Origin of the sequence: Saccharibacillus sp. JS10, from assembly GCF_024436065.1 — a bacterium.
Classification (GTDB): domain Bacteria; phylum Bacillota; class Bacilli; order Paenibacillales; family Paenibacillaceae; genus Saccharibacillus.
The window spans coordinates 1153430-1211100 of sequence record NZ_JANFNS010000001.1; the positions used below are offsets into that span (position 1 = coordinate 1153430).

Consider the following 57671-nt stretch of genomic DNA (forward strand, 5'->3'; position numbering starts at 1 on the left):
GGGTTGCTACGCGAACGCCCCGACTTGTCGGTGCAGCAAATCGCTTCTTCGGTCGGCTTGACCGATCCGCTTTATTTTTCCAGGCAATTTCAACGACTCCACGGGCAATCGCCTACCGCTTACCGCGAATCTGTATTGGGACGTTAACGATTCTTTTTATAACATAAAAAATCCCGCGTATCGCGACCGTTTATCGGTTCGCGGATACTACGGGATTTATGTTATTGTTCGCTTTCGGTTTTCAAAATTTTCTCGATACGATCAAGTTCTTCTGCCGAAAACTCCAATTGTTTTAAGGTCTCGATATTTTCTTCGATCTGTCCAACTCGGCTGGCACCGATCAATACCGAAGTGACGCGTTCGCCGCGAAGCACCCATGCCAAAGCAAACTGAGCAAGACTTTGACCACGCGCTACCGCCATTTGATTCAATGCACGGACTTTGCGCATCGCTTCGGGTGTAAATTGCGTCTGATCCAAAAAGGGTGAAGCACTCGCGGCGCGAGAATCTTCTGGAATCCCGTTCAAGTATTTGTTGGTCAGCAGCCCTTGCGCCAGTGGACTGAACGCAATACTGCCTACGCCACTTTCGTCCAATACATCTTGAAGACCGTGTTCAATCCAACGATTCATCATCGAATAGCTTGGCTGGTGAATCGTCAGCGGAGTCCCAAGGTCTTTCAATATAGCAATCGCTTCGCTGGTTTGTTCAGCCGAATAATTGGATACGCCTATGTACAATGCTTTGCCCGAGCGAACGATATGGTCAAGCGCTCGCATCGTTTCTTCAAGCGGCGTGTCTGGATCTGGACGGTGATGGTAAAAAATATCCACGTAATCCAGACCGAGTCGTTTCAAGCTCTGATCCAGACTCGATACGAGATATTTACGGGAGCCCCATTCTCCATAAGGTCCAGGCCACATATAATAACCGGCTTTGGTCGATACAATAAGTTCATCCCGATAAGCTTTGAGATCTGTCGACAGTACGCGACCGAACATTTCTTCCGCCGATCCCGGTGGAGGCCCGTAGTTATTCGCCAAATCGAAATGCGTAATCCCCAGATCGAAAGCCCGATGCACAATACTCCGCCCATTTTCGTACGTATCTACACCGCCGAAATTATGCCATAATCCTAACGAAATCGCCGGAAGCTTCAATCCCGACTTCCCGCTGCGGTTATATTTCATTTGGTCGTAGCGTTCTCCGCTCGCCTTATATTCCATCGATTTTATCCATCCTTTCATTACGTACTTGCTACCATCTTAGCGCTGACCTTATCGATAAGCAAGAAAACGATTACATCTTTTTTTCTAGCTAAGTTATTCATACTTCAAAAGTTGTCGAATTCGTTTAGCTACAACTCCCATCGATTCGGTCACCAGAAGATCGGCGTGATTATCATAAGGCGTCGGTGTGCGATTAAGCAGTGCCAGATGACCTCCGGTAAACATCCCTACCAGACTTGCCGCAGGTTGAACCGTTAACGAAGTACCGCCCACGATCATCAAATCTGCGTTTTCGATCGCTTGTACTGCCGTTTCGAGTACATCGGAATCCAACATCTCTCCGTACAACACAACATCAGGTTTGAGTATCCCCCCGCAGTCTGGGCAGGTCGGAATATTCTCCGTGTCCAAAATAACATCAAGCCCGTATTTTTTTCCGCAGGAAAGGCATGTATTCGTCAGGACCGATCCATGCACTTCTAACACTTGCTGACTACCCGCTTTTTGATGCAGACCGTCAATATTTTGCGTAATCACAGCCGTTATTTTGCCTCGATGCTCCAAATCCGCAAGCAAGCGGTGCATATCGTTAGGTTCCGCATTGGGGTGCAGCATTTTACTTCGATAAAAGCGATAAAACGTCTCGGTCTGCGCACTGAAAAATTCCCGGCTCAACATTTCTTCTGGCGCATAAGGAAATTCGTCTTGACCGCTTTCGTATAACCCGCCTGCCGAACGGAAATCAGGAATTCCGCTTTCGGTTGAAGTCCCGGCTCCGCCGAAAAAAACAATCTTTTTCGCTTCCGTTATCCACTCTGCAAGTTGCTCCGCAGGATCATGTGCCATCTGTTTTCCTCCTTTATGCGATCAGTCGATCCAAATATTCGCATCTTATCGTTAAGTCGTAATACCCAATGCTTCGTAATGATTAATCACGTAATCAGCGGTATTCAAATAAGAAGGAACCGAACGATCAGGAGCAACACCGATAGCAATCAACACACCTGCGCGCTGCGCCATCATCATATCCGCTTCGCTATCTCCAATAACGATCGTTCGCTCAGGCACTACGTTTAATTGATGACAAGTTTCCAGTACCAGATCCGGTGCAGGCTTGCCTTCCGCTACGGCATCGCGCCCTTTGATACATTGAAAAAAGCGGTCCAACCCTGCCCACTTCAAATGTTGAGTTGCCGCAGAAGTCGTATCCGATGTGGCTACCGCAAGCTTAATTCCTGCATTTCTCGCTTCTTCGAGCAAAGGACGCAGACCCGGAAGGGGTTGAACCGATTGGTTTTGGTGGATCTGCCGCTGGGCAAGCTCGGCAAACTCACGAATACATGTCACACTTTGATGCCACGGCAAGCCGGCAACATAAAGTTGCCAAGCCAATACCCCAACAAGTTCATCTGCGGTCGCCATCGCCAAAGGCCCTGAACGATCGTAATCGATCAACTTTCCTTGTGCGCTGCGTGTAATACCCAAGACCTGATCCACATCACCGGTCCAATCGCTACCTAAACTTTTCAGCTTTTGCCCGGTGCGTGCAAGTAGATCTTCTGCCCAGCTTCCCCACAATTCGATAAAATGCAGCAACGTTCCGTCTTTATCAAAAATGATAGCGTCACATTCATATACATGATCTTCTACCGTCAAATAAGGCATGCTTGTTCTCCTTTATTTTGAAGAAGCCGAAATCCCGTCCAACCAAGCCGCCATAAGCGATACGGTTTCTTTACGCTGTTCGTCTTCGGTAATCGAAGCTTTACCGTCTTTATTTTGCTCGCCGTAACTACCGAAATGACCGTGGTTCCCGCCTTCAATCACTTCATACTGCGTATCTTTTGGTAAAAAAGCTTTGCCTGCCGCAAAACTTTCCCGATTTAAAATCTGGTCTTGCGAAGCGGTAATCGATAAAGCCGGTAGTTTACTTCGACTCAAATCGCCTTTGGCTTCTGCATAAGAAGCGAGGAAAAAGACGCCTGCGATTCCTTCAGGATGAGCCACCGCATACCTTGCAGCAAAAGGCCCACCAAGCGAATGACCGCCAATTACGAAGGTTTCATCCGGATATTTATCTTGCACGTTCTCTGCTTCATTTTGACCGATAAAAGCGAAGTTGAACGGCATTTTCACAATAAATACATGTCGCCCTGTCGCTGCAAGATCATGAGCAAAAGGTGCATAAGCTTCTGGCTTGACTCGTCCACCTGGATAGAAAATCACACCGGGTTGTTTGCTGTCTGTATTCTCACTTGAGGTAATCGACGGCTGAAACTCAATCCAATCGTCGGTTTGCGACACTGCAACCTGATCATCGGTTTTCAAAGCATTCAATGCTTGTTCGGACGGCTTATAGGGCGTACTCACATAGACGACTGCCACAGCCAGTATAGCCAAAATCAGAAGCACTAAGATCGTTAAAAACAAGCGGCCTTTACGGCGTTTTTTCTTTCCATAAGATTGTTGCTTTCGTTTGCGTTTACCGCTGTCAAAAGGCTGAATAGGCCCTCTTGATCCTGTTAACATATCGGTTCCTCCCTAATCTTTCTCTCCTGTTTCTTGTCTCATTATAAAGAAAGAAAGGAAGCTCGGCAAAGATCAAACAGATTTATTACAGAAAAAGTTACATATCAAAAAACCCGAAATATCGAAAAATCGATACGACGGGCTGATGTTAAAACCTAACCTAGAATATGAAATTATTGTTGCTTCGCTTTACGGTAAGCTTCAGCATACTGCGCTGCTTTGTCTCGTACTTTGGTCATATCGCCGGTTTTCAATGCTTCAGTGGTCAAGTCAGAACCAATACCGACCGCTACAGCACCGTTCGCAATCCATTCGCCCAAGTTATCAACGGATACGCCGCCTGTTGGCATCAAGTTCGCTTGGGGAACAGGGCCTTTATACGTTTTGATAATTGAAGGATTGAACATATTTCCCGGGAAAAGTTTCATAATATCTGCGCCTAGTTCAAGCCCTTTTAACAGATCGGCAATCGTAACGATACCCGGCATCATGGGAATACGGTATAGATTACACATTTTGATCGTTTCTTCATTCAGGGAAGGCGATACGACAAATTGCGAACCCGCCATAATTGCCATACGAGCGGTAACGGGTTCCAATACGGTTCCTGCACCAATGACTGCAAAACGATCGGAATCTACCGGTGCTTCCGGGCTATATACTCGGCTCAATTGTTCAATGGCTTGCAGCGCGTTAGGCACGGTCATCGTGACTTCGATAATTTTAACGCCGCCTGCGATTGCTTGTTCCGCCATTTCGACGACTTGTTCTGGAGAGTCTCCGCGCAGTACTGCAACGACACCGCTATCCAAAATACGTTGAACAACTTTAATTTTTTTCATTATTTTTCCCCGCTTCTCTTTTAAAATTCGACTTGTTTTTATTGTGCTGTATACGCTTTTATACTGTCAACAAAAAAACGAAAATAAACCGATACGAACGTTCATTTATAACAGATCAGGTCTAGAAAAGAACATTTTTCAAAATATCCGTCATTTTATCTCGATTTTTAAGCCAATTTATTTAAAAAACGAAAAGTTTATGAATGCCTTTTCAAGCCGCGCGACTGCAAGGATTTGGAAAGGAAAGATTGCTCGGTAGGGTTTTTTTAAGCTTGCTCGGCGTTTCATCCTAAAAAGTCGGTGGTAAATAGTTGGTGCACGCGGCATTTACAACTACTGAGGAGTGATTGAGATGGCAAACAGTCAGTCGGGCAACAAGAAAATGAGTCGCGAAGAAGCCGGCCGTATGGGTGGAGAAGCTACGGCGAAAAAGCACAGCCGAGAATTCTATCAAGATATTGGACGCAAAGGCGGCAAAGCTACGGCGAAATCGCACAGTCGAGAGTTCTATCAAGAAATCGGTCGCAAAGGCGGAGAAGCCACTTCCAATTCTCACGACAAAGATTTTTATCGCGAGATTGGTCGCAAAGGCGGGCAAAAGTAATTTCAAATATGTGTAGGCAGCTGGATTTTCGCTTATGTTCCTCACGCGCGCCAACCGAAAGAACCGATCTTTAGAGACTCGGTTTTTTCGGTTGGACGTGCTTTTTTTGTTTGAAATTAAAAAAAGCCGAGAGAATGAAGTTCTCTTGGCGGTGGAAGCGAGTAGACTGCGAGGAATCAAGTCACGACCTCAGCAGGGTGAGTTTCTTTAATCGCAGGCTTATCTGGTGTATTCGATGGTTCCGAAGAAACATCAAGAGGCAGCGGACTATGATCACTTACCCTTTTGCGTTTGCGATCTTCGCGTTTATGATTTTTGAAATCTCGATTGAGTAGAACGTCCATAGGCATCAACATGATTTTGGGTACTAAAAGTTGGGATTGTTCGCCAAGCCTTGAAGTTCCCGAAGGATGCAATACGCTAAGTAAGATTTTAAGATAAACGCGTGTAAGTTTGGCAAAGATAGTTTCTGGCAAATCCAGCACTTGAAATCCGAATTGTTCGGGGCCACGATTGATCATACTGACTCCATACAATCCTTTCGTATCGCGAAGTTTCGGATCTTGGCGGATGTATTCCGCAATTTTGGGTAAACTCCGCTCGGTCTCGCGTACGATCTGAATCGCGGTTTGCATCGACGAGCGTGAACGGCTGCTGAACTCAAACAACATTTTATTATCCAAATGCAGTTCAACGACAGTATCGCCCTTTTTCAATTGCTGACCGTGTTCAAGTTCCAAAGTCTGACCGGAATACTTCGTTTTACGAAAATGGAAAAACGGAGCTCCTTCCGCTTCTTGAAGTCGGAATGCCCATTTGAATCCTTTTTCATATTGCAACCAACCGGCAACGAGCCATTTTTTGATCGGAGAAAGCTTGCGACCTTCGGCTTTGAATTTAGCTTTTGCCGATTGTTCGGTAGCTGCCATTAATTTTTTTACGGTTACGCTACTCAGCCCTTGAGCATACGCTTCTTCCAAAAACCGTTCCAATGCGCGCAACATATTTTCCGGTGCTTTATCATTAGCTCCAAGCGTAGCCCCGCAATCATGCAGTACGAGAACTTCTCCGCCCTTCATTTTGCGGCGCATTCGTTTCAATAGACGTTCTTCGCCGACATTTTTGCGCCAATCTCCGAAAATCCCTGACCACAATACCAACTTCAATTCATGTCGACCGACAAGGTCAAATAAATTCACGATACCCCACGGCGGACGGTAATACACAGCACGTTTCCCGGTTACATTCTCGATCACTTCGTTGGTACGATTAATTTGCTTGCGTACAGAACCTGGTCGCATTAACCAGTTGGAACGATGAATATAATTATGAATGCCGATGGCATGCCCTTCAGCCTGCATCCGTTTGAGCAACTCTGGATGTTGAACCGCATGTGAACCCACCACAAAAAACGTCGCTTTCGCCTCGTACCGTTTGAGAAGGTCAAGTAATTGCGCCGTATATTGAGGGTCTGGCCCATCATCAAATGTTAAAGCAAACTCCGTTTCACTTACACCTTTACGAAAAGCACGGAATCCAAAAATCCGACTGATTAGACCCGGAAGAAATGCGTAAAAAGAAGATAAGTAAAAGAGCCATATCAGTAATGTCGTTTCCATTTCTGCTCTCCGTTTCTCTTTTTTGAAATCTGAGCAAGAGGTAGGAATATCTATTGCTCGTTATCATCACTTTATTTTATCATAGGAATCAATGGAATCAATGCAAAAGTGATGGCTTCCATCGTCCAATCTACATAACAAAGGAGTTTGTTCATGATCTCGTTATACCGCAAATATTGGCGTACCGCGTTCGATATTGCACTACTTATTCTAACTGTCTATCTAGTCATGCTAAGTTTTAGCTGGTTGTACAGTATTGCCGCCCCTGTCTTTTTGTCGATTGTCGTATATTTGATTATCGAACCGTTTGCCCGTTTTTTGCACCGTCGAAAAGTACCTAAGCCTTTAGCTGCCGCGATTTCGGTTTTACTTTTTGTTTCTGTCATTTTAGGCGCAATATTCGGAGCCGGGCTCATTTTCGTGTCTCAAATTTCTCGTTTAACAGACAATTTGCCGCAGTATACGTCGATCATTCAAGTTCAGTTTGCATCGATCACCGAATTTTTGCATCGTGAACTGAATGCGTTTCCTGCCGGAACGGTAGACAAAGCCAACGAGTACTTCGCTTTGTTCACCGATCAACTGACAAACTGGCTCAAATATGCGTTCACGCACATTCTTGCTTTTATTACTTCGTTCTCAAGCTTTATCGTAAGTTTTGCGATCTCGATCATCCTTGCTTTTTTCCTCAGTTCGGAAATCATTTGGTGGAAAAAGATCGCGCAAGACAAGACGCCCAACACATTCAAGCAAGCTTATCAATTTTTGAAAAATCATGTATTCCGTTCAATCGGTTCGTATCTCAAAGCTCAAGCGATTCTCGTTCTGATTACGTTCGCGATCGTCTATATTTCGTTACTCATTTTGCGTGTCGATAACGCATTTGCGATTTCGGTCGTCTCGGCATTATTCGATATTTTACCGCTGCTCGGCGTACCTGCAATCTTTATTCCGTGGGTCATTTACTTGCTCATTATCGGCAACACTAGCCTTGCGATCGGATTGATTGTTGTTCTTGTGATCGTGATGCTGACGCGCCAATTGCTTGAACCTAAAATAGCGGGAAATTCAATCGGGGTGTCTTCGGCGTATTTGATGCTTTCTTTTGTGTTAATTTCAACTTCGTTATTTGGTGTAGCAGGGCTGATATTGGCTCCGATCTTGCTTATTCTGATCAAAGAACTGCTCCAAGAAGGATATTTGCAACGTTGGATTCGGATGCCGCAAGAAGAATTTAGTGTGCATCCGCTCAGCCCTTCAGGAACGCAGCCACCTTCTGCTACTCCACAGAGTCCACCATCGACACCTTCGTCTTCTTCTGATCCCAACTTACCGGATTGAGTCGGATGCTTCAAAACGTTGCGGATTGGGTATATAAATTGCGTATGTCCATTTTTATCCAAGTTAGCAAGTGTACTCCATTATCCGACCAGAAGGAAAGGGGATCCACATGAGCGAGGACAAAAAACCGCAACAAGACAATCAAGCACCCGAGGATATGACGTTGACGACTCGGCAAGGTCATCCGGTTCAAGACAATCAAAATGTACGAACAGTAGGGAGCCGAGGGCCTACAACGCTTGAAAATTATCAGTTTCTTGAAAAGATCACCCATTTCGACCGCGAACGCATTCCTGAACGAGTCGTTCACGCACGCGGTGCAGGGGCACACGGTGTATTTACGGCTTACGGAACAGCCGGCGAAGAACCGGTATCGAAATATACTCGCGCTAAACTTTTTCAAGAAAAAGGGAAAGAAACACCGGTCTTTGTTCGTTTCTCAAGCGTTATTCACGGCGGACATTCCCCGGAAACATTGCGCGATCCTCGCGGATTCGCTACAAAATTTTATACGGAAGACGGCAACTGGGATTTGGTCGGCAATAATCTGAAAGTATTTTTTATTCGCGACCCTTTGAAATTCCCGGATATGGTGCATGCTTTCAAACCAGATCCGATCACGAATGTACAAAGTATGGAACGGTTTTTCGATTTTGTCTCGCTCAGCCCTGAAGCTACCCATATGGTGACTTTCTTATTCTCGCCGTGGGGCATTCCCGCCAACTATCGGCAAATGCAAGGCTCCGGCGTCAATACGTATAAATGGGTCAATACCGAAGGTGAAGCGGTATTGATCAAATATCACTGGGAACCCTTGGGTCAAGGCGTGCATAATCTGAAGCAGCAAGAAGCCAATGCGATTCAATCAACGGAGTTCAATCATGCTACGCTCGATTTGTATACGGCGATAGAAAAAGGCGATTATCCAGAGTGGGAACTGTGCGTACAGATCATGGAAGACCATGAACATCCAGAACTGGATTTCGATCCGCTCGACGATACGAAGTTATGGCCGCCGGAACAATTCCCATTTCTTCCTGTCGGCAAAATGACGCTCAACCGCAATCCGGAAGATTACTTTACCGAAGTCGAACAAGCGGCATTCGGTACAGGCGTGCTCGTCGATGGATTAGATTTTTCCGATGATAAAATGTTACAAGGACGTACATTCTCTTACTCGGATACTCAGCGTCACCGCGTCGGCGCCAACTATTTGCAACTGCCGATCAATGCACCCAAAACGCATGTCGCGACAAACCAAAGCGGCGGACAAATGCAATATAAAGTAGACCGGGCACCCGGGCAAAATCCACACGTGAACTATGAACCTTCTTCAATGGGCGGACTGAAAGAAGCGCCAAAACCGGGCAAAGATCACGAACCCGAATACCACGCTAAATTAGTCAGAGCTCCGATTGATCGTCCGAACAATTTCGGTCAAGCGGGTGATACCTATCGCTCATTTGAAGATTGGGAAAGAGATGAATTGATCAACAATCTGATTGGCGCTTTATCTCAATGCAAAGCCGATATTCAGGAACGAATGATTGATTACTTTACCCAAGCCGATGCCGATTATGGTCGGCGTGTATCCGAAGGTTTGGCTGCCAAGTAAGTCATTATACGAATAGACGCAAAAAAGCTTTGGGCTTGAAGCCCAAAGCTTTTTGTTTTGCCTTTTTGAAACTAGACGAATTTGGGTTATACCGTGAATTTCGAGATCGATTCTTTTAATTCGCTCGAAACATTGCTTAATTTAGTCGACAATTCAACCAAGCGTACACCGACATTTTGCTGCTCGCTACTGAGGGAAGCCACTTCTTGCGACGTTGCAGAAGACTCTTCGGCAACCGCGCTGACACTTGTCATCGCTTCAGCCATTGTTTTTTGCGCTTGACCCAGTTCCCCGATCGAAGTCGTTACGCCTTGAAGTTTACCGGAGAACAATTCCATCTGCGTCTGAACCGAATCGAAGATGCCCGTTGTTTGTTTAACCGCTTGAACTTGTTCTTGGAACATTGGATAGACGGTCGACAATGTGCGCACCGTTTCATCCATTTCAGATTGAATATTATCCGTAATCTCTCCAACCATATCGATCGATTCGCGTGAACGATTAGCAAGCTGACGGATTTCTCCGGCAACGACCATAAATCCTTGACCTGCTGCGCCTGCTCGAGCCGCTTCGATCGCTGCGTTCAGCGACAAGATATTCGTTTGCTTCGTAATATCTTGCATCGCATTCAGCACTTTCATAACCGAAGATGTACTTTCTTTCAACGCATCTACTCTTGTTACCAGTGAGCGCACCATATCTTCCGTGCTGCCTGTTTGCGTCAGCAGCTTGTCGAGATGCACGGTACCTTCGCGGCTTGCAGTCTGTACCTGACGTGCAGAACTGTCCATCTCGCGGTTGGCAACGACTACATTTTCCATACGTTCGCCAATTTGCTCCGTCAGCTCGGTACTTTTCTCCGCTTCTTGCGCCAGACTGGAAGCTCCATTTGCGATTTCTTCCGTTGCTGTCGCAATCTCGCGTGCAGAAGTTGCCGTCTGTTTAGACGCTTGCTCTAATTCGTCTGCTGTATCCAAAACTTGCTGCGCCGTATCCGTCGTCTGACGAATCAAATCCGTAATCCGATCCATCATTCGGTTAAATGCACTTGCAAGCTCTCCGATCTCGTCTTTGGACTGATAATCCGTTCGTACGCTCAGATTGCCTGTCGCACCTTCTTGCATCAGACCTTTTAGCTGAGCCAATGGACGCCCGATCATACGAACCATCCATACTCCGATTGCTACAGCGACTACTACAGCTACGGCAATAAAGATCACAATCAGAATTAAAATACCGACTGCGCCTTCAAGCAATACTTGCATCGGAACCGTACCGATCAATTTCCAGCCGGATGTTTCCATCGTGTTGTACGCTGCCAATACTTTAATATCGAACTGCTTCGCTTCAAACTTGCCGCTGGTTCCTAAATTTTCTTGTTCGAATACATAAGTGCTCGGTTGACCCGCCGAACCGGTTACTCCGGAAGCTACGTTTGTTCCATCCGCTGATACCAACTCGATATGACTGCCTTCTCCGAAAGTGACCGATTTCAGTTGGTCTTCCAATGTCTTCACATCAAGTTGTACGCCGATTACGAACTTCTCGCCACTACCATTTGTCGTCGACATGATTCGAACCAAGCTATAACTGTTTTTTATCGCATCAGTAGGTAGCCACAATACGTTATTTTTTCCTTCAAGCAATTCTTTGTACCATGCTTCAGTCCGCACTTCTTCTGCTGTAGGCAATTGATTGCCTGCTGTGAAGAAATGATTCGTTGTTTCGTCCGTCGATAAGAAATACACCGATTGCAACCCGCTCGTTACGTTCACTTGATTGCTAAGTGAATCGTTGATTTGGCGAATCGCTTGAAAACGTTCAAAATCTGAAGTGGAACGCTGCATATTGTTGATCGCATCTTGAACTTCAGGATTAAAGAAAATCTGGGTCGATGTATCCATATAACGCTGCAAAATAATATCTAGCTTTTGCGACGTCTGAATCACGGTTTGTTCGTTTGCGGCTGCCGCATTATCTTTGATCGTATTGCGTGCTTTGACATAAGACATAATGCCAAGTAGTGATACGAATAAAACCATACTCGCCAAAAAGATAAAGAACAAACGGATTCCAACTGACTTGCGAGGATCGATAGCACGCCAATTTTTCACTAAACCGATCGTCGAATTTTTCAAGTTTCCAGTGAAACGTTTCGAACGATTAGGTTTATTGTTTTTTTTGCGTGTTAAAGAGGTTAGCATTTTACGAGTTTTTGTCTTTAAAGCGTTATCATTTTTAGAAATGCCAATAGAACTATTTTCTGTATCTACCGGTACCTGATTTAATGACTCTTCTTTAAGCTCGCTCAATTTTTTAGGTCTTTTTTCTTTTCTCAGCAATTTCAGCGAAGGCTTCCCTTTTCCTTCACGTTGAGTGCTTTTTGGCTTCACTACAGGATTTTCTCCGTTGCTTCCGCCTTTTTTTCTCATCATACCCATATTCCCCACCCGCCAGTCAGTTAGAATCAGCGCTGCAACACCGGAGTTGAGAATGAAATGGATCTACCTATGTACCTACTCTCTACTCTAAAAGTCCCGGATTACAAAATGCTGGTTACCCTTATTATCGGTCTTAGCAAGCAAATTGCAAAGGAAAATATACATTTTTTCGAAAAAAGTTAATATAAAATAAAAACCCTCCAAATCTATCAAAGATTTGAAGGGTTTTGGAAGTAATCTAATCAAACTGTGACATCAATCATTCATTTGTTACTTACTTTTTAATATTCTTTTTACGCATCATATCAAAATACCGTAGAGGTTGGTCAACTTTTATTTTCACGCGTTGCATCGGATGACGAGCCGCGTCTAATTCTTGACCTTCTTCATCCCAGATTGTACCGACAACTTGTTTGAAGAACGTCTCATTGGGGCCGAAAAATTCAATCTCGGTACCGGGTTTGAAATGATTGCGCTGCTGAATCGTTGCGATCCCTGTAGCTTCGTCGTAATCCAGTACAAGCCCTGCAAAATCGTACGGAACGGCTTTTTCTTCCGGTTCGTAAATATGATCTTCGTGATCCGGCGTATCGTAGAAAAATCCTGTGTTCAGCGGACGATTTGCCGCTTTGTTCAATTCTTCGATCCATTCCGGCTTCAATACATATCCTTCAGGATCAGCCATATAAGAATCGATCGCTTGACGATACACATTCACGACAGTCGCGACATAATGAATCGACTTCATACGTCCTTCGACTTTAAAACTATCAATGCCTACTTCGATCAAGTCCGGGATCGAACCGAGCATGCACAAATCTTTTGATCCCATTGTAAACGAATTATCGTCGGCTTGGAAGAGCGGCTGATCGCCGTTTTGATCTTGTTGTTGTTCTTCGGATACCCATTGCCCGGTTGGAGACGAATTTTCGAACAAATCGTATTTCCAACGGCAAGATTGGCAGCAGCCTCCGCGATTGGAATCCCGATCGGTAAAGTGGTTCGATAATACGCAGCGACCGGAATACGACGAACACATCGCGCCGTGTACAAACGATTCGATTTCGATGTCTACGTTTTTTTTGATTTCTGCAATTTCTTCGAGACTGGTTTCCCGTCCAAGTACAACGCGCGGCAGCCCTTCTTCTTTCCAGAATTGTACCGCTTGCCAGTTCAATGTCGACTGCTGCGTACTCAAATGAACTTCGATTAACGGCGCTGCTGTTTTGGCTGTCTCGACAATAATCGGATCGGCGGTAATAATCGCTGCGATGCCGGCTTCTTGCAGATTACGCAAATAATTAGCAATCCCGTCTAAATCTTCTTCGTGCGCGTAGATATTAGTCGCGACAAATACTTTTGCCCCATACTTTTTGGCGAACTCCACGCCTTCTTTCATTTCTTCGAAACTAAAATTGTCTGCGTTCGAACGCAGGCCGTAAGATTGTCCCCCGATATATACCGCATCTGCGCCATAATGCACAGCGAATTTTAATTTTTCCAAATTACCGGCAGGCGCCAGTAGCTCGGGTTTGTCTAACCGATACCTTTTCCCGATATGCTGTGGTTTAGCTTGCGTCATTTCCACGATACAGTCCCCTTCCCTTGCTTAATACACTTGTTCTTTATAGAAAAATCCAAACGACAATTCGCGGCGCGGATCTTGCAACTCCCGAATCTCATCCAACCAAGCTTCATCGAACGCGTACCCTTCTGGATCTGCGATAAAAGTATCGATCGCTGTGCGATAAGCTTTGGCTGCCGCTACGTTATAAGCCGTGCTTTTCAAAATACTTTCGATTTTAAAACTTTGCACGCCAGCTTCCATCATGAGATGCAAATCTTCCAAAATACAAATATCGCCGGAACTCATAATATGCGTACCGTTCGAATCTTCGTAGATAGGAAATAATTCGTCACGGCGCTCCGCTTCGATCAGATATAATCCACGATCAAGCCCAACCCGGTCATCTTCAACAGGTCGGCCTTGATTTGCCATATAGCTATGCACCAGACTGCGCTTGGAATGATAAATATTTGTCATCCCGTGTACTTGTACTTGAGCTTCTACATCCAGATGCGGCATCATGCCTGTGATTTCGTCCATATTCAGTTCACGTGCGAGTACAACCCGCGTAGCGCCGCGTTTTCCCCAATAGTTCGCTGTTCCATGATTGGTTGAAGTCATTTCGGCATTCCAATGCAGAGGCAAGTTCGGCAAAATACGGCGTGCTTGCATCAAGACCGAAGGATCGCCAAATTCAATGCCATCGACTCCAATCTCATGCATCTGTTCCAAATAACCCGGTAAAGAAGGCAAGACTTCATTATCCATCAAATTATTGACGCAGACATAAATTTTAATGTCTTGCGGATGCGCAAAAGCTACCGCTTCCGCAATCATCTCCGGTGTAAATTCGCCCGGCAGTCGCATCCCAAACTTTTCTTCTCCCAATAAAAAAGCGTCACATCCGGCTTGCGCCAATGCTTTTAACTCATCTAGTGTGCTGCACGTTGCCAATAACTCGGGCTTGTACCCCATAACGGCAACCCCCTTTTTTCTAAATCTGAACTAATTGCCTTCTTTGCTTTTTTCAATATTTTGTTCATGCTCAGCAAAGGTCTTCGCAAATAAATGTTCGCCTGAGCCGTCTTTTTTCGTTACATAAAACAGATAATCCGAAGCTTCCGGTTGCAAAGCGGCTTCGATCGATTTCAGACTCGGCGCAGCAATCGGTCCCGGCGGCAGCCCTTCGTTTCGGTACGTATTGTAAGGGCTATCGATTTTCAAATCCGAATAAAGCAATCGTTCTTTTTGTTCGCCAAGTGCATACTGAACCGTAGCATCAATCTGAAGTCTCATCGAATCGTCCAAACGATTATAGATCACGCCTGCAATCAGCGGACGTTCCGAATCGACTACGGCTTCACGTTCGACCAAAGACGCAACGGTTAGCAATTCATGAACACTTAGCCCACGCTCTTTAAGCAGCTGATCAAAATTCGGAATGGATTGTAACTTGCGGGTCGTCTCTTGAACTAACCTACGAACAAGATCTTCTTCACTGGCATTCGCTACAAATTCATACGTATCCGGGAACAAATAACCTTCCAGCGCGTATTGAAGATCTTGACTGTCCGGAATCGGCGCCGGTAAATCTTCACTGAATTTTTGCGGCTCACGAGATAGTTGACGGATACTTTTGGCATCCCAGTTCCCTGCTTTTTCAAAACGTTCCGCAATCTGCTTAATCGTCAATCCTTCGGGGATTGTCACTTTCACCGACGCATTAGGATCTGCCGAATTCCCGTTACCATTCGGTTTCTGATTAAGTGCTGCTGTGATCGAAGCATAATCAGCGCCTGGCATCAACGCATGATTGCCTACTTGGAACGAACTGCCTTCATTCTCGATTCGCAAATAAACCTTGTATAAGAGCGCACTTCGGATCAATCCTTTTTCTTGCAATTGATCGGCGATGCCGGCTGTACCGATTCCTTCTTCCACTACAAAATCGACCGCTTGATCCGAACTTTCAACCGGACGCATCGATAGATAGATAAATGTTCCGACCGAAGCAATCAGCAAAATAAAAATGAGTACAAACAAAAAAGGAGCTTTCGATCTTTTTTTCGTTCTGACCACAATAGCGCACATCCTTTATTAGACTTCCGAATTCACTAAGTCATTATTTTTGCGCACGGCAAAACGGACCAGGATAACCGGGTCCGCCTTGCTTCTTATTTCGTTAAATTTCTTCGGGGAAAGTCATTTCGTCGAACAATTCGGCTACATTTTCCCACTCGTCATCGTCGTCGATCGTTACCAATTGAACTTCGCCTGCTGAAGATGTCTCGATTTTGAGAATCTGAACATCGTCATCTTCTCCAGCATTTTCATTTTGAAGAACGGCGTAAGCACCACCGCCAACTTCAAATTCTTTGACGATCCGGTAGGTTACCGATTCGGCGTTCTCATCGATCAATTCGACAAACAATCCGTATACCTGCTCCAGCTTGTTCGTATATACGACTTGACTTGCGGAAAATTCCGTCATCGTTTCTATTCCTCCCCATCCAGTTCAGCAACAAGTGTATTGAAAGTTTCTTCAACGATCTGCCATTCAGCTTCGTCTTCAATGACATACAGCTTCAGATCGTCATCGTCTTCTTCGTAACGGAACGCATACACTTCGTCCGCTTCTTCATCTTCAGAATCCAAAGGAACGACCATCATGTATTTGCTGTCCGAACCGTCCACTTCGAATTTCATAATGACTTCAAAGCCTTCGTCTTGACCTTCTTCATCCGGAATATAAATAATTTCCGGTTCTTCGCCTACCAGGTTAGGATCATTTGCCATACCAGTCACCCTTTCAATGTTTCGATTTCGAATCGAGATAATTTTGCAGAATCAGACCCGCCGCGATTTTGTCGACGACCTGCTTACGCTTTTTCCGGCTCACATCGGCTTCGAGCAGTGTTCGCTCAGCAGATACCGTTGTCAACCGTTCATCCCAAAGGTGAACAGGCAGACCCAACACTTCTCGTAGCGATTCAGCGAACTCGATACAAAGTTCGCCGCGAGGGCCGATGGTACCGTTCATGTTTTTCGGAAGACCGACGACAACCTCTTCGACTTCGTTCGACTTCGCGAGTTCAACGATTCGCTCTAAATACGAATCGTTGCCTTCACGACGATGGATCACTTCAATGCCTTGTGCAGTCCAACCGAAAGCGTCGCTGACCGCAACGCCGATTCGGCGGTCTCCATAATCGAGACCCAGCAATTTCATAGTTACTATCTCCTATCGAAGCTTGGACAAATAAGAACGAACCAGCTCTTCGATCAATTCATCGCGTTCTTTTTTCCGGATCAGGCTTCGCGCATTGTTATGTCTCGGGATGTAAGCCGGATCACCAGACAACAAGTAGCCTACGATCTGATTGATCGGATTGTACTCCTTTTCCACAAGCGCGTCGTACACGGTCAGCAAAATTTCCTGTGCAGAAGTTTCTTCATCACCTTGTACGTTGAACTTAACAGTTTTGTCCATGGAATCCATAAGGATTACACCTCGCTTTACAAAGCGTCCGCATTTAAGCGGCATACTTCGATGCCTTAATATTTAATCTTAATTATCATATCACACTTTTAGCCGATCAAGAAACGGACAATCTGGATACAATGTCGATCAAAATTAAGCGTTAAGCGATTGTTCGAGCATCGATACAGCTGTATTCAGCGCTTCTTGCAACTTCGATGCGTCTTTACCTCCGGCTTGAGCCATGTCAGGACGACCGCCGCCGCCACCGCCGCATACGGTTGCTGCTTCTTTTACAAGCTTACCTGCGTTCAGACCGCGTGCCGTCAATTCTTTAGGAACGACAACAACGAAGTTCACTTTGTCATCCGAAGGTGCGCCCAGAATCAGTACCGCTTGTGGAAGTTTCACTTTCAATTCATCTGCCAAAGAACGCAGTGCGTCCATACCCGAAGCGGCTACAGATTCAGCAAGGACTTGGACATCGCCAACTTGACGTACACGATCCGTCAATTGACCCGCTTCGATCGCGCCAAGCTTACCGCGCAGCGATTCGATCTCGCGCTCTGCATCTTTCAACTGCTTGTTCAAACCGTCGATACGTTTTGGAACTTCGGTCACTGGAGTCTTAAGTGCAGCTGCCGATTGCTTCAGCAGTTCCAATTGATCGTCCAGATACAGATAAGCTCCGCGACCGGTCAAAGCTTCGATCCGGCGTACGCCGGAGCCGATGCCGCTTTCGCCCACTAATTTGAACAGACCGATTTCGCTCGTATTGCGTACGTGGCAACCTCCGCACAGCTCTAGGCTGTAATCGCCGATTTCGACCACGCGTACGATATCGCCGTATTTTTCGCCGAACAATGCCATCGCGCCCATTGCTTTCGCTTCTTCGATCCCTTTGAGTTCGATCTGGACGTGTACGCCTTTCCAGATTTGTTCATTAACGCGGCGTTCAACTTCGGCAAGCTCTTCCGGTGTGATGCTACCGAAATGCGAGAAGTCAAAACGCAGACGTTGCGGTTCAACCAGCGATCCTGCTTGATTTACATGGCTGCCGAGCACTTCTTTGAGCGCTTTGTGCAGCAAGTGTGTAGCGGTATGGTTTTTCTCAATCGCTGCGCGAGAATCACGTTCAACACTTGCGCGTACGTCGTCGCCCACATGCAATTCGCCGGATTCAACGGTTACTTGATGCACATGTTGACCGCCTGGAGCTTTCATCAGGCCTTCTACGTTCAATGTGCCCGTGAACGAAGAGATCGTACCTACGTCGCTGACTTGACCGCCGCTTTCTGCGTAAAACGGAGTGCGATCCAATACAACCAATGCCGAATCGCCTTCGCCTACCGACTCCACGATTTCGCCGTCTTTGATCAGTACAACGATTTTGGATTCAACGGATGTTTCACCATAACCGACGAATTCGCTAGCCGCTTCAAGTTCGGACAATGCGCCGCCTTGAATATTCATGCCGCCGCCTTTTTTATGCGCTTCGCGAGCACGCGTACGTTGCTCTTGCATCGCGTTTTCAAATCCTTCACGGTCTACCGTCATACCATGTTCCAATGCAAAATCTTCGGTAAGATCAAGCGGGAAGCCGTACGTATCGTACATTTTGAACGCGTCTTCGCCGCCGATCGTACTTTCGCCTGCTGCTTTTGCACGTTCAGCCGTTTCAGTCAGAATAGCCAGACCGTCCGACAATGTTTTGTGGAAACGTTCTTCTTCCAGACGGATAACACGTTCGATCAATTCGCGACTCTCGACGACTTGCGTGTAGTATACGCCCATGACTTCGCCTACCGTGCGTACCAATTCGTACAAGAACGGACGATCCAGACCGATTACGCGTCCGTAACGAACCGCGCGACGAAGCAAACGACGAATCACGTAACCGCGACCTTCGTTAGAAGGTTGAACACCGTCACCTACAGAGAAGGTTACCGTACGTACATGGTCCGCAATGACTTTAAGCGCGACGTCATGTTCTTCGCTCACGCCGTACTCAATACCCGCTAATTTCGCTGCGTGTTGAATCATCGGTTGGAACAGATCGGTATCGAAGTTCGAGTTGACGTCTTGCAGAATCGAAGTCAGACGTTCCAGACCTGCGCCGGTATCAATGTTTTTGTTCGGAAGAGGTGTGTAACTACCGTCTTTATTATGGTTAAACTGCGAGAATACCAAGTTCCATACTTCAAGGAAACGTTCGTTTTCGCCGCCTGGGTACATTTCAGGATCGTTTGGATCCAATGCGCCATAAGCGTCGCCGCGGTCATAGAAAATTTCGCTACAAGGTCCGCAAGGGCCTTCGCCGATATCCCAGAAGTTTTCGTCGCCAAGCTTGATGATGCGTTCAGCTGGAAGACCTACTTTTTCATTCCACAAAGTGAATGCTTCTTCGTCTTCTGCATACACCGTTACGCTGATTTTTTCCGGATCGAAACCGATCCACTGCGGCGAGGTCAAAAATTCCCAAGCCCAAGTGATCGCTTCTTCTTTGAAATAATCACCGATCGAGAAATTGCCGAGCATTTCGAAAAATGTATGGTGACGACGCGTTTTGCCTACGTTCTCGATATCGTTCGTACGAATACATTTTTGCGAGTTCGCGATTCTTGGATTTTCCGGTTTTACACGTCCGTCGAAGTACGGCTTCAGCGGCGCCATGCCGGCATTGATCCACAGCAAAGAAGGATCGTTATGCGGCACAAGAGGTGCACTCGGTTCGATATGATGACCTTTTTGTTCGAAAAATTCTAACCATTTAGAGCGGATTTCACTAGCTTTCATCATGTTAAACCTCCGTTTTATGAATATAAAAAAACATAAAAAACGCCCCTGAAATATTCAGGGACGATTGCTCGCGGTACCACCCTGGTTATCGTCCATTCCTTTTCAATCTGCATGCAGCAGTCAAAAAGCAAATCTTGAACGATCTCCTCGATTACGTCCGTTAACGGGGACAAGTCGGCTGCGGCAATCACTTGCCAAGCACTCCGGAATTAGCTTTCGGTTCGTCGGTTTTCAAGGCTCTTTCACCCATGCAAAAATCGCAAGGAGCCTTTTCGCTGAGAAAACGTCTCTTCCAAACGTACTGGATTCCTTCATCGTTTTGTTGCCTATAGTCAATACTTCCGTAAGTATATCGGGCGTCCGAATTTCTGTCAATGACAAAGCAAAGAAGATCAAGACAGAAGACGCCTATACAAAAAAGCCGAAAAGCAGGTAGAATCGATGGCTCGACCTTTTTTTGCTTTCGGCTTCGTTAACATTGTGTATTAAGATGTCGCTTGCAGTTGATGCGCAGCATCTGTGGCATTTTCCAAGCTGAACAGATCATCTAGCGAGCTCAATGTTCCGTCTTTTTCTACTTGGTACACCGACATTTTTCCGGCATTAACCGTCAATTCGATAAAACAACTCCAGCAATAAAATTGATGAGAGCCGATTTTTCCGATATCTTTTGAACTACAATTTGGGCATTTCATAATAGCATCACCTATCCGTCCGCTTATTTGAAGTCGTGAAGAATACGTTTCTTCCGATTGAACGATTATTCACAATACGAATCGCGGAGACAAGAAGTTCAAGCTTTCTTCATGATGTGGCGAACGTTTTGCTGGGCGTATCTAGGATCAGGCACGCACGCGTCCGATAATCGATTCAATTTTTTGAACGACAGTCTCGATTTCCTCCGAAGTATTACCCAACCCGAAGCTGAATCGAATCGCGGATTTCAAAACATTTTCAGATAAATTCATTGCACGCAATACATGTGAAGTTTCAAGCGAACCTGATGTGCAAGCTGAACCGCTAGCTACCGCGATTCTTTCCATATCCAAATTCATTAACATCGTTTCGGTACCGACTGCTGGAAAACTCACATTCACGATATGCGCCAACGTATGCGACGGATCACCGTTGAGCACAAACTTGTCGCTTCCGATCCGCTGCTCCAATTTCCCCAAAAACTCTTGGCGTAAATGGTGTAACTGGGCATGACGCTCATCCAGACTGGATACAGCTAGTTCTACCGCTTTGGCAAACCCCGCCATCCCCGCCAGGTTTTCTGTCCCTGCACGGCGTTTGCGTTCTTGATTGCCTCCATGCAAAAGTGCAGGCAGCTTAATCTTCGGCGAAACATACAAAGCTCCGATGCCTTGAGGACCGTTGATTTTGTGAGCCGAAAAGCTGATCAGATCCGCCTTCCACTTTTCACAATCAATGTCCAAAGAACCGAGTGCCTGTACAGCGTCGGTATGAAACCAAATATCCTGTTCGCGTGCCAAAGCTCCGATCGCTTCGATATCTTGCACCGTTCCGACTTCATTATTTGCCACCATCACGCTAATCAACGTCGTATCAGGGCGTATGTGGTCGCGAATCCATTCGATATCCACGCGTCCTAACGTATCCACGGGAATATATTCCACATCGTAGCCTTGCTCGGCTAGCTGCTCAGCCGCGTGCAAAACCGCATGATGTTCAATTTGCGAAACCAGTAAATGACGACCTTTGTCGACCCTTGCTGCCGCCGCGCCGAATAATGCCATATTGTCGCTTTCGGTACCGCCCGAAGTAAAGACCAGATCAGCTGGGCGAGCGTGAATCGCAGCCGCGATCTTTTCGCGTGCATCACTCACGATTCGCTTTGCGTCTCTACCGAAAGCATGTACGCTAGAAGCATTTCCGAACGTTCCTGTCATGATTCGCAGCATTTCTTCCGCGACAAGCGGATGCATTGGCGTCGATGCTGCGTGATCCATATAAATTCGATTCATCCGATGTTCACCTCAATCAAATGTAGAACATGTAGTTGTCCGGCTCGCCTTTATCGCGGTACGAGATCAGATCGCCCAATGTCGCCGAATCGATAACGTCCGCAATAGCATCGCGAATTTTTTTCCACAGATCGCGTTTTGCCGGATCATCTTCTTCTGCAAAGTCCACGACCGAAATCGGCCCTTCAAGCACGCGAATAATTTCGCCAGCAGTCACCGTATCCGGGTCGCGCGACAAAATATAGCCGCCGTAAGCACCACGAATACTTTTGACTAATCCTCCGTTACGCAAAGGGGCAATCAATTGTTCGAGGTAATGCTCAGACAACGAATTTTTTTCGGCAATACTTTTGAGCGATGTTGGACCTTCGCCGTATCTTGCCGCAAGTTCCATCATAATAGTTAAGCCATAACGGCCTTTAGTCGATATTTTCATATAGAGGCACCTCTTTCAGTTCATTCGGGGTTACATGCTGTGTATACTCAGACTATCGTAACATACCCGTAGAGTCAGTTGCACTACAGAATGTTGTGTCACATCCAAAATGTCTTTGCAGGAAAGACGAAATGATCACATATTCAAGTCGAAACAGTCGTAACTCTCGGTATTTTGTGGTAAAATATTGCGGTACAGTCGGTGAGAATTTTTCACTTACTTATTGTCTTGCTTTTTCAAACGCGCAAAGTTGTTCGTTGCATTTTGGTTTTTATTTTTATTCTTTTTACACATTTTATATAGAAGACGGTGATCCTTATGAATAAATCTCCTCAAGAAACACGTGTCGTCGTCGGCATGTCCGGCGGTGTGGATTCTTCGGTAACAGCGTTACTGCTCAAAGAACAAGGGTACGACGTGATCGGTATTTTCATGAAAAATTGGGACGATACAGATGAATTCGGTCATTGTACCGCTGAAGACGATGCGGAAGATGTACGCCGCGTATGCGAAAAAATCGGAATCCCTTATTATACGGTAAACTTTGAAAAAGAATACTTCGACAAAGTGTTCACGTATTTCCTCGACGAATACAAGCGCGGACGTACTCCGAATCCGGACGTGATGTGCAATCGCGAAATCAAATTCGGCGAATTTTTAAATAAGGCTTTGGATTTGGGTGCGGATTATGTAGCAACTGGGCATTATGCACGTGTTGTCGAAGAAAACGGCGAGTTCAAATTGCTACGCGGTGTCGATAATAACAAAGATCAAACCTATTTCTTAAATGCACTGAACCCTTATCAATTGTCCAAAACGATGTTCCCGATCGGACATTTGCCGAAGCCGGAAGTTCGCCGCATCGCAGAAGAAGCGGGACTCGCTACCGCACGCAAAAAAGACAGTACAGGCGTATGCTTTATCGGCGAACGTAATTTCCGCGAATTTTTGAGTGGATATCTGCCAGCAAAATCGGGCGAGATGATCGATATTGCAAGCGGCGAATCCAAAGGTCGTCATGACGGCTTGATGTATTACACACTGGGACAACGTCAAGGTCTGGGTATTGGCGGATCGGGCAACGGCGAACCGTGGTTTGTTGCGGACAAAGATTTGGAAAACAATATTTTGTACGTGGTACAAGGCGACAAACATCCGAGTCTGTACTCTACAGGTCTGATCGCAAGCGGCGTGACTTTTTCTTCCGGTAAAAATGAACTTGCCGATGGTTCGCTTGCTTGCACAGCGAAATTCCGTTATCGTCAACCCGATCAACAAGTGACGTTGACTGCTTTGGAGGACGGTTCGGTTCATGTCGCTTTTGCTGAAAATCAAAAAGCGATTACCCCGGGTCAAGCTGTCGTCTTTTACGATGGAGAAACTTGCCTCGGTGGCGGTACAATTGAAGTCGTAGAAAAAGTTCCTTACGAAAAAAATGCAGGGATCAGCGTACGCTAATTTTTGACTCTTTTTCTTGCAGATAAGTTGCATAACAAAAAGCCCGCTCTTCACCAAACCGGTGAGCAGCGGGCTTTTTATTGAAATTGATAACGATTTTTATTGACCGGTATCTCCTGCGGGTTGACCTTCTTGATCGGTATGCGAATCGCCGTCTTGGTCTGTGTCATCGACAACAAGATCAGTAGCAGTCGAGTTCGGGTCCAACCATTTCGTGATAGACTCAATCGTTGATTCCAAATCTTCATCATCTAAATCATAGTACCAAGCATCTCGAATCGCACCTTCGCCTTGTAACATATGGCTACTGATATCTGGTGTTGAATCGCTCATGATCACCGTTTTTGCAAGTGAAAGCATAAAGTCGGACGTCATGTTCGTTTTGAAGTTTTGTCCAGCGATCCCGATTAGCTCAGGAATTTTCGTCAAGTTTTCTACACTTTTCATTCGGTTTAACACTTGTTTCAAGAAAATACGATGACGTTCTGTACGTTTGAAGTCGGAATCTTCGCGGTAACGTACATAATTTAAAGCTTCAAGACCGTCATAAATCGGCTTGTTAGGTTCAATTACGAATTTGTCGTGATTGGCTTCTTTATTTTCGATCTTCTCTGTAATCGGCAGTTCAATACCGCCCATTGCATCGACTACGTCTTTCAATCCGTTAAAGTTGATCGTCGCATAATAATCCACATCGTGCTTGAGCAATGCTTCGACCGTATCGACACTCATTTGCGCGCCGCCGTAAGCGTAAGCTGCATTGATTTTCGTTTTCGAACGTGTGCCTTTGATCGTTGGCGTTCCCACCATATCGACATAAGAATCACGAGGAATCGAAATCAGCAATACTTTATTATCAGCAGGACGAACAACCGAGTAGATGATCGAGTCCGTTCTTGCGCGCTCATCGTCGCGTTGATCGGTTCCTAGCAGCAGTACGGAAAACGGTTCTTTTGTCAGCTCGGCTACGGTCATTTCTTGATCGCCGCCGCCTTTGCCCGGTTGGTCGATGGGTGCATATGAATTATCTAAAGATTCTTTGACAGTTCCCGCCAAGAGTGTATCAAAAGCCAACACCATCAATTCTTTACGCAAAATAAATCCGCCTAATCCTAAAATCAACACGACAGCTAGTGCAATTAGCCAAGCTTTGCCCCTATTTTTTTTGGCATTTGGCTTTTTTTTCTTATGCCGCTCTGCTCTTGTCAGTACTTGAGCTTCGGCTGGCTGGTTTTTATCCATTTCATCTGTACCTTTCTCTCCCCACAAAAGTCGATGAGGTCTCGACGTCCCTTATGGAAGCTAAAATAGAGTTTTACGGGTCCTTGCTGTCATTGGATCATTCTTGCATTTTTACAGTCACACTCTAGATTACTACAACTCGTATCGTTCTGACAATTGTAACATACGAAAGTGGTCACTTATCGTTGGATTATTTTCGGCGCCGCTGCTGGTTGAGACGAATCTTCGACTCATTGCCTTGTTCGGTCGCTTCGTAAAAAACAGTGCCTTGCAAGGAATCTGGCAGATAATCTTGCTCTACGTAATGATTATGGTAGTTATGCGGATATTTGTAGCCTTCATGACCTAGTTTTTCGGCGCCTTTGTAATGCGTGTCTCGCAAATGAAGCGGAACTTCGGTCGTTCCACTATGCGCGAATGCCGCTTCTGCTTTGGCGATCGCGGTGTACACCGCATTCGATTTAGGGCTTTCGACGGCAAAAAGAATCGCTTGCGCAATGTTCAACTTTGCTTCCGGCCAGCCGTTATTCCGATAAGCATCCAGCGCAGCTACCGCTTGCACCATCGCTTGCGGGTTAGCAAGCCCTATATCCTCGCTACTGGCTGCGATTAGACGCCGGATAAAAGTCATCGGGTCCATTCCGAGCTTTTCGACCGCATATAAAAACCAATATAAAGCAGCATCGCTAGAACCGCGAATCGACTTATGAAATGCGGAAAGCACATCATACTGCGTAGACTCATCGGCTTTCGCGATCGGGCGGCGTACCGATTCTTCGGCGACTTCAAGCGTAATGAGCACCTGTCCGTCTTGCTGAGGAGGCGTCGTTAACGCCGCAATTTCAAGCGCGTTCAAAGCTCTTCGTACATCGCCTCCGGACATCGCTGCAATATGTTCCAGCGCTTCGTCTTTGGCGCGAAGATCCATGTAACCCAGACCGCGTTCGGTATCGCTCAGCGCTCTACGCATCGCGATCAGCGCATGTTCCGCCGTCAACGGGTGAAGCTGAAATAACGTCGAGCGACTCATCAAGGCACCATTGACATAATGAAACGGATTCTCAGTCGTCGCACCGATAAAGACAATAATGCCTTTTTCGACAGCCGGAAGCAGCGCATCTTGGCGAGAACTGTTAAACCGATGCACTTCGTCGAGAAACAATATGGTTTTGGTGCCATATAAGGCTTTGTCATCAGCAGCTTGCTGAATGACTTCACGCACTTCTTTGACTGTAGCGTCTACCGCATTTAAACGAACAAATTTGCCTTGCGTATGATTTGAAATAATATGAGCCAGCGTCGTCTTACCGCAGCCTGGAGGTCCGTAGAGTACAATCGATCCGACTTTATCGGCTTCAATCGCTCGGCGAAGTAGTCGCCCGGGTCCAATGATATCGTCTTGACCGATATATTCATCTAGCGTTAACGGACGCATTCGATCAGCAAGTAATCCGCTATTTTCTTGCGGTTCTGCTCCGCCGTAATCAAACAAATCCAAACGTGTCACGTCCTTTCATGCCTTTATACAATATAATTCGCATTACAGGAGAACGCAAATTTGTCTGTTCAGGGTGAAAAATCATTGTTCTTTTTCATTATATTAGCCTTAAAAATAAAAGACCGCGGAAACTCCCACGGTCTTTTTCTATCTTTCACCAATCAGCGCAGCAAGTTCGTTTTCGCTACATCAATCAACTCATCGCCATGACCGCTGAGCATCGCTTTGACTGCCCAAAGCGAAAATCCTCCCGCTTGTTGAAGCGTGATTTTTGGCGGCATCGACAATTCTTGGCGATTCACCACGACGTCGATCAATGCAGGGCCATCATGATTCAGCGCATTTTGCACCGCTTCTTCCAATAAAGCCGGATCTTCGACTCGTACGCCGTAGATACCCATCGCATTCGCGATCGCGGCAAAATCGGTCGAACTCAGATCGGTACCCGTCTCCAAGTATCCGGTTGCTTTCATCTCAAGTTCGACAAAGCTTAACGCTTGGTTGTTGAAGACGACAACTTTAACCGGAAGCTTGTGCTGCTTCAGCGTCAGGAGATCGCCCAGCAACATCGATAAGCCGCCGTCACCGGAAAATGCAATCGTTTGACGTTCCCGCTCTGTCGCTTGTGCGCCTATCGCTTGCGGCATTGCGTTCGCCATCGTACCGTGATTGAACGAACCGAGCAGGCGACGTTTACCATTCATTTTCAAATAACGAGCTGCCCAGACGGTCGGCGTGCCGACATCGCAAGAGAATACGGCATCTTCCGTAGCCAGATCGCTCACGACTTTCATTAATTGTTGAGGATGGATTGGACGTCGATTCGATTCGCCAGAAGTCAGTTCATCCAATTCTTTGCGAACCTTCACATAACGATCGACCGATTTGCGCAGATGACTATCGTCTCGATCTTCGTCTAACAAAGGAAGCAAAGCTTGAACGGTATTGGCAACATCACCACAAACGCCCAGTTCCAGATTCGCTCTTACTCCTAGACGGGAAGCATTGATATCGACTTGTAAAATTTTTGCGTGTTCCGGGTAGAATTGACGGTATGGGAAATCGGTACCGAGCATAAGCAGTACATCGCAATCGGTCATCGCATGATAGCCGGACGAATATCCGATCAGACCATTCAATCCGACAAAATACGGATTATCATACTCCAAATATTCTTTGCCGCGTAACGCAACAACCATTGGAGCTTTAAGACGCTCAGCCAAAGATACGACTTCGGCATGTGCATCTTTGCAGCCGGCTCCGCATAGCAGCGATACCTTTTTGCCTTCGTTCAGGTAAGCTGCCAATTGCGCAAGCTCACTCGAAGAAGGTTGCACAACCGGTTTTGCCGGATGCACGACATGTTCGGGAACAGCATGACGGCTTGATTTTTGCGCGGCAACATCACCTGGGAGCACGATGACCGATACGCCGGAATGAGCGACTGCCGCTTGCAACGCCATCGTAATGGTACGTGGCACTTGACTATCCGACATGATCGTTTCGCAAAATACGCTGCATTCTTGGAAAATCTGCTCAGGGTGCGTAGCCTGGAAATATCCGCTGCCGATTTCGTCACTCGGAATATGCGCAGCAATCGCAAGCACCGGTACACGGCTGCGACTACACTCATACAATCCGTTGATTAAATGCAAATTACCCGGTCCACTACTTCCCGCACACACTGCAATCGACTGACTCAAATCCGCATCAGCTCCGGCTGCAAAAGCCGCAACTTCTTCATGCCGAACATGAATCCATTCGATTTTACCTGATCGACGAACAGCATCGATAACTGCGTTCAACGAATCTCCTGTAATTCCGTAAATTCGTTTAATACCCGCATGAATAAGGACTTCAACTAGCGAATCCGCAATAGTTTGGCTCACGTTCTCCATCTCCCGTTCGTTTTTTGAGCCGATACTTCTGTCGATCTTGCTGCGTGTTGTACCGGTTTCTTCATTTACTTACCCGCTTCTTTCGACATTTAACGCGAATTTTGAGTAAATCCCGACATAACATGCTTTGTAATCCCTTACAACTTCTTGCCTTTTAGCCGATATAAATCTTGCCTAGATTCGCTCAACGCGATCAGAACGAATATAAAGCAACAACATCTGAATGAAGGAGCGATACGCATGAGTTTTCGCAGCCTGTTTCGAATCGATAACGAAACTAAATTGGGCTTGCTGCTAATCCGATTCAGCATAGCTTTCTTAGTGGTATTCGCGCTCCTGCTAAGCTTTGGCTATCTGTTTCAACATCAAGTGATTACAAACAGCTATTTGCATGTACGTAATTTAGCTTTATTGAGCGAAAATCTAGATTCTCTGGAGAAATCGATGGTCGAACAAGAAAGCGGACAGCGCGGCTTTACGTTAACCGGGCAACAGTCTTTTGTAACATATTACGACCGCGGGGCAAAAGACTATGCTCAAGTGTCTCAATTGCTCAAAGAAAGAAGCTCTTTGACACCTGCTTTTTCTGAGGAAATCGATGCTTTGATCGTCGAGGCCAACCATTGGCAAAATCAACACAGCCGTTTCATGATGGAACGCTCGCTTCGCGGCGAATCGGTAAGCCCCGATATGTTGAAAGAAGGCGAGCAGACTTTTACCGCTTTGAATACGAAATTCGATGACCTGTCCTCACGCATTACAATTAAAAGAAATCAAAATCGGGAAAATTTAATTTCTCGCATCACAATGACTTTGACGTTGACGGGGATCATAGTGATGATCTCAATCGCTTTTTACGTGCTGTTTATTATCAAACATATCCGTCGTCTGATTTTGCCATTGACCGGTCTTGATGCTGCCATTGCGGCTTACGAAGGCAATACGACACAATCAGATCGACATTCGTACACGACATCCAGCGAACTCAGTCGATTGATTCAAGCTTTCGATCGAATGGGCGAAGATTTACGTTATGAGAGCGGACAACTCGAAGACACCTACAAAATGATCAATGCGTTAAATCAAGCGGGTTCGGTGCAGGATGTGTATCGGGAAACGCTGCTACATATGCGCAACCTTGTGCAATGCGATCGAATCAGTCTGGCTATGCAAAATAATGATCGACGCTTTACATCCAAAGCGGTTATTCGGGAACATCATTTGAATCTCAAAGAATCGTTGTCCAATGAAGAACAACGGATTATGCGCATTATGATTCAAAGCGGAAAATCTTTTCTTTATGAAAATTGGGAACATAAACGTCCTTCAGGCGATGTCGGAGAAATGTTATATGGAGAAGATATAAGGTCTTCGATGCACTTGTTATTAAAAAAAGAAGCACGTGTCGTCGGTATTTTAAATTTGTATGCGGTACGTTCCGAATTTTTCACTCCAACTCATATACAACGTTTAGAAAAATTAGTTCCTTTAATCGCAACCGTGATCGACAATGCGCTAAAAACAGACCGCATTCAGTCGTTGGCACTGCGTGACGGTTTAACCGGGCTTTGGAACCGCAGACACTTTGATGAAAATATTGCTCGTTTAAAAGACGAAGCTTCAGCGGCTCCAGACTCTAACCTTCCATTTTGCCTGATCTTGCTGGATGTGGATCGCTTTAAGTTATTTAACGATACAAGAGGTCATCAAGAAGGGGATACCGTACTGCGCCATATCGCTTTATTGCTGCAAGCTTATAGTCGATTCGGCGATCTACCTTTTCGATTCGGTGGTGAAGAATTTGCGGTGTTGCTTCCGAATACACGGCTTGGCGAAGCTGTTGAAGTTGCGGAGCGATTGCGTAAATTGATAGAATTCGATTCACCTTCTACCGAATATAAAGTAACCGCAAGTTTTGGCGTATCTCAATTTCGTCGTAATGAAGAATGCCAAGAATTAATCGGAAAAGCAGACGCTGCGTTATACCGTGCCAAAGCCGCAGGACGCAACAGGGTCTATACCGAAGATCAAGGGTTAGACGACTCGACGTTGACTCAACAATCCGTGTAAGCAAAAAAAGCTGAGGCGCTATCGCCTCAGCTTTTTCTTATTCCGGTAATCCAACTTCGCTCCAAGCTTCGACGTCATGCAAAAATTTCGGCAGCTCGCCGCCATGCAAGACCCAGAGTTCGTGTAGGGCACGCGTACATCCGACGTAAAGCATTTTGGCATCCCATTCCGATTCTCCGTACTGCTTCAATCCGGCATCCGCAAGAATGACCGCGTCAAATTCTAGCCCTTTAGAGAGATGCAAAGGCAATACCGATAACCCGCCTTCGTATTGCGTCATACTGCCGTCGATCAGATTCAGCTCCGGGAATATCGGCTTCAATACTTCATAAAGCTTAGAAGCTTGGGTTTGAGTACGTGTTAGCACCGATACCGTCTTATGCTCACGCCCCCAAAGACCACGGATCGCCTGAGTAACCATCTGCTCGCCCCCATGTTCATTTTCGGTGCCAAAGTCGATCAATCGTACTTTGTTCCCGCTCCGAAATACAGGTACAGCTTGGATCGCGTCTTGAACTCCGCCTGCTAATATCGCATTGGCAAAACCGATAATTTCCATCGTCGAACGGTAACTTCGAGTAAGTGCATGGTACGACGTTTCGTGTTCGCCGAACAGATCGCTCATCTCGCTCCAGCTGTGTACCCCTTTATAAGCGTGAATCCCTTGAGACAAATCGCCCAAAATCGTAAACGAATGCCCTCGCACAAATCGATCCAATACCGATACTTGCAGCGGCGAAAAGTCTTGGGCTTCGTCGATCACGATATGGTCAAACCGTTCGATCCCATCGACGCCATTTAACTTTTGATGAAGATACAGCAGTGCCGGTAGATCTTCTTCGCGGATCCGACCTGATTTTAGATCCGCACGGGTCGACTTGATGATCGATGCCGGAATCTCTGCAAAAGAAGCTTCCGGCAGTATCCCGCGTGTATCTTTGAGTGCTCCGAAAATTTGCTTGTATAACGTCAGCGGGCTGAAATCCGGCCATTTTTTCGCATAGGCTTTTTCGCGTGCAGATGCTTTTTTCTTATATTCTTTACGTAATGATTCAGGTTTTACCGATTTGAGTTCCATCTCGATCCAGCGATGGATCCGAGCCAGTACCCGCTCTTTGCGTCCGGCTGCGGAATAATGCTTATACTCCTCCCTGTACCAATGCAAGATCGTCTCATAAGGCAGCACCGCGTCTTCCCACGGCGAAAATTCAAGTTCCGGCGCACCCGAGGCTTCAAGTGCCGAAGCTGCTGCATCCAGCATATCTCGGAACATAGCCGAGCCTTTGAATCTTCCCGGTGCATCGTCGCCTGGAGCTACTCCTCCGGCTTCGCCAAACCATAAATCCAACGTCTCCGCAGGATTTGCCAACATGGATTCGACATCCATTAGTTTTGCTGCCCAATCGGTAAACGTCCGCTGCTGGATATCGCCTACGCCAAGCTCAGGAAGTACGCCCGAAATATAATCAAGGAACATACTGTTAGGCGCGAAAATAATCATTTTTCCTGCCGAGACTTGTTCTTGATATTGATACAGTAAAAAAGCAAGGCGATGCAGCGCTACGGTCGTTTTCCCACTGCCGGCTACACCTTGAATAATCAGCGCTTTGTTTTTGTCCGCACGAATAATCTGGTCTTGTTCGGCTTGAATCGTCGATACAATATCGCGTAGTCGATTGTCTTTATTTTCGCCTAATCGATATAGCAAAAACTCGTCCGATACCGCAGGTTCTTCGCTTCCGCGTACATAAGTATCCACGACGCGCTCAAGTTCGGATTTGCGCACCATGATATTTCTTTTGAGATGTACTTCGCCGCCGATGATACCTTCAGGCGCTTCGTATTCGACTTTTTCCTCACCGCCGGTAAACGAATAAAACAAGCTCGCTACCGGCGCACGCCAATCGACGACAATCGGCAAACTGCCCGGTTCCAGATTGTCCAATCCAGCTTTGCCAATGTACAGCGCCGACGGTTTGTTTTTGCCCGCTTCTTCAAAATCCATACGCCCAAAATACGGTTCCGGCTCTGACTTCATTAAGCGTTGTCTACGTTCTTCGCGTCCGGCTTCCAATACTTGCTCGGTAAAATCATGCCCGGTATAGACCGGAATCGCCCGAAGGCGCTCAAGCTGTGTTCCAATCTCTTCTAGAACGGTCGACAACTTGGTTTGCTCTTCCCGATAGGCACTTTGAACATTTTCACTCATTTCAGTTACCTCCTAAGATGAGCATTTTGCACCTCGATCTTCACAATCGATAGATTCTTTCGAACCTTGCGTAACAAATCTTTATACAAGTTTTTGCTACGTTGTACAAAATGCCGAGAAATCATTACGCGATAAGCGCAAAGGATTACCAGCATAGCATATTTCAACAGCGCTTGCCGACTTTATTTTTGGAACTCTTATCAAAAAAGACGCAAAGCCCTCTGTTTGAGAGCTTTACGTCAGTTATAGCGATATGCAGTTCTTCGCCTATTTACTCTTGATCCGGCAGCGGATGCCCGGCATTAATCATCAAATCTTTAACCACTTCACTCACCATAATCAGACCGGCAACTGGAGGAACATACGCATTACTCGCAGGTGGCTGTTTGGCTTTACGGATTTTAGCGCCTTCCGGTGCAATCTGCTCCGTTACGTCTTGACGTGGCTTGATCGGTTTTTCTGTGGAAAATACGACTTTTACGCCTTTTTTGATTCCGTCTTCTTTTCGAAGTTTGTTGCGAATGATACGGGCGATCGGATCGACTTTCGTTTTCGAAATATCCGCGATTTGGAACCGGGAAGGATCCAGTTTGTTCGCCGCGCCCATACTCGAAATGATCGGAATCCCGCGGCTTAGACATTCTTTGATGATATGAATTTTGTAGATAATCGTATCGGAAGCATCGACCACATAATCGATCTTATGCTCGAATAGCTTTTCGTACGTTTCTTCGGTATAAAACATATTCAGCACGATCGCTTGAATGTCTGGGTTGATCAATTTGATCCGCTCTGCCATAAGTTCCGTTTTTTGTTGACCGACTGTAGTCGTCAGCGCATGGATTTGACGGTTGATATTCGTAATGTCTACGACATCTTTATCGATCAAAATAATCGTACCTACACCGGAACGTGCCAGAGCTTCGACTGCCATCGCTCCAACTCCGCCAATGCCCAACACAGCTACCGTACTGTTTTTTAATTCTTGAATTCCTTCAGGCCCAAGTGCAAGTTCGGTTCTGGAAAAAGCATGTAACATGCTGCATTGACCTCCTTCAATTTTATCGTTGTCCAATCAAACGGAAAAGGCATACCGACGAAAATCGGTTGCCTTCTCTGTATTTACAATTTTTAAGCTTGCTCGGTTTCGGAAGCTTTTTTCGCAGGTTTTGGAGCCAATTTGATATGCAGCTGATCCAATTGCGCTTTTTCCACTGGCGAAGGCGCGTTCATCAGAACGTCGGTTGCGCTCGCTGTTTTCGGGAACGCAATAGTTTCGCGCAAGTTCGTACGTTGCGTCAACAACATCACGAGACGGTCGAAACCGAATGCGAAGCCGCCGTGTGGAGGTGTTCCGTATTGGAACGCATCCAGCAAGAAGCCGAATTGTTCTTGCGCCGTTTCTTCGGAAATGCCCAGCAGACTGAACATTTTTTGTTGCAGGTCGTGTTCGAAGATCCGCAGCGAACCGCCGCCGACTTCATAACCGTTCAGAACAAGGTCATACGCTTGCGCGCGAACCGAACCCGGATCCGTCTCGAACTTATCCAAGTCTTCCGCAAGCGGACGTGTGAATGGATGGTGTTCTGCGACATAACGTTTGGATTCTTCGTCGTAGCTGAGCAGTGGGAAATCAAGCACCCAAGCAAATTTGTAAATGCTGTCGTCGATCAATCCAAGTTGACGACCGATTTTCAGACGAAGCGCGCCGAGTACATCGGCTACTACCTGCTTTTTGTCGGCGGAGAATAACAGCAAGTCGCCAACTTCGGCATCGGTACGCTCACGCAGCGCTTGAATGACTTCTTCGCTCATGAATTTAACGATCGGGCCTTTAAAGCCGTCTTCTTTCACTTGAATCCATGCCAGACCTTTTGCTCCGTAACGAGCCGCGTAAGGACCCAGATCATCGATTTCTTTACGTGTCCATGTTCCGCAGCCTTTTGCGTTCAATACTTTAACTTGCCCGCCGCCCGCGATAACAGAAGCAAAGACTTTTACTTCGCTGGTTTCGACGATATCGCCGACATCAACCAATTCCATACCAAAGCGCAGATCCGGTTTGTCCGAACCGTATTTGCTCATAGCTTCAGCATGTGTCAGACGTTGGAACGGAAGTTGAACATCTACGCCTACCGTTTCGCGGAACAATTTCGCCATCAATTCTTCGATCATACCCAAAATATCGTCGCGATTCACGAAGGACATCTCCAAGTCGACTTGCGTAAACTCAGGTTGACGGTCAGCACGAAGGTCTTCGTCGCGGAAGCAGCGAGCGATTTGGTAGTAACGCTCCAAGCCGCTGACCATAAGCAATTGTTTGAAGATTTGCGGCGATTGCGGCAATGCAAAAAATTCTCCGTCATGCACACGGCTTGGCACCAAGTAATCGCGTGCGCCTTCCGGCGTGCTTTTAGTCAAAATCGGAGTTTCAACTTCAACAAAACCTTGATCGTCAAGGAAGTTGCGGAAAATTTTTGCCGATTGCGAACGCAGCATCAATGTTTTTTGCATTTCTGGACGACGCAAGTCCAAGTAACGATATTTCAGGCGCAACGCTTCATCCACTTCGATGCCGTCTTCGATAAAGAACGGAGGTGTTTTTGCAGCGTTCAAGACTTCGATCTCGGTTACGCGAACTTCTAGCTCACCCGTTGGCAAGTTTTTGTTCACGGTTTCTTCTTCGCGTTTCACCACGGTTCCTTTTACAGCAAGTACATATTCGGTACGTACACGCTCTGCGGTTTGCAAAGCTTCACCGGAGTAAGCCGGGTTGAATACGACTTGTACGATACCGCTGCGATCGCGCAGATCGATAAAGAGTACGCCGCCGAGGTCACGACGAGTTTGCACCCAGCCGTTCAGCGTTACCGTTTCTCCGATTTGATCGGACGTAATTTGCCCGCAATGATGAGTTCTGAGCATCATAATAGTAATCTCCTTTTTATCTGAAAAGTTTTATCGTATTCTTCTACTTCAGTGCCGATGCTAATTCGCTCAGCGGTACCGTTACTTGTTCACGCGTTTCCATCGACTTCACCGCAATTTCGCCGCGTTCTAATTCATCGTCGCCCAAAATAGCGGTATAACGCGCATTCAGGCGATCTGCCGATTTCATTTGCGCCTTCATTTTACGGTCCAGATAATCGCGCTCTGCGGAGAAGCCCAGACGACGAAGTTTATGAAGCTGCTTCGTGATTTCTTCGTTCGCTTTCTCGCCCAGCCCGATCAGGTAAATATCAAGCGGATTCGTAGCATCGATCTGCGTTTGTTGATCGGCAAGCAGCAGTTGTAGACGTTCCATGCCGATTGCCATCCCGATTCCCGGTTGATCCGGGCCGCCGACTTCGGCAACCAGTTTGTTGTAACGACCGCCGCCGCCGATTGTATCAATCGCGCCGATGCCGCTTTTTGTTTTGAACTCGAACGCCGTTAGCGTGTAATAATCAAGCCCACGTACCAAACGGTGATTGATCGTATACGCGACGCCCATCGCATCCAAATTACGTTGCACCGCTTCAAAGTGGATTCGGCTTTCTTCATCCAAACTATCCAAAATCGAAGGCGCATCCGTAAATTTATCATGGTCGACTTTGCAATCCAGTACACGCAGCGGGTTGCGGTCGATCCGGTTTTGACAATCTTTGCACAGACTATCGCGCATCGGATTCAAAAATGCCAACAGCTTTTCGTTGTAATCGGCGCGCGTTGCCGCGTTGCCGACCGAATTGATTTCAACGCTTGTTCCTTTCAGACCGATATCTTCGAAAAATTGCAAGCCGAATGCAATCACTTCTGCATCGATCGCTGGTTCGACCGAACCGATTGCTTCGATCCCGAACTGATGGAATTGACGATAGCGTCCAGCTTGCGGGCGTTCTTGACGGAACATCGGTCCAATATAATAGAGTTTGGATACATCGGGTTCGCCGTAAATTTTATTCTCCACATAAGCGCGAACGACGCCTGCTGTTCCTTCCGGGCGAAGCGTCATGCCGCGTCCTCCCATATCTTGGAACGAGAACATTTCTTTTTGGACGATGTCTGTCGTTTCGCCTACACCGCGTTGGAACAATTGCGTGTATTCGAAAATAGGTGTACGAATTTCGCTGTAATTAAATCGTCTGCATAAATCGCGTGCTTTCGTTTCGACATACTGCCATTTTTCTACCGTACCCGGCAAAAAATCGAGCGTGCCTTTCGGTTTTTGAAAATCCATGGTTTCCGTTCCTTTCTTTTTGGCTCATACAGCCCAAGTTCTCATGATAAAAATACCAAAAAGCCCCCGTCCGCTGCCTATGCCGTTTTTCGCATAGTACAGGGACGAGGGATCGTATTTACGAATCTCCCGTGGTGCCACCCACATTTCGAGTATGTTCCAAAGAACGCCTACTCGCTTCATTAACGACGGTTAACGCCCGCCTATTTCGCGCATCGGCTAATCATCCTCCAAAAAGTGCGAATTCCACTGCGGTGCTTCGCTGCTTTTTCCGGTTCTCGCCGTGCGTTCTCAGGGAGGTCTTTCGCTTGGTCGCTGCGCGGAATTCTTCCAGCCACGGAATTCCTCTCTTGTGCGCTTCAAAATCCAAGATACTTTTTCCCATCATCGAATCGTCATATGCGCAATAAGATGATCAGCTAATTACAGACTGAAAACTCTCACCGCGTTTGTTATATTTTATGATTGTAATCAAGTACATGACTAAAGTCAACCATTTGAGTAATGTTACAAAAAAAGAGACCCACAGCCTGCTGCTGTGGGTCTTCCAAATTTATCTAAGGGGGTCATGCCCTTACTATAACAATCTCTTGTTAAAAGAACATGTTTCTTAGATTACAGTTGTATGACAAATGATCAATCGTAGACGTGTACAAATCCGTTGTTATTACGAAGTTTACGCACGACATCCGCATAATCTTCTTCTTTGACTTTTGCAGAGAGCGTATACGTCAGATCGCGTAGATCAGCATCGGAAGCGTTCTCATTCACGTCTTCGACATCGTCTTTATCGACAGGACGCCCACCTACATCGCGACTTGCGGCCGGAGAAGGTACAGGTACAGCTTGATCTCCGATCATGCTTCCCGCGCCGCCAGCAGCAGCGGTTCCGCCTGTATAGGTTGTGTTATTCGCTCCGGTCAATGGCAGCAAAGGCACGACGACGCGACCGCCGCGATCCCCGCCAAAACCTACACCGCCTTGCAGTTCACCAACTTCAAGCTGCTCTGTTGTGAACGTCATTAGGCTCATTCTTGCACCTTCGGCTTCGCTTTCTGTTTTAAAATAAGCTTGGATATGTTTCGACATTTCTATTCCCTCCTTTAGTTGGATGATTCCATGTTCATCTATAGGGATTTCATGTATAACCGTAACTTACAAAACGTTCAGCAACTCGCGTACAAAAGCGGGTTCATCGTCAGGCGTACGCGAAGTGATAAAGTTGCCATCGACAACCACTTCTTTATCGTTGAATTGTGCGCCTGCATTTTTCATATCGTCTTGCAAAGCTGGATATGAAGTGATGGTGCGACCTTTGAGCAGATCAGCACTTGCCAAAATTTGCGGTCCGTGACAAATCGCTGCAATCGGCTTTTTGGAAGCATTGATGTCTTTTACGAATTGAATGATATGTTCATCCAAACGCAAGTTTTCTGGAGAAGAACCGCCTGGAATCACAACAGCATCATAGTCCGACGCATTGACATCGGAGATTGCTTTTTCCGTTGTATATTCTTCTTTGCCCAGTTTGCCTTTGACCGTCTCGCCGGCTTTAAGACCGATAATTTCAGCGGTATGCCCGGCTTTTTTCACTTCATCGTAAGGAACCTGCATTTCGGAATCTTCAAATTCGTTGGCAAGCAAAAATGCGACTTTACTCATAATGTTCAAAACTCCTCTCGGCAGTATCCATAACTTGATAGGATTGGTTCTCGCTTTCTTATTACCCTGCCGTCTTGCACTTCTAACATCGAAAAGTTGGAAAAAAGAAAAACCGCTTGGCTTTGCCCTAAGGCTATCCAAGCGGTTTATTCTACTCAATCGCGGCTATCAATGATTAACGTCACTGGCCCTGAGTTCACTAAAGATACATCCATCATCGCACCGAACACACCGGTTTCGACAATCAATCCTCGCGCACGCAGCGCTTCGTTAAAAGCTTCGTACAACTCCAGAGCAGGCTCTGGCTTTGCCGCAGCCATAAAGTTTGGACGACGCCCTTTGCGGCAATCTCCGTACAACGTAAATTGCGAGACCGACAAGATCGAACCCCCGACATCTTCAACGCTGTGATTCATTTTTCCGGCTTCGTCTTCGAAAATCCGCAGCCCTGCCGCTTTATCCGCTAAATAAGAAGCGTCTTTAAGCGTATCGCCTTCGGTAACTCCGACTAGAATCATCAGCCCTGAGCCAATCTCGCCGACCGTTTTGCCTTCGACTTCTACCGAAGCCGATTTACAACGTTGAATTACGATTCGCATTTCAGCCAAACTCCTTTTCCAAACCGATTACCTTTGTAGAAGGCAACCTTTTATTGCATGATTCGATGCACCGTATAGACATCACGTACGCGTTTGATACGTTCAACAACCGACTGCAAATGCTCGGTGTTGCGAATCAGGATCGTGATATGCACCAAAGCCATTTTATTTTTGTCTGCGCGTCCAGAGACCGCAGTCATATTTGTTTTGCTTTCCGATATGGCTTGCAGCACTTCGTTCAAGAAGTCTCGACGATCAAGGCCCGTAATCTCGATATCGACGCTAAAGCTCGATTCGACCGCATCTTCCCACTCCACTTCGATTACGCGACCTGCTTCGGCGCCATCATTGGCCCCCGGGATATTGGTACAATCCGTGCGGTGTACAGATACGCCGCGTCCTCTTGTGATATAGCCGACGATATCGTCGCCCGGAACCGGATTGCAACAGCGCGCAAAACGAACAAGCAGATTGCTGGCTCCTTTGACTTTGACGCCGTTCGTCGGACGCTTTTTGTCTTTATCCGCAGGAGCGGCTTTTACTTCGCGAATCTCGTTCGTCAATTCCAGATGATTGCTGTTTTCTTCTTGTTCACGGCGCCATTTTTCGGTCAATCGCGTTACCACTTGTGAAGCGGTAATCCCGTTGAAACCAATCGCAGACAACATATCATCCGTATCATTGAACGAGAACTTATTCGCGACTTCAAGCAATTTATCGTCACTCAGCCATTCCGACACTTCAAGCCCAAGTTTTTTAATCTCGCGCTCCAGTCCTTCACGGCCTTTTTCTACATTTTCTTCACGACGTTCTTTTTTAAACCATTGTTTAATTTTACTTCGAGCATGAGACGATTGAGCAATTTTCACCCAATCCTGACTCGGTCCATACGAATGTTTGGATGTTAAAATTTCGACGATATCGCCCGTTTTCAGCTTATGATCGAGCGGTACAATACGTCCGTTGACTTTGGAGCCGATTGTACGGTTGCCGATCTCCGTATGAATCCGGTAAGCAAAATCAAGCGGTCCCGACCCATTGGGAAGTTCGATCACTTGACCTTTAGGCGTAAACACAAAGACGAGGTCGGAGAAGAAATCCATTTTGAGCGATTCCACGAATTCCGATGCGTCTTTCGCTTCATTTTGCAATTCGATAATTTCTTTGAAAAACGGCATTTTATTTTCGATGCCGCTAGAAGGCGAAATAATCGTACCTTCTTTGTACGCCCAATGCGCCGCGATACCGAATTCCGCGGTGCGGTGCATATCCCATGTACGAATCTGTACTTCGGTCGGTTCGCCGTTTGGACCGACAACCGTCGTATGCAGCGATTGATACATGTTCGCTTTTGGCATGGCGATATAGTCTTTGAAACGTCCTGGCATCGGCTTCCACAACGTATGGATGATGCCAAGCGTCGCATAACAGTCTTTGACATTATCGACCAATACTCGAATCGCAAGCAGATCATAAATTTCGTTAAACTGCTTGTTTTTGCTTGTCATTTTTTTGTAGACGCTATAAATATGCTTCGGACGTCCCGAAAGATCCGCTTCAATGCCCATTTCCGCTAGCTTCTCGCGGATCCGACCGATAACATCGGAAATGAACTGCTCGCGCTCCGCGCGCTTTTTGTGCATCAGATTGGCAATACGGTAATACTGCTGAGGATTCAGATACCGCAGCGCAATATCTTCCATCTCCCATTTGATTGCCGAAATACCGAGACGATCCGCAACCGGACAAAAGATTTCCAGCGTCTCATAAGCAATACGCCGTTGTCCTTCTTCCGATTGGTGTTTCAGTGTACGCATATTGTGCAGACGGTCTGCCAATTTAATAACAATTACACGGATATCTTGAGCCATCGCGATAAACATTTTGCGATAGTTTTCATTTTGCTGTTCTTCTTTGGAACGGAACTTAATACGCTCAAGCTTTGTAAGCCCGTCCACAAGCATCGCGCAAGTTTCGCCGAAATGGGTACGAATCTCTTCCAACGAGACAGTCGTATCTTCGACTACGTCGTGCAATAAAGCCGCTTCGATCGAGGTCGTATCCATCTGCATACCCACAACAATATCTGCAACCGCCAGCGGGTGCAGAATGTACGGTTCGCCGGACTTTCGGACTTGGCCGTGATGGGCCTTATCAGCAAATTCGTAGGCTTCCCGGATACGCGGAAGATCCGACTCTCGGATGTAAACGGACGCCTTTTCAAGTAATCGTTCAATGCCCATTTAGTCCTTCAAGATTCCTTTCTATAAGAAAATGAAGCCTGTCTGCGAATAGCGCATTCAGGCATGTTCGATAGAGTTTCCTTTCATTATGCCTTTTAGCCCAATCCGCGTCAATGCGTGCACTTAAATAATTGCTTTCTTCATGAAAAGCTCATTGAATACCATACTTTGTTCTTAGACTATCGATCTATGCTCTAAATCCGAAAGATAATCCGTATTTTCTCGAAAATGTTATTGAAAAAAAGAAAATTTGTCTGTAATCTAGCTAAGATGATAAATTTCGTGCGGATGTAGCGGTTTTGATTACGATCTGTCGCTGCGGTCTAACGTCGTTTTTTGTTCAAAAGCCGCTGCTTGAATCTTTCAAAGCGGCTCTATCCTATGTCTTTGAGGAGTGAGAATGTTTGCAACGCGAAATCCAAGTTCATGAAAGACCTGCATTCGGTCCCGGTCTGTTACTCAGTATCCAGCATTTGTTCGCCATGTTTGGCAGTACGGTTTTGGTTCCGAATATTTTCGGCGTCGATCCAAGCGTCATCTTGCTGATGAACGGTATCGGCACCCTGCTCTACATCCTGATCTGTAAAGGTAAAATCCCGGCTTATCTCGGCTCGAGTTTTGCGTTCCTTGTTCCAGTCGGAGCAGTCCTTGTTACGCCAGGTAATATGGAGAACTATTCCAAAGCACTCGGCGCTTTTATTGTCATCGGCATCGTGTTTATCCTTGTCGCTTGGATTGTCAAAGTCGCAGGCACCCGCTGGATCGACTTTATGTTCCCGCCAGTTGTTATGGGCTGCGTAGTCGCTCTGATTGGCCTTGAACTCCTTCCGGTTGCTGCCGATCTTGCCGGTCTTCTGGGAAGTGTGGATCCAGATACAAAAGCAGTCGTATACAGTTCCAATGCCATTATCATTTCGCTTGTCACTTTGGCGGTTACCGTATTGGGTGCTGTATTATTCCGTGGCTTCCCGAAAATCATACATATTCTGATCGGGATCGCGGTCGGTTATATCTTGGCTTATGCGTTAGGCGAAGTAGATACTGCCGCTGTTTCCGAAGCCAGCTTCTTATCGATGCCGAACTTCACGACACCGACTTGGGATATCGCCGCTATTCTGACGATCTTACCGGCTGCTCTCGTCGTTATTGTCGAACATATCGGTCACTTATTGGTTACAAGCAATATTGTCGGCAAAGACTTGTCCAAAGATCCGGGGTTGCATCGTTCGCTACTCGGTAACGGCGTATCGACTGTATTGTCCGGTTTTGTAGGCTCAACTCCAAATACGACTTACGGCGAAAATATCGGCGTTATGGCGTTGACTCGCGTCTACTCTGTATTCGTTGTCGGCGGAGCTGCGATCATCGCAATTCTACTATCGTTTTCCGGTACGTTTTCCGCAGCTGTTGCGAATATTCCGGGTCCGGTTATGGGCGGCGTATCGCTCTTGTTATTCGGTGTTATCGCGGTATCCGGCCTACGTATCTTCGTCGAGCAAAAAGTCGATTTTTCCAAATCGGTCAATATGCTGCTTGCAGCTGTTATTTTAGCCACAGGGCTTAGCGGCGTTACATTGACGATCGGTGAAGTTTCGTTAAAAGGTATGGCGCTCGCTACCATCGTCGGCATCGTATTGAACCTGATTTTCCGCTTTATTCAAATCTTCGGGATTTCTAATGAAAAAGAAGAATTGACTACGGAAACCAAAACTCCAGATTTGTAAAATCAACAAAAGACCGTGTCATTCTTCGCCAAGAAGAACGCACGGTCTTTTTTCATACACTTTTTTTGCCTCATAGGCTCACGAGTTATTTTCCCATGATACGGAAACCCGGAATCACAGTCACTGCCGATCCATGTTATAGGAAAATAATTCCTGTCTCTCATTTTTCTTTATCTCTATTGATTAGGTTACTGCAATTTGTCTCCACCGCTTTTGGCTTTCATCCATTTGATCGGAACAATCTTGGTCACGAACTTATGCACCATTGCTGATTCTTTCGTCAAGAAAGGCCCGAGAACAGCTAAGATCAAGACATAGATAGCTGCAAAAGGTTGCAAGATCGCCATCAGACCGCCTGCTGCGCCGAGATTCGCCATAATGATCGAAAACTCACCGCGAGACACGATTGTCAAACCTACGTTAGAAGAAGCTTTCGGTGAAAGTTTGCCGCTACGCCCAGCCAACATTCCCGCTGTATAGTTACCGATAATCGTAAGAATCACCGCACCAATCGCAAGCCATACCGCATTTCCTTTTAGACTCAGTGGATCGATCGTAAGACCGAAGCTGAAGAAGAATAAAGCGCCGAAAAAATCTCGGAAAGGCAAGATCGCTTTTTCAATCCGGTGCATATGCTTGGTTTCGGCTAATACCAGACCTACCAATAAGGCTCCAATCGCTTCCGCCACATGAATCGTTTCCGAAAATCCAGCTACGATAAATAGCATGGCGAACACGGTAGTCAAAAAGATTTCGTTGGAAGAAACGCCAAGTAGCTTGTTCAAGACCGGAATCAGCAATCTGCCGACAATCAGTACAAGCAACATATAGCCAAGCGCGATTCCCGCAGAAAGAAGTACGCCGCCGAGTGTGGTCGCGCCGCTGAGCAGCAAACCGGACAAAATCGACAGATACACAGCAAGGAATACGTCTTCGAACATGATAATACCCAAAATCATTTCGGTTTCCGGATTAGCGGTTCGTCTTAGATCGACTAGCACTTTAGCTACAATCGCACTAGATGAGATCGTCGTAACCCCTGCAATCACGAGTGTTTCCAAAATCGGGAATCCACAGATCAGACCGAACAACAATCCGAGCGTAAAGTTAATCCCGATATAGATCGAGCCGCCGATTGCAATTGATTTACCGGCTTTCGCCAAACGTCCGACCGAAAATTCAAGACCCAAGTAAAACAGTAAAAAGATAACGCCAAGACGACCCATAAAGTTAATCAGTTCCGCACTTTCAATAAATCGAAGGTCGATCAAACCAAAATGCGGAGCATGCGGTCCGACAGCCATACCTGCGAGGATATAAAAAGGAACTACGGAAAAGCGAAGTTTAGCGGAGAGGAAACCGGCGAGCGCAATCAATAAAACCGCGATCCCGACTTCGAACACCATATGATCCATCAAGCCTCACCTACTTCCAATATCCTTTTCAACTTCTGAATATTTTGGCGTTCGCCAGCTAAGACTAACGTCATGCCTTCAGCCAACACATAATCAGGCCCTGGGCTAACCGTTTGTTTGTGCATTTTGTCGAGCGAAGCGATCACGACTGTTCCTGTATTCTCGCGGACTTTCAGTTCACCGATCGAACGACCAATCGCTTTGAAGCCTTTTTTGAGCTTGTACCACTCAATCGACAATTGATCGATCGTATGCTCGACTTTTTCCAGTGCTGTTGGCTGGTAGTTCATCCCGCCTACAATACCGCCAAGCTGACGAGCTTCCGTATCGGTCATCGTCATCACGCGCATCAATTCTTCCGGTTCCTCCGGCAATGGGCAAAACAGTTCTCGCTTTCCGTCTTCATGGACGATGACGATAAAGCGGTCTCCTTCTTCCGTGTCGATCAAAAACTTACGTCCAATCCCCGGAAGATCGGTTTCTCTAATTACAGACATTTTATCCCCCTCCTTAACTCTAAAATATGGACTGCGGAAAAAGTGACGCCAATACGAAAAGAGGCTCATCCGCCGAGTCTCATTACGTAATACGTGACCCAACCCAAAGGGTTTCAAAAAAATTCGGGTTTTCGTTCTTTTTTTATCTTTTTTGGCGAAAAAGGTTCTGAAAAGACGAAAAACCCGTAATTTGCTCCCGCTTGCTTCGCGGGGTATCAAATCACGGGTTTTTAAGCACATTCTTAGTTATTAAAAGAATAATTGCTTAGCCTTTGATTAGGTTAAACACTTCAATATCGTTCAGACGGCTGCGTCCGTTTAACTCTTCCAATTCGATCAAGAAAGCTGCGCCAACGACGTTGCCTCCCAATCGGTGAACCAAATCCACAGACGTTGCAATCGTACCGCCAGTTGCGAGCAAGTCGTCAGCGATCAGGACGTTTTGCCCTTTTGCTACCGCGTCGATATGCATCGCCAATTTGTCTGTTCCGTATTCCAATTCGTATTCGACTTCTACCGTTTGATAAGGCAGTTTGCCGCTTTTACGAATCGGAACAAAGCCAACGCCCAGCGCATATGCCAAAGGTGCCCCCACGACGAATCCACGAGCTTCTGGCCCTGCAATCAGGTCGATTTTCAAATGCTCTACCTGCTTTTTCAAAGCGTCGATCGCTTCGCGGTAAGCTGGTCCGTTGCCAAGCAACGTTGTGATGTCTTTGAAACTAATCCCCGCTTTTGGAAAATCAGGAATCACGCGAATATGTTGGTTAAAATCCAAATGAATCTCCTCCTAAATCTTGTTCCCGGATGGTTCGACAGAAGAAATAGCGTTATCCCGTTTGATGACGAAAATGATATAACGTTTCCGCTACGAAAGCGAAAAAGATAAAGTCGTATCCGCATTTGCGGTTCGGACATGGTGTAATCGCTGCGTTAGCCATATTCCGAGATCTTCTCCCGGCCCTAACATCACTCGCTCAACCGCTTCCGCTTCTTGCAAGTTGCGGTACGCAGCCGCCGAATCTAGCGCCGCTTTCGGCGGAGTCGGATTGGCGGTCACTGTCATCTCTTCTCGAATAATAAACTGCAATTCTTCGAATACGTCCAGCGTCATTCGAATCATGCGCAGTGAAAAACCCGAGACTTTAGACAGATGCCGAATTAATTGTTCTTCGTTCACCTTGCCTCCCGCAGCGCGCCTGAGCTCGACATAGATCGTTTTGATCTTTTCCCGGCTTGGTTCGCTGAGTCGCTCGGCAGAAGGCCCGCTTGCCGGATACAGCAGCACGATATTTTCCAATATAGGAAAGTTAGCCAATAATTCATCCAGTTGCACAGAAGTATCCGGCAAATCCAGTAGAAATAAAGTACGTGTCTCGGTCGGCTTGATAAGCGGCTGCTCGCTTTCCGTTCCTTGAATCCCGGAATATTTATCATACAGCCAAAGCGGCAGATGCGCTAGGGTCTTCTGTGAAACTTTTAAAGTCGTTTCGTTCAAAGCCACCATGACTTGCTGCGGTTCACATGCGATCCATTGCTTTGCTTTTTTGCAAAATTGTTCGACAGTCTCTGCCGAATTCATAGGAGAACGTCGATCAAAGACTTGAAAACCAGGTAAAGCGAGGTCGCGTACCATCAATTGAGGTTTCCGGTTGCCTCTCCATTCATTGATGCTCGTCTCTGCCAATATATCCAATAGATCACCTTCGCTCAGATAATCGGCTAATGCGCCTTTACCAAAAGCGACTGCTTCGACGACGCATCCGTCTTGCTCGATCACCAACTTCAAATGATTATTCGTTTTTCCCATCGTCAGCACCCGTTGAAGTTTGACCTTGCGGAACACAAGCTGAGGTGTCGGATTGCTCATCCCGAATGGAGCCAACCGATCCAACTCTTCGATCACCTGGATCGGAATGTCTGCCAAGCTACATTCGGTCTCTGCTTCGATCACAGGAATCAGATCCTCGGGAAGCAGTTTGTTTGCTGCATATTCATTCAATCCTTGATCGAAAGCTTCAAGTTGTTCACGTTCCAGGCTCATTCCCGCTGCCGCAGGGTGCCCGCCAAAATGCTGCATCGTATTTTCGACAGATAGCAGCGCTTCATAAATATCGAAGTTCGGAATCGAACGCGCTGATCCTTTGCAGGTGCCTTTTTCTGTATCGATGCCCAATATAATCGTTGGACGATAATACCGCTCCAAAATTTTTGAAGCGACGATCCCGACCACGCCGACATTCCAACCTTCGCCCGCCAACACAATGACATGAGGAACGACGCCGTCTGCCTCGGCAATCCGACGCTCTAACTTTCGGATCGCTTCCGCAACAATGTCTTCGACATTTTTTTGACGATCTTTGTTAAGCAGATCCAGGACTGAAGCCAAATGCTCTGCGCGATCAGCTTCATCCGTAGTCAACAGGTCGACCGCTCGGTTCGCATGATCGAGCCTACCGCTAGCATTGATACGCGGTGCAATCGCAAAAGCGATCCCGACCGAATTGAGTTGTTCCGGTTGACTTCCCGCTACGGCTAACAATTCTTTGACCCCGAGCGACGGATGAGTTTGCATCTGTTGAATACCTTTTGCCACCAAGATCCGATTTTCGTCTACAAGAGGCATAAGATCGGCAACCGTACCGATCGCAACCGTATCCAGCCATTCTTCCGGCGGCGCGCCTAACAAGGCATGACATAGTTTAAAAGCAACCCCTACCCCGGCTAACCCTTTAAACGGATACTCGCACATTGGAAGTTTAGGATTCACGAGCGCGATGGCTTTCGGCAATACTGCAGGAGCTTCGTGGTGATCGGTTACTACAGTATCGATCCCGAGTGAAGTCGCATAAGCGATCTGGTTAACGGCACTGATGCCTGTATCCACCGTTATAATTAGCTTGACGCCTTCTGCGGCTGCTTGATCGATTGCGTGGTTATGCAGCCCATATCCTTCTTTGGAGCGATGCGGAATATAAGTTCCAAAGTTCGCTTGGAGTCGCGTGAGCAAACGGATCATGAGCGAGGTACTGGATACTCCGTCCGCATCATAGTCACCGTACACCCAGATCCGTTCTTTTTGTTCCAAAGCCTCGCGAATACGTTCTACAGCTTGCTTCATTCCGTGCAGTAAAAAAGGGTCGTGCAGCTTCGTCAAATCGGTATGATCTTGCAAAAACTCTGTTGCGGCATCTGGCGTATCGTATCCTCGATTAACAAGTAGCGAAGATAATAACGGAGATGCGCCAATCTCCTCGCTTAATGTATGAACCGCTTCTTTTTCCGGCGTTGCAATCTTCCATTGATATTTGGAATGAAGCACACACTCACCTACCTTTTTGAGACTTAACTGGATAAGGTCTAACATGATAAAACCGAACGCAGCGAAGTACCACGTCCGGTATTATTGAACAATTGTTGGCTCTTCTTTATTGTCAGGAAGTTCTTCATTAGATTTGTACGGATAGCCTGTATGATAAGGTTCGATTCTAATCCGCACTTCAATGACTTGCACAAAACGTTGCATCAACAAATCGCGAGCACGCTGAGAAATATCTTCGGCTTCTTTGACCGTGATCCGAGGGTTGACGCTAAGTACGGCTTCGATCGTCACCGTTTCAAAAGATTCGATAGCTTTCAAAGCTCGAACTTCGAGAACGCCTTGAATCCGTTGAACCGTCTCGATAAAAGGTCTAGAGTCAACTGTACGTAGAGGATCTTTTGAAGACGTAGCGGTTGTGGCTTGCAAAAGTACTAATCCTTTAACTGCAACAAATACAGAGACCATTAAAGCGACCACTGAATCTGCATACGTGAGAAAAGAAATATCAAATCCGCTTCCTGCGATCGATAAAGCCATGCCTAAAGCTACGCAGATCCATACATACATAGACATCCGATGCTGAGATAGATAAAAGTAAGCCTGTTGACGATCACCATACAGCCGGCTTCGATACCCGAACATAAAAACGATTTGGCTGATCACTACCGTAACCAAAAAAGCAGCAACTGCCCAACCATTAGGTACAAGATTCATACCGCTTTGTATATTCTTAATCGTTTTTATAAAAACTTCGATTAGCCCCACGATAATCAGTGCTACAACTAAAGTTCGAACCCCTAACATCGAAGAACGAGATTTGGAATTTCTGCTGTGAAAAGCATCAGAAACGGAATTTAGCGCATCCACCAACAGAGCTTGGCTCCCCCCAAACCAGCCTCCGATACCTTTTAACAATATAGTAAAACCAAGCAGATAGGTACCGGCCCAACCTGTAGAGTTCATGCTGCTTTGTTGACGGACCGCCATATTGATTCCCCTTTCCCAGCGAACTTGATTGTGTTTAAAAAATAACAAAAGCCGCGTCTCAAATATAGGACGCGGCTGCCGTAAAGATATTAATTCGTCGCTTTGGACGGTTTAACCGCGGACGGCTTTTTTTTGTTTCTTAACGCCAACCACAATGGGCTTGCGATAAAGATCGAAGAATACGTACCGAACAGCAAACCAAGAACCATAGCCAACGAGAACATACGGATCGATTCGCTACCTAAGATCAGCAACGCGAAAGCTGCAATGAATACGGTGAATACCGTACCGAGCGAGCGAGTCATCGTTTGCGAAATACTTTTGTTTACGACATCTTCGAGATCGCCAGGCGTTTGCTTTTTCGCAAAGCGCAAGTTTTCTCGAACTCGGTCGAAGATAACGACGGTATCGTTAATCGAGAAACCGATAATGGTCAAAATCGCAACAATGAAGGTTAGATTGACCTCGAGACGCAAAATCGAGAATACGCTGATAACGAGGAAAGCGTCATGCAGTAAAGCGACGATTGCCGACAAAGCAAATCGCCATTCGAAACGAATCGTGATATAAATCATGATTCCGACACTTGCCACGATAATCGCAAGCAAAGCGTTCCGTTCCAATTCTTTTGCCATCTCGGTGTCTACGGTATTGATCTCGTAAGAAGCTTTATCGTCGATTTGGCTATTGAATGTCGATTGAAGCGCCTGCGATTGTGTATCGGTCAGCACTTCCGGGAAACGGATATTCACGCGGTCATTACCCGCCGTAATATTTGCTTCCTGATCAAGTTTCGCATCACTCAGCACTTTTTCGACTTGAGCTTGCGTTACAGCTTTAGATACCGATACGTCTACGTTCGAGCCAGAGCGGAAATCAACGCCGTAGTTCAATCCGAAGATCGAAAGGCTGATGATACCAGCCAAAGTAATCAACAGCGAAAATCCGTAAAAGTACTTACTCGATCTGATAAAATTGAAATTCCATTTGGAACTTGATGATAGATTCTTAGAGCTCACGAATTTCACTTCCCTTCACTCCGAAATACGATGGCTTAGTCAAAGATTTCGCTTTGATCAGCAACGAGAGCAAGTAACGCGACAGGAAGACGTTCGTGATGATACTCGTAACGATATCGATCATCAGAACCAACGCGAATCCGCGAACCGATCCTGTACCGAGCCAGAACATTACGGCTCCGGCAATCAGTGTTGTAATTTGAGCGTCCATAACGGTACGGAACGAGCTTTTGCTACCGGCACGGAATGCCGACAAAATACTTTTTCCGCTTCGTATTTCTTCTTTGATCCGTTCGGAAGTAATGATATTGGCGTCGACCGCCATACCTATGCCCAATATGAAAGCGGCAATACCCGGTAAGGTCAGCGTTATATCTGCCCATATGAAGACCAGAATCGTCCCCCACGTATGAATAATGAGACAGAATGCAGCAATCAGACCTGGAACCCGATACATAAAGACCATGAAAATCAAAATAATAATCGAGCCGATAATACCTGCGCGAAGCGTCTGGTCAAGAGACAATTGACCGAGCGTTGCGCCTACACTTTGCGAATATTTTTCAGTCAATTTAAGCGGCAAAGCACCTAAATTGATCGTATCGCGCAAGTTTGCTGCTTCTTCGCGTGTGAAATCACCTGAAATTTGTGCGCTTCCGCCTGAGATTTGTTGTTCGACTCTAGGAGCGGAAAGCAATTCGTCATCCAGGAAGATCGCCATCGGTTGACCAACCAAACGACCTGTCACTTCTGCGAATTTTTTCGGATCGTTCAGTTCAATCGAAATCATTGGACGTTGCAAAGAATCCAATACAACAGTAGCACCGTTAGGCTTGAAATCTTCACCTGTCAGTTCGATCTTATCAAATCCTTGATAAGGATCGGCTGGTGTAGCCGTTTCCGTATCTGTACCTGCTGCTTCATCGGTACCGGTTCCTGTAGAATCGGTATTTGCTTCTGCTGCAGGTGTTTCATCCGTACTTGTAGCTTCTTCTGCATCTGTAGCTGCATCCGTATTGGCAGCATCCGTGGAATCTGGAGCTTCTACCGTTGCTCCATCTTCTGTTTCTGTAGCCGCTTCGTCTTGCGCGCTTGTGTCCGAAGTGTTCCCCATGCTACGGAACGTCAAGTTAGCGGGTTCTTTAATTCGTTCCCTTACAGCTTTCTCGTCGGTAACTCCCGCAATTCGAAGACGAATCCGGTTGTTTCCTTCGGTTGTGATCTCGGGCTCGCTTCCTCCGAGAGCATCCACACGTTTTTCGAGACTCTTTGCTGTTTCAAGCAGGGATTCTCGGGTGACTTCTGATCCGCCTGTCATTGGTGACGCCTCGTAAAGAATCTCGAAGCCCCCTTTTAAATCCAGTCCCAATCTTACTGAATTCAATAAGTTAGGCGTGCTCCATATCATGACTCCGATCGAGACGAGCACAATAACAATGAAACTGACAATTCTCTTCATGCCGTTTCTGGTTCCCCCTTTTTTCTCAATATTCCCATTATAGCGACGCCGTAAAATGGAGTCAATGAATCAAAAATAAAGGCTGCCCTTTATGAAAAGGGAGCTTCTTTCAATGCGGCAAGAGTCAAGTAGTTCATCATCCCGTCTGCACGCAGTGTTAAAATATCATTGACCATTTGGTGTAGCGGTGGTTCAGGTTTATTGACGTATTTATGATTAACGCAGTTCCATACTTCTTCCCAAGTTGTATGCTCATAACCGAGAAATTGAAATTCCTCTGCTTTGCTGCGGCAAAGATCGATCACAGCTCCCGTCAATTCTTCACCGATCAATTCCGGTTCGACAAGTTGTGAGACTTCCCATCTGTTTTCTGTCGTCATAATCGTCCCCTTTCCAAGATCTTATTATAAAATATACGTGTATAAATACCATCCGCCTAGTACCAAAGCCAATAAAGTAAGCGGCAAAGCGATCAGCAAGTAGGATAGATACGAAAAGCGATACCCTTCTTTGTATGCAAAACCTGCGGCAAGCACTCCAGCTACCGAACCTGCAAGCGTACCGCTTGAACCGATTCCGCTCCCTAGCGCCACAGCTAACCATAGACTTTGCAAATCTTTTGGACGTACGACTTCCATCTGAAATCCGATCGTTTCGATCAAAGGAATAACGCCTGCAATAAGCGGAATCGGATCGAGTACCGCTGAGAAAATACCAACAATCGCAAATAATACTAGAGCGGTCAGACTTTTGTTCTCATTGGTCAATTCAAGTAACCGTGCTGCCATTTCTCCGGTAATGCCTGTTTCGACCAAACCCGCAGCAATCACATAAAATCCAGCAATGACTCCAAGCGTTTTGAAGTCCATGCGTTCACGGATTTTTCTGACATCCTCCATCGAATGGACATTGACGACGATCATTGCCAGCGCTGCGATCGAAGCTACGGCTGAACTCGTCATATCAAGCTGTTTATGCCAAATCAGACCGATTATCAGCACAACAAGAACAATTAAAGACCATACAGCTTGACGACGACCTGCCAAATAAGCATAAGGATCAAGCTTGGCTCGTTCTTGCTTTTCCGTAGCAGATGTACGTAGTTCCCGACGGAAAATTAGCAGTAATATCGCCATATGAACGAGTAATAGAAATACGACAGGCAGCAGCAAATAAGAAGCGAAAGCCCGAGTATCCAAATCTGCCGCTGCACCGATCATCATATTAGGCACACTACCGACAAGCGTCGTCATTCCTCCAAGATTACAAGCAATCACACTCATAATCAAAAAAGGTACCGGACGAATATTCAGAAGTTTGCCGATTCGCAAAATAAGGGGTGCCAGCAGCAACAGAGCAGGGCCGCTACCCAACAAAGCCGCCGCTACCGCAGCAACTAAAGTCATAAAGCCTAATATAATAAAACCATTTGACGAAAAAAGTTGAACGATGCGTATTGCTGCAAAATGTACGATACCGCTTCGATCTATCGAAGCCGCTATGATCATCATATTTGTAATCAGCCATAACGTATGCCATCCAATATGCTGCGAAAAAGCAGCGTTCCAATCTACGATCCCTAATATTAATAGCAGGAGCCCTCCTGTAAGAGCAGCCACACCTGCATTTACTTTTTCCGTTACGACCAACAGATAAGCGATCACAAATACAGCAATTGCCGTATAGATCGGCCAAAATGCGGGTTCCATATCGGAAATCATACATTCACTTCCCCTCTAAATCGTTCTTTGCGCATCCTATGTATGTGTATCGAAGAACGACTCCTAATGTGTATAGTTTCTTTTTGCAAAAAGGTTTCGCTACATCTTCTTTTCGCTAAAAAAAGAAGCTACTGAAAAACGGAATATGTCCGTTAATCAGCAGCTTGCATAAAAGTCGTGGCAGTCTAGCCTTCAACTTTTCTTCGATCATTCAAACTTACTTTTTATCGAGAACCACATCGGAGCTACCTGCCGTTGTTACATGGCTGATCGCGCTGCGGTCAAACGTCAATTTCGTAACGTCATTGACACGCAAAACAGCGATGTCGTTTGTGATCTCCAAGATTGTACCGTGCAGACCGCCGATTGTGACGATTTTATCGCCTTTTTTCAGCTGTCCGAGCATTGCGTTACGTTGTTTTTGCTTTTTTTGTTGCGGACGAATCAGCAGGAAATAGAAAATTGCGATCATGAATACGAATGGAATGATCGTCATGATCAGCCCACCGCCACCTGCGTTCGCTGCAAGAGTTGCATGTTGAAGCATCGTGAAATCCCCCTTTAAGATACGAATGGCCATACGAAATAAATCGTACTGGACTCGTGGGGTCGTTTAGAACCCGTTGCTGTTGGCGTGCATGCCATACTGCTCAAAAAATTCATCGCGGAAATCAAGCAAACGATCCTCACGGATAGCTTGACGAACGCCGCTCATCAAATTGAGCAGGAAGTGGAGATTATGATAAGTTGTCAACCGGAGGCCGAACGTCTCGTCAGCTTTGATCAAGTGACGCAGATATGCACGGGAATAGTTCCGGCAGGTATAGCAATCGCAGTTCGGATCGAGAGGACCGAAGTCTCTCGCGTACTGGGCATTGCGTACAACCACCCGGCCCTGGCTTGTCATCGTCGTTCCGTTACGCGCAATGCGTGTCGGCAGCACGCAGTCGAACATGTCGACTCCGCGAATGGCGCCTTCGAGCAGAGCATCCGGAGAACCAACGCCCATTAAATAGCGGGGCTTGTTCGCCGGGAGCAGCGGTACCGTATACTCCAGCACTTCATACATCAGATGTTTCGGTTCTCCCACACTCAGTCCACCAATAGCATACCCCGGGAAATCCATTGAAGTCAAATCAGCCGCGCTCTGACGACGCAAGTCTTCGTGCATGCCGCCTTGAACGATCGCAAACAATCCTTGATCTTGCGGACGAGCATGAGCTTCCAAGCAACGTTCTGCCCATCTGGAAGTCCGTTCCAAGGAACGTTTCAGATACGCATGTTCTGCCGGATAAGGCGGGCATTCATCGAATGCCATCATAATATCTGAACCTAAAGCATTTTGAATTTCCATAGCCACTTCCGGCGACAAGAACAGCTTATCTCCATTCAAGTGGGAACGGAAATTCACGCCTTCTTCGGTGATTTTACGCATTTCAGCCAAACTGAATACTTGAAAACCGCCGCTATCTGTCAAAATCGGACGATCCCAGTTCATAAATTTATGCAGACCGCCTGCTTCGCGAATGATTTCATGTCCAGGTCGCAAGAACAAATGATACGTATTACTCAAAATAATTTGGGCTTCCATTTGTTTGAGTTCTTCCGGGCTCATCGTTTTTACCGTTGCCAATGTACCTACCGGCATAAAAGTAGGCGTTTCAATAATACCGTGCGGGGTGTGTACACGCCCAAGTCTTGCTCCGGATTGCTTACAAGTTTTGATATGTTCGTAACGAATAGCTGATGTCATCGGATCGTTCCTTTTCAAGAAAATTAGGGAGCTTTCGCTCCCTGTAGATTAATAAAATATCAATAAATAAACATCGCATCGCCAAAGCTGAAAAAGCGATATTCTTGTTCAACAGCTTCTCGGTATGCAGCCAATACATGATCTCGCCCTGCAAGTGCGCTAACCAACATCACAAGCGTAGACTTCGGTAGATGGAAGTTGGTGATGAGTGCATCTACGAGTTTGAGGTCTTCGCCGGGATACAAAAAGATCTGCGTCCATCCGCTGTCTGCATGCAGTTTCCCTTGTTCGTCCATTGTACGTCTCGCTGCCGATTCTAAAGTACGTGTCGAAGTCGTGCCTACCGATACGACTCTTCCGCCGCGCTCGCGAGTACGGTTGATCAATTCGGCAGTCTCCGAAGGAAGTTCATAATACTCTTCGTGCATGACATGTTCTTCGACATTTTCCACCGAAACCGGACGGAAAGTGCCTAAACCCACATGCAGCGTCACAAACCCGATGTCTACGCCTTTATTTCGTAACTGCTCAAGCAGTTCTTCGGTAAAATGCAGACCCGCTGTTGGAGCTGCTGCGGAGCCTTCATGCTTCGCATACACCGTCTGGTACCGCTCACGGTCATCCAGACGTTCTTTGATATAAGGCGGAAGCGGCATCTCGCCCAGACGATCCAAAATTTCTTGGAAAATGCCTTCGTAGCGGAACTCAATAATTCGCGCGCCCATATCGCCTTCTTCAAGTACAACGGCTTCAAGTTCATCACCGAAACGCAATACAGCGCCAGTTTTTACTTTTTTGCCTGGCTTCGCTAACGTCTCCCAACGATCGCCTTCGATATTTTTCAGAAGCAGCAATTCAACGCGCGCACCTGTTTCTACTTTGATTCCGTGAAGACGCGCAGGCATAACCCGCGTATCGTTCAGAATCAACGTATCACCCGCATTCAATTTGTCTAAAATATCGTAAAAATGCAAATGTTCCGTCTCTCCGCTTTGTTTATTCAACGTAAGCAGACGAGAAGCCGTGCGCTCTGCGAGCGGGGTCTGTGCAATTAGATGTTCGGGTAATTCAAAATCATAATCTTCTACATTCATGTGGTCTTCAGTCCTTAATCAGTTCTACGTTATGATAGTAATGCAACAAAATTTGATCGTAAGTCTGGCCTTCATCGGCTAAGCCTTTGGCTCCCCATTGGGACAAACCAAGACCGTGTCCGTTTCCTCGTCCGACAAAAAAGAATCCGGTACCCGAAGATACTGCCGGTGTCGTCGTCCCAACCGCAGCTAGGCTACGACTGATAACGCCCGATTTTGCAGTAGCTCCGATATTTTTCAGCGCAGCTGTTTTGTTTTTCGACGTTGTCGCGGAAGTGATTACGGTGTAAGCATCCGCAGATACAACATCGAACAAAGTACTTGGCAATCCGTTCAGAGCGGAACGGAACATATCCGGATATTTGACATCGACTTTTGTTCCGTTGACTTTCAGCTCGGTTGCCCGACCGGAAGGTCCACGATCACTGACCTGAATACTTTGAATTGTCGCAGGTAACTTCGTTGTTGTACGCCCTTTAAGCGAAGTTAACAGTTGAGAAGAGGTATACGGTCCGCGAATCCATTCATACGTACTGGATTCACTGACGACTTCCAACACTAATGCTTCATCGCCCGGATTCATTTGCGATAACTCTGAGACTGCACTTTGGATCATAGGTAGCGGGCGAACTTTCGTTTTTGCCGATGTTACCGTCATTTTTCTAAATCCAGTAATATCGGTACCTTTGTCTTTCACGTTATCTTCGCGTACATAACCGATTGTGCCATTCGCAAGCGCAACATGGTACCACTTTTTCAAGTTAGCGGCTGCGGCACTGTCCGATTCAGAAGGTACGCTGGAGAACAGATTGCTGCCTCCGCTGTTCCATACTTCTTTCGGATCGGAAGTCATGCCCCCCGCATTCGAAGAAAATAAAGCTTCAACCGCTTTGCCATTTTGCTGCAATATCTCGCCGGACGTCGCATCAACAGCTTCATTCACCGATTTGCTTTCAGAACCTATTCCATTATACGCCTGACTGAGCGTAGAATCGACTACATCTGCAACTTTAAACTTCGTTGTCGTTTGCGTCTGTACCGTTGCATAACTACGAGCCGCAACCGCTTGGGCTTTTAACGATTCTTTTGGCCAA

Annotated in this window: 48 protein-coding genes and 1 pseudogene (2 of these 49 running past the window's edge); 7 read left to right on the forward strand and 42 right to left on the reverse strand. The window is 46.4% G+C overall.

Translation table 11 applies throughout. The features are described 5' to 3' along the window. Positions 1-147: the 3' portion of an AraC family transcriptional regulator gene (locus NOM90_RS05200; RefSeq protein ID WP_255940440.1), read on the forward strand. Its footprint begins 717 nt before the window's first position; 147 of the gene's 864 nt are visible here — the last part of the coding sequence; its start codon lies beyond the left edge, outside the window; it ends in the stop codon at positions 145-147. A gap of 74 nt (positions 148-221) precedes the next feature. On the opposite strand, the gene mgrA is transcribed toward NOM90_RS05200, so the two are convergent. From mgrA to NOM90_RS05225, 5 genes are all read right to left on the reverse strand, one after another. After that, the gene (gene mgrA, locus NOM90_RS05205) at positions 222-1226 is read right to left on the reverse strand and encodes an L-glyceraldehyde 3-phosphate reductase (protein WP_255940441.1); all 1005 of its coding nucleotides are present in this window, start codon (positions 1224-1226) and stop codon (positions 222-224) included. A gap of 96 nt (positions 1227-1322) precedes the next feature. Beyond that, complete coding sequence (locus NOM90_RS05210; RefSeq protein WP_255940442.1) at positions 1323-2075, reverse strand: NAD-dependent protein deacylase; 753 nt, start codon at positions 2073-2075, stop codon at positions 1323-1325. A gap of 51 nt (positions 2076-2126) precedes the next feature. Beyond that, entirely contained in the window at positions 2127-2894 is a 768-nt protein-coding gene (locus NOM90_RS05215) for an HAD family hydrolase (RefSeq protein ID WP_255940443.1), read from the reverse strand. Positions 2895-2906: 12 nt separating this feature from the next. Beyond that, complete coding sequence (locus tag NOM90_RS05220) at positions 2907-3758, reverse strand: alpha/beta fold hydrolase (protein ID WP_255940444.1); 852 nt, start codon at positions 3756-3758, stop codon at positions 2907-2909. Positions 3759-3931: 173 nt separating this feature from the next. Further along, complete coding sequence (locus NOM90_RS05225; protein WP_255940445.1) at positions 3932-4600, reverse strand: bifunctional 2-keto-4-hydroxyglutarate aldolase/2-keto-3-deoxy-6-phosphogluconate aldolase; 669 nt, start codon at positions 4598-4600, stop codon at positions 3932-3934. 352 nt (positions 4601-4952) lie between these two features. Between NOM90_RS05225 and NOM90_RS05230 the strand changes: the two genes are divergently transcribed. Then, positions 4953-5204, forward strand: coding sequence for a KGG domain-containing protein (locus tag NOM90_RS05230; protein ID WP_255940446.1), 252 nt, complete (start codon positions 4953-4955; stop codon positions 5202-5204). Positions 5205-5380: 176 nt separating this feature from the next. Here NOM90_RS05230 and NOM90_RS05235 read toward each other — a convergent pair whose 3' ends face one another. Next, positions 5381-6823 carry a polysaccharide deacetylase family protein gene (locus NOM90_RS05235; protein ID WP_255940447.1) on the reverse strand — a complete coding sequence of 481 codons (1443 nt, stop codon included), beginning with the start codon at positions 6821-6823 and terminating at the stop codon, positions 5381-5383. Positions 6824-6976: 153 nt separating this feature from the next. Here NOM90_RS05235 and NOM90_RS05240 point away from each other — a divergent pair, with 153 nt between their 5' ends. Continuing rightward, entirely contained in the window at positions 6977-8164 is a 1188-nt protein-coding gene (locus NOM90_RS05240; protein ID WP_255940448.1) for an AI-2E family transporter, read from the forward strand. A 109-nt stretch (positions 8165-8273) separates the two neighbouring features. Continuing rightward, a pseudogene (locus NOM90_RS05245) lies at positions 8274-9767 on the forward strand (catalase); the annotation flags it as partial. A gap of 98 nt (positions 9768-9865) precedes the next feature. Here the strand turns inward: NOM90_RS05245 and NOM90_RS05250 are convergent. The 12 genes from NOM90_RS05250 to cymR all read right to left on the reverse strand — a co-directional run bounded on the left by NOM90_RS05250 (position 9866) and on the right by cymR (position 22488). Continuing rightward, complete coding sequence (locus NOM90_RS05250) at positions 9866-12214, reverse strand: methyl-accepting chemotaxis protein (RefSeq protein WP_255940450.1); 2349 nt, start codon at positions 12212-12214, stop codon at positions 9866-9868. Between the two features lie 280 nt (positions 12215-12494). Beyond that, a complete protein-coding gene (locus NOM90_RS05255; RefSeq protein ID WP_305120934.1) occupies positions 12495-13802 on the reverse strand; it encodes a peptidase U32 family protein in 1308 nt (435 codons plus the stop codon). Between the two features lie 27 nt (positions 13803-13829). Beyond that, on the reverse strand, positions 13830-14762 hold the full coding sequence (locus tag NOM90_RS05260) for a peptidase U32 family protein (protein ID WP_255940451.1): 933 nt from the start codon (positions 14760-14762) through the stop codon (positions 13830-13832). Between the two features lie 30 nt (positions 14763-14792). Continuing rightward, positions 14793-15866, reverse strand: a complete 1074-nt coding sequence (gene mltG, locus NOM90_RS05265) for an endolytic transglycosylase MltG (RefSeq protein ID WP_255940452.1) — start codon at positions 15864-15866, stop codon at positions 14793-14795. Positions 15867-15969: 103 nt separating this feature from the next. Next, positions 15970-16278: a DUF1292 domain-containing protein gene (locus tag NOM90_RS05270; protein WP_255940453.1), complete on the reverse strand. Its 309-nt coding sequence runs from the start codon at positions 16276-16278 to the stop codon at positions 15970-15972. Positions 16279-16283: 5 nt separating this feature from the next. Continuing rightward, positions 16284-16583, reverse strand: a complete 300-nt coding sequence (locus tag NOM90_RS05275; RefSeq protein ID WP_255940454.1) for a DUF1292 domain-containing protein — start codon at positions 16581-16583, stop codon at positions 16284-16286. Positions 16584-16596: 13 nt separating this feature from the next. Beyond that, positions 16597-17016, reverse strand: coding sequence for a Holliday junction resolvase RuvX (ruvX, locus tag NOM90_RS05280; protein ID WP_255940455.1), 420 nt, complete (start codon positions 17014-17016; stop codon positions 16597-16599). Between the two features lie 12 nt (positions 17017-17028). Next, positions 17029-17286, reverse strand: coding sequence for an IreB family regulatory phosphoprotein (locus NOM90_RS05285; RefSeq protein WP_172193996.1), 258 nt, complete (start codon positions 17284-17286; stop codon positions 17029-17031). A gap of 135 nt (positions 17287-17421) precedes the next feature. Continuing rightward, entirely contained in the window at positions 17422-20061 is a 2640-nt protein-coding gene (alaS, locus tag NOM90_RS05290) for an alanine--tRNA ligase (protein ID WP_255940576.1), read from the reverse strand. 488 nt (positions 20062-20549) lie between these two features. Further along, a complete protein-coding gene (locus NOM90_RS05295; RefSeq protein WP_255940456.1) occupies positions 20550-20759 on the reverse strand; it encodes a hypothetical protein in 210 nt (69 codons plus the stop codon). 147 nt (positions 20760-20906) lie between these two features. Next, on the reverse strand, positions 20907-22052 hold the full coding sequence (locus NOM90_RS05300) for a cysteine desulfurase family protein (protein WP_255940457.1): 1146 nt from the start codon (positions 22050-22052) through the stop codon (positions 20907-20909). Positions 22053-22068: 16 nt separating this feature from the next. Beyond that, on the reverse strand, positions 22069-22488 hold the full coding sequence (gene cymR / locus NOM90_RS05305; RefSeq protein ID WP_255940458.1) for a cysteine metabolism transcriptional regulator CymR: 420 nt from the start codon (positions 22486-22488) through the stop codon (positions 22069-22071). 318 nt (positions 22489-22806) lie between these two features. Here cymR and mnmA point away from each other — a divergent pair, with 318 nt between their 5' ends. Continuing rightward, entirely contained in the window at positions 22807-23946 is a 1140-nt protein-coding gene (gene mnmA, locus NOM90_RS05310) for a tRNA 2-thiouridine(34) synthase MnmA (protein WP_255940459.1), read from the forward strand. 99 nt (positions 23947-24045) lie between these two features. Here mnmA and NOM90_RS05315 read toward each other — a convergent pair whose 3' ends face one another. The 3 genes from NOM90_RS05315 to poxB form a co-directional block, all read right to left on the reverse strand. Then, on the reverse strand, positions 24046-25188 hold the full coding sequence (locus NOM90_RS05315; RefSeq protein ID WP_255940460.1) for an LCP family protein: 1143 nt from the start codon (positions 25186-25188) through the stop codon (positions 24046-24048). A gap of 190 nt (positions 25189-25378) precedes the next feature. Continuing rightward, entirely contained in the window at positions 25379-26686 is a 1308-nt protein-coding gene (locus tag NOM90_RS05320; protein WP_370866567.1) for a replication-associated recombination protein A, read from the reverse strand. A 161-nt stretch (positions 26687-26847) separates the two neighbouring features. Further along, positions 26848-28575 carry a ubiquinone-dependent pyruvate dehydrogenase gene (gene poxB, locus NOM90_RS05325; protein WP_255940461.1) on the reverse strand — a complete coding sequence of 576 codons (1728 nt, stop codon included), beginning with the start codon at positions 28573-28575 and terminating at the stop codon, positions 26848-26850. Positions 28576-28824: 249 nt separating this feature from the next. On the opposite strand from poxB, the gene NOM90_RS05330 reads away from it, so the two are divergent. Continuing rightward, a complete protein-coding gene (locus NOM90_RS05330) occupies positions 28825-30654 on the forward strand; it encodes a sensor domain-containing diguanylate cyclase (protein WP_255940462.1) in 1830 nt (609 codons plus the stop codon). A 37-nt stretch (positions 30655-30691) separates the two neighbouring features. Here the strand turns inward: NOM90_RS05330 and NOM90_RS05335 are convergent, their stop codons facing one another. From NOM90_RS05335 to NOM90_RS05370, 8 genes are all read right to left on the reverse strand, one after another. After that, on the reverse strand, positions 30692-32863 hold the full coding sequence (locus tag NOM90_RS05335; RefSeq protein WP_255940463.1) for a HelD family protein: 2172 nt from the start codon (positions 32861-32863) through the stop codon (positions 30692-30694). Between the two features lie 271 nt (positions 32864-33134). Next, positions 33135-33902 (reverse strand): tRNA threonylcarbamoyladenosine dehydratase, encoded by a 768-nt coding sequence (locus tag NOM90_RS05340; RefSeq protein WP_255940464.1) that lies wholly within the window; start codon positions 33900-33902, stop codon positions 33135-33137. A 92-nt stretch (positions 33903-33994) separates the two neighbouring features. Beyond that, positions 33995-35788, reverse strand: coding sequence for an aspartate--tRNA ligase (aspS, locus tag NOM90_RS05345; protein WP_255940578.1), 1794 nt, complete (start codon positions 35786-35788; stop codon positions 33995-33997). Between the two features lie 46 nt (positions 35789-35834). Next, positions 35835-37082 (reverse strand): histidine--tRNA ligase, encoded by a 1248-nt coding sequence (gene hisS / locus NOM90_RS05350; protein ID WP_255940465.1) that lies wholly within the window; start codon positions 37080-37082, stop codon positions 35835-35837. Positions 37083-37718: 636 nt separating this feature from the next. After that, positions 37719-38171, reverse strand: coding sequence for a hypothetical protein (locus NOM90_RS05355; RefSeq protein ID WP_255940466.1), 453 nt, complete (start codon positions 38169-38171; stop codon positions 37719-37721). A gap of 66 nt (positions 38172-38237) precedes the next feature. Next, positions 38238-38744, reverse strand: coding sequence for a type 1 glutamine amidotransferase domain-containing protein (locus NOM90_RS05360; RefSeq protein WP_305120902.1), 507 nt, complete (start codon positions 38742-38744; stop codon positions 38238-38240). Positions 38745-38899: 155 nt separating this feature from the next. Beyond that, complete coding sequence (dtd, locus tag NOM90_RS05365; protein ID WP_255940467.1) at positions 38900-39343, reverse strand: D-aminoacyl-tRNA deacylase; 444 nt, start codon at positions 39341-39343, stop codon at positions 38900-38902. Positions 39344-39393: 50 nt separating this feature from the next. Then, entirely contained in the window at positions 39394-41586 is a 2193-nt protein-coding gene (locus NOM90_RS05370; protein ID WP_255940468.1) for a RelA/SpoT family protein, read from the reverse strand. Positions 41587-41990: 404 nt separating this feature from the next. Here NOM90_RS05370 and uraA point away from each other — a divergent pair, with 404 nt between their 5' ends. Beyond that, positions 41991-43310 carry a uracil permease gene (gene uraA, locus NOM90_RS05375; RefSeq protein WP_255940469.1) on the forward strand — a complete coding sequence of 440 codons (1320 nt, stop codon included), beginning with the start codon at positions 41991-41993 and terminating at the stop codon, positions 43308-43310. A 188-nt stretch (positions 43311-43498) separates the two neighbouring features. On the opposite strand, the gene NOM90_RS05380 is transcribed toward uraA, so the two are convergent. The 13 genes from NOM90_RS05380 to NOM90_RS05440 form a co-directional block, all read right to left on the reverse strand. Further along, positions 43499-44725 (reverse strand): cation:proton antiporter, encoded by a 1227-nt coding sequence (locus NOM90_RS05380; protein WP_255940470.1) that lies wholly within the window; start codon positions 44723-44725, stop codon positions 43499-43501. Further along, on the reverse strand, positions 44725-45222 hold the full coding sequence (locus NOM90_RS05385) for a cation:proton antiporter regulatory subunit (protein ID WP_255940471.1): 498 nt from the start codon (positions 45220-45222) through the stop codon (positions 44725-44727). The genes NOM90_RS05380 and NOM90_RS05385 overlap by 1 nt, the downstream gene beginning before the upstream one ends. 265 nt (positions 45223-45487) lie before the next feature. Beyond that, positions 45488-46000, reverse strand: a complete 513-nt coding sequence (locus tag NOM90_RS05390; RefSeq protein ID WP_255940472.1) for an adenine phosphoribosyltransferase — start codon at positions 45998-46000, stop codon at positions 45488-45490. 90 nt (positions 46001-46090) lie between these two features. Further along, entirely contained in the window at positions 46091-48544 is a 2454-nt protein-coding gene (gene recJ, locus NOM90_RS05395) for a single-stranded-DNA-specific exonuclease RecJ (RefSeq protein ID WP_255940473.1), read from the reverse strand. A gap of 81 nt (positions 48545-48625) precedes the next feature. Next, a complete protein-coding gene (locus NOM90_RS05400; RefSeq protein ID WP_255940474.1) occupies positions 48626-49531 on the reverse strand; it encodes a cation diffusion facilitator family transporter in 906 nt (301 codons plus the stop codon). 89 nt (positions 49532-49620) lie between these two features. Further along, positions 49621-50550 (reverse strand): protein translocase subunit SecF, encoded by a 930-nt coding sequence (gene secF, locus NOM90_RS05405; protein ID WP_255940475.1) that lies wholly within the window; start codon positions 50548-50550, stop codon positions 49621-49623. Next, positions 50540-52009 (reverse strand): protein translocase subunit SecD, encoded by a 1470-nt coding sequence (gene secD / locus NOM90_RS05410; protein WP_255940476.1) that lies wholly within the window; start codon positions 52007-52009, stop codon positions 50540-50542. Before secD ends, secF begins: the two co-directional genes overlap by 11 nt. An 89-nt stretch (positions 52010-52098) precedes the next feature. Next, complete coding sequence (locus NOM90_RS05415) at positions 52099-52389, reverse strand: post-transcriptional regulator (protein ID WP_255940477.1); 291 nt, start codon at positions 52387-52389, stop codon at positions 52099-52101. 24 nt (positions 52390-52413) lie between these two features. Then, complete coding sequence (locus NOM90_RS05420; RefSeq protein ID WP_255940478.1) at positions 52414-53730, reverse strand: ArsB/NhaD family transporter; 1317 nt, start codon at positions 53728-53730, stop codon at positions 52414-52416. Positions 53731-53947: 217 nt separating this feature from the next. Then, entirely contained in the window at positions 53948-54277 is a 330-nt protein-coding gene (gene yajC / locus NOM90_RS05425) for a preprotein translocase subunit YajC (RefSeq protein WP_255940479.1), read from the reverse strand. A 66-nt stretch (positions 54278-54343) separates the two neighbouring features. After that, the gene (tgt, locus tag NOM90_RS05430) at positions 54344-55483 is read right to left on the reverse strand and encodes a tRNA guanosine(34) transglycosylase Tgt (protein ID WP_255940480.1); all 1140 of its coding nucleotides are present in this window, start codon (positions 55481-55483) and stop codon (positions 54344-54346) included. Between the two features lie 59 nt (positions 55484-55542). Continuing rightward, positions 55543-56577: a tRNA preQ1(34) S-adenosylmethionine ribosyltransferase-isomerase QueA gene (gene queA, locus NOM90_RS05435; RefSeq protein WP_255940481.1), complete on the reverse strand. Its 1035-nt coding sequence runs from the start codon at positions 56575-56577 to the stop codon at positions 55543-55545. A 7-nt stretch (positions 56578-56584) separates the two neighbouring features. Then, positions 56585-57671 carry the 3' portion of a SpoIID/LytB domain-containing protein gene (locus tag NOM90_RS05440; protein ID WP_255940482.1) on the reverse strand. It continues 1022 nt past the right edge of the window, so 1087 of the gene's 2109 nt are visible here — the last part of the coding sequence; the start codon falls outside the window, past its right edge — the gene reads right to left on this strand; its stop codon occupies positions 56585-56587.

What these genes read in the sequence shown, in the direction of transcription:
- NOM90_RS05420 (WP_255940478.1), bottom strand. Translation starts at nt 53,730, where the DNA reads ATGATTTCCGATATGGAACCCGCATTTTGGCCGATCTATACGGCAATT.
- NOM90_RS05360 (WP_305120902.1), bottom strand. Translation starts at nt 38,744, where the DNA reads ATGAGTAAAGTCGCATTTTTGCTTGCCAACGAATTTGAAGATTCCGAA.
- NOM90_RS05215 (WP_255940443.1), bottom strand. Translation starts at nt 2,894, where the DNA reads ATGCCTTATTTGACGGTAGAAGATCATGTATATGAATGTGACGCTATC.
- mnmA (WP_255940459.1), top strand. Translation starts at nt 22,807, where the DNA reads ATGAATAAATCTCCTCAAGAAACACGTGTCGTCGTCGGCATGTCCGGC.
- NOM90_RS05380 (WP_255940470.1), bottom strand. Translation starts at nt 44,725, where the DNA reads ATGGATCATATGGTGTTCGAAGTCGGGATCGCGGTTTTATTGATTGCG.
- yajC (WP_255940479.1), bottom strand. Translation starts at nt 54,277, where the DNA reads ATGCTTCAACATGCAACTCTTGCAGCGAACGCAGGTGGCGGTGGGCTG.
- dtd (WP_255940467.1), bottom strand. Translation starts at nt 39,343, where the DNA reads ATGCGAATCGTAATTCAACGTTGTAAATCGGCTTCGGTAGAAGTCGAA.
- hisS (WP_255940465.1), bottom strand. Translation starts at nt 37,082, where the DNA reads ATGGATTTTCAAAAACCGAAAGGCACGCTCGATTTTTTGCCGGGTACG.
- NOM90_RS05330 (WP_255940462.1), top strand. Translation starts at nt 28,825, where the DNA reads ATGAGTTTTCGCAGCCTGTTTCGAATCGATAACGAAACTAAATTGGGC.
- NOM90_RS05235 (WP_255940447.1), bottom strand. Translation starts at nt 6,823, where the DNA reads ATGGAAACGACATTACTGATATGGCTCTTTTACTTATCTTCTTTTTAC.
- NOM90_RS05240 (WP_255940448.1), top strand. Translation starts at nt 6,977, where the DNA reads ATGATCTCGTTATACCGCAAATATTGGCGTACCGCGTTCGATATTGCA.
- queA (WP_255940481.1), bottom strand. Translation starts at nt 56,577, where the DNA reads ATGAATGTAGAAGATTATGATTTTGAATTACCCGAACATCTAATTGCA.
- NOM90_RS05275 (WP_255940454.1), bottom strand. Translation starts at nt 16,583, where the DNA reads ATGGCAAATGATCCTAACCTGGTAGGCGAAGAACCGGAAATTATTTAT.
- NOM90_RS05400 (WP_255940474.1), bottom strand. Translation starts at nt 49,531, where the DNA reads ATGGCGGTCCGTCAACAAAGCAGCATGAACTCTACAGGTTGGGCCGGT.
- NOM90_RS05300 (WP_255940457.1), bottom strand. Translation starts at nt 22,052, where the DNA reads ATGAATCGAATTTATATGGATCACGCAGCATCGACGCCAATGCATCCG.
- NOM90_RS05415 (WP_255940477.1), bottom strand. Translation starts at nt 52,389, where the DNA reads ATGACGACAGAAAACAGATGGGAAGTCTCACAACTTGTCGAACCGGAA.
- NOM90_RS05315 (WP_255940460.1), bottom strand. Translation starts at nt 25,188, where the DNA reads ATGGATAAAAACCAGCCAGCCGAAGCTCAAGTACTGACAAGAGCAGAG.
- NOM90_RS05355 (WP_255940466.1), bottom strand. Translation starts at nt 38,171, where the DNA reads ATGTCGAAACATATCCAAGCTTATTTTAAAACAGAAAGCGAAGCCGAA.
- NOM90_RS05285 (WP_172193996.1), bottom strand. Translation starts at nt 17,286, where the DNA reads ATGGATTCCATGGACAAAACTGTTAAGTTCAACGTACAAGGTGATGAA.
- cymR (WP_255940458.1), bottom strand. Translation starts at nt 22,488, where the DNA reads ATGAAAATATCGACTAAAGGCCGTTATGGCTTAACTATTATGATGGAA.
- NOM90_RS05270 (WP_255940453.1), bottom strand. Translation starts at nt 16,278, where the DNA reads ATGACGGAATTTTCCGCAAGTCAAGTCGTATATACGAACAAGCTGGAG.
- NOM90_RS05220 (WP_255940444.1), bottom strand. Translation starts at nt 3,758, where the DNA reads ATGTTAACAGGATCAAGAGGGCCTATTCAGCCTTTTGACAGCGGTAAA.
- NOM90_RS05260 (WP_255940451.1), bottom strand. Translation starts at nt 14,762, where the DNA reads ATGGGGTACAAGCCCGAGTTATTGGCAACGTGCAGCACACTAGATGAG.
- NOM90_RS05225 (WP_255940445.1), bottom strand. Translation starts at nt 4,600, where the DNA reads ATGAAAAAAATTAAAGTTGTTCAACGTATTTTGGATAGCGGTGTCGTT.
- ruvX (WP_255940455.1), bottom strand. Translation starts at nt 17,016, where the DNA reads ATGAAATTGCTGGGTCTCGATTATGGAGACCGCCGAATCGGCGTTGCG.
- NOM90_RS05335 (WP_255940463.1), bottom strand. Translation starts at nt 32,863, where the DNA reads ATGAGTGAAAATGTTCAAAGTGCCTATCGGGAAGAGCAAACCAAGTTG.
- mgrA (WP_255940441.1), bottom strand. Translation starts at nt 1,226, where the DNA reads ATGGAATATAAGGCGAGCGGAGAACGCTACGACCAAATGAAATATAAC.
- alaS (WP_255940576.1), bottom strand. Translation starts at nt 20,061, where the DNA reads ATGAAAGCTAGTGAAATCCGCTCTAAATGGTTAGAATTTTTCGAACAA.
- secD (WP_255940476.1), bottom strand. Translation starts at nt 52,009, where the DNA reads ATGAAGAGAATTGTCAGTTTCATTGTTATTGTGCTCGTCTCGATCGGA.
- tgt (WP_255940480.1), bottom strand. Translation starts at nt 55,483, where the DNA reads ATGACATCAGCTATTCGTTACGAACATATCAAAACTTGTAAGCAATCC.
- aspS (WP_255940578.1), bottom strand. Translation starts at nt 35,788, where the DNA reads ATGCTCAGAACTCATCATTGCGGGCAAATTACGTCCGATCAAATCGGA.
- NOM90_RS05250 (WP_255940450.1), bottom strand. Translation starts at nt 12,214, where the DNA reads ATGATGAGAAAAAAAGGCGGAAGCAACGGAGAAAATCCTGTAGTGAAG.
- NOM90_RS05385 (WP_255940471.1), bottom strand. Translation starts at nt 45,222, where the DNA reads ATGTCTGTAATTAGAGAAACCGATCTTCCGGGGATTGGACGTAAGTTT.
- NOM90_RS05295 (WP_255940456.1), bottom strand. Translation starts at nt 20,759, where the DNA reads ATGAAATGCCCAAATTGTAGTTCAAAAGATATCGGAAAAATCGGCTCT.
- NOM90_RS05230 (WP_255940446.1), top strand. Translation starts at nt 4,953, where the DNA reads ATGGCAAACAGTCAGTCGGGCAACAAGAAAATGAGTCGCGAAGAAGCC.
- NOM90_RS05340 (WP_255940464.1), bottom strand. Translation starts at nt 33,902, where the DNA reads ATGTTACATGCTTTTTCCAGAACCGAACTTGCACTTGGGCCTGAAGGA.
- NOM90_RS05210 (WP_255940442.1), bottom strand. Translation starts at nt 2,075, where the DNA reads ATGGCACATGATCCTGCGGAGCAACTTGCAGAGTGGATAACGGAAGCG.
- NOM90_RS05370 (WP_255940468.1), bottom strand. Translation starts at nt 41,586, where the DNA reads ATGGGCATTGAACGATTACTTGAAAAGGCGTCCGTTTACATCCGAGAG.
- NOM90_RS05255 (WP_305120934.1), bottom strand. Translation starts at nt 13,802, where the DNA reads ATGACGCAAGCTAAACCACAGCATATCGGGAAAAGGTATCGGTTAGAC.